The organism is Psychrobacter sp. DWR1-2-3, assembly GCF_049896465.1.
In the GTDB taxonomy this organism is placed as follows: domain Bacteria; phylum Pseudomonadota; class Gammaproteobacteria; order Pseudomonadales; family Moraxellaceae; genus Psychrobacter; species Psychrobacter maritimus.
This window is the reverse complement of the sequence record NZ_JAFCUJ010000007.1, coordinates 57672-114540: the sequence shown is the minus strand read 5'-3', so window position 1 is coordinate 114540 and position 56869 is coordinate 57672. Positions and strand designations below refer to the sequence as shown.

The window sequence follows — 56869 nt, the reverse complement described above, 5'->3', positions numbered from 1 at the left end:
TTCAGTAATCTGAAATGGCACTTTGTCCGTAGTCACGTTTGGTTGTTGGGTGTGATATTCATGGTACTGTCTCTTCAAGCATTGCCCCTCGCGACTGCGAATGCTATTTTTTATGCAGCCCCTTTGTTTATATTGCCGCTAGGTTTTTTATTTTATAAAGACAGATTAACCTTTCCAACTATAGCGGTATCTATGTTAGGTTTTGCTGGTATCCTCGTTATTGTACAACCAAAACAGATTAATTTAGGGGCGGTTTTTGCGCTTATAGTGGCGGTAACCATGGCGATAAACAATCTCTTAGTTCGTAAGCTTCCACAACATCATTCTGTCTATCAAACGCTACTTTTGACCAATTTATTAGGAATCCCATTCGCGCTTGGTTTGGCTATTTGGGAGGGACAGCCATTTGACTGGCGCTCATTGATTACGGCCGCCAGTTCAAATGTATTTATTTTGATTTATGCGGGTATATGCGTACAGGTGTACCGACACATTGAAGCATACAAAGTCTCTAGTGCGGAATACTCAGGTTTACTAGGGGCGGTGGTGGTTGGAATCATATGGTTTAATGAAGTGCCAAATATGACTTTGTTAGTAGGGTCGGCGCTGATTATCCTACCTTTGATATGGCTTGCTACTCTTGAATCTATGAGGTTTAGACAAAAGATTGGGTAGGATAATTGTATGTCTTAAAGCTAAAATCTTTCTTTAAAAATCCCTCAGACTGGTGTTTGAGCGTGAGTATTTTAATTGAATGGACTATGTTTATAGCTAGTGTTTGGGCTATTGATCAAAGGGCTTTTATCAGCGTTGCTAGGGAACGCAGTATTCAGCTTGTTAGGTAATCGTCCCATGCATAATGCATTGAATTAATGGCATTAAGATGCATGGTTTGGTTTCTGTATAGGCGTAAAACCGCCATTACCCATGGGCGTTCATGATTGTAATGGTTTAATAAAATACGATTGATAGTACGATTCTTTATGTGGCACCCTTTAAGTTTGAAAAGCGCTATTAGGATAATCTTAATCAGTCAGGCATTGCTGCCTGACTCAAGTAGATCTGTCTCCGATATAGTCGGGACGGTTCACTTTCGAAGTTGAGAGTGGGATACGTGGTATGCTTTTATATCAATTATGGCTATGTCTGGTGATAGCATGCTTTTTTAGCACATCACCATGATTTTTAGCTCGTTTAAATAAATGTCTATTCTCTACATTCGACGATAGTAACAGACTACTGACCCTTGATGAGAAAGTCGGCTAGGTCATGAGAATAATTAGACTCTAGGATTATATATGTCAGCAACCAAAGAAGAGATAACTGCCTTTCTGGCATTAGAGTTTCCTCAAACCAAATGCATAGTTGAAGCAGTAGACGATAACAGTTCCATCTTATCGCATGATATTGGTAGAGATGAGTTGCGTCCAGGTGGGACCGTCTCTGGTCCTGTATTGATGAGCATTGCTGATGTTGCACTCTATGTAGCGATACTTGGTAAAATTGGTATTGTATCCTTAACAGTAACGACGAGTCTAACCATCAATTTTTTGCGTAAACCATCAGCAGAAGCACGTATCATTGCTGAGTGCACCTTACTAAAAGTAGGACGTACGCTAATCGTAGGCGAATTTTCCTTATACTCAGAAGGATCTAGTGACTTGGTTGCACATGTCGTTGGCACATACTCCATACCTCCTAAGCACGATTAAATGATTTATAAATACACACTGTTCAACACTATTTACAGTGTCGATAAATTACAGTGTCGATAAAGGATTGTATGAGCTACTTTTGAAAGTCTTTGATGTCATCAAAGCTATTCATGCTACCAGCCATTTGCCCGGCCAGTTTTTTAATGTCAGATTGAGTAGTCATTGCTTATTCTCCTGTTAGTGTATTATAAGCAGTTACATTCCCTTTAGGAGAGGCTCAAAATAGCTAAATCAAGTTGTTTTAGGCGCAATTTCAACAGTATATTATTGATTCAATTTTCTATAATCATCACAGCCATCCTAATCTGCACTAACACATTTTTATAGTGGCCGCTCTAAACCAAAAGGCTCTAAGCGAGATGGTGATGTCGCTTAGAGCCTTTTAGAAATCATTAGACATGGGTGCTAACTTATTTATCAGTTCGACTTACTGTAATATTAATCATCATTATCAGCTGCTTCTACTTGGCTACGAATAATCTTACCAGTCATGCTATCGACAACCACTTTATGTACTTGAGTGCCTTTAATAACCTCAATCTTATAGGCAGGTTTGCCAAAATCCATATCAAACCCTGCTTCAATAACTTTTCCTTTCACACTCTGGTTAGCCTTTTTTATTGCTTGGTTGAGACTGGTTTCAGACTTTTTCATGGCGTTATATTCTGCCATATCTTTTTTATCAAGCTTCTCTCGCTTACTGCTTAAAACTTTACCGCTATTTGCATCAACCTTTACTTCATATTCGGTATTACTGGCGACAATATTAATATCATAATCACCACCTGCTGAATGGTCATGTTGCTCAAAGTCAGCACTAACAACATCGCCTTTAATGGTTTTTTGAGCAATAACAATGGCTTGCTCAAGACTGATTTTACTTTGTGCCGCTGCTACGGCTTCACTGACTTGGCTATTTGTGATGGCAGTTTGTCCTATAGCGATAGCAGCAGTGCTGACGCCAGCAATACTAAGTACCATAATGATAGATTTGCTTAGAGTTGATAAGTTTTTCATGATGTTATCCTTTGTCTTTGAGTGTTTTTTATGACAGATGGGTTGTGCCATCTACTGTATTTATAATTTCAGTATAGGGAAGAAAACATAGGTGAAGCGTAGCGCTGGTTGAGGGTTACAGTAGCTGTATTTTATTTAAAAAAATCATTAAAATTTGGAAGTCAAATAAATCGGTTTTGTATTAAATATTATTACTACTATGCTGATCAGACAGTCGACGTTTAATAAACCAAACAATAATAATGACTATGGCAAGCAATAAGAAAACTTTGGAGTAAGGCGCTAACATAGTCGTAATGACCTCATAATTTTTACCTAAGTAAAATCCTGCTAGGGCCAATATTGTCGTCCAAATGCTAGATCCCAAAGCTGTTAATACTAAAAAAGAGGCCATTGGCATCTTATTCATCCCCGCAGGGATGGAGATCAATGAACGAATACCAGGTACCATGCGGCCAAAAAAGACCACTTTCTTACCATGTTTATCGAACCACGCATTGGACGACGAAACATCCTCAGACTTAATAAATACGTATTTTCCGTACCTTTCAGTAAATACCATTAAGCGTTCTTTATTGAACAAAGTTCCCAGATAATAAAGAGGTAATGCACCAAGGACGCTACCAAACGTACCGGCTACTATGATTAATAGTATATTTAAATCACCTCTAGCGGCCGAAAAACCTGCTGCTGGCATAATAAGCTCAGATGGTATAGGCGGAAAAACATTTTCAGCAAACATAGCGAATAAAATGCCGACATAGCCAAACTTTGCCATGATAGCCAGCACCCACTCACTCATTTGATGCATTAATTTACCTTATCTTGTTGATGACTGATTTCTTATTATAGTGGAATAAAGCGGATTCAAATTAAAGGTAATTTGTAACAATAGTTACTAATAATTATTTAGCGGTGTTCTAAAAAGTATACTGACATCAGACACAGTCATAATTGACATAATAGAATACCAAACCAAATACTTTAAAGTGATTATCGAGAAAAATAGCATGCCCTAATCTAATCAGATCACAGAACCTAAACTATTACCTATTCTACCTTTGCTAGTGCAAACCTAATTAAAAAAGACTGTTACGCAAATTCATCACGATATGAATTGAGTTTTTAATAGGAAAGGACTGTAATAGCCTTGATTGTTCTAATGTTGATATGGAGGGCGTTGTGACTAATAGCTGTGCAAAGTTGTTGGCAGATAAGCAATTAACCATAGTTTTTATTGAAAGTGCGACCGCGGGCTATCTAGCGCATCGCTTTTCTATGAGTCCTTATTCAGGCGATATATTAATGGGCGGCTTGGTATGTTACGACGTTGCGATAAAAAAGAACGTGTTAAATATATCAAGCCAATTAATTGCTGAGTGTACGCCTGAGTCACTAGAGGTAACAAAAGAACTGGTTAATAAGTCTAAGACAATGTTTGATGCCGACTTGCATGTCGCTTGTACAGGTTTATTAAAGCCTGGAGGCTCTGAAACGGAGGAGAAGCCTGTCGGAACGTTTTTTTATTGCATTGGTTATAAAGATGAACTTTATGATTTTCGCAGCATCTGTCAAGGCGCGCCTGAGCAAAAGCTAAGCAGCATCAATAGTCTTATTTGTAAGAGCATTATTGAGGTGGTAAACCGCCATACTGACTAATTTACAATCTTATTATTTAAAGCTTTAGCCCATCCTCTTGAAAGATGGCAGCGATTGCATTCTTCATTTGGCGCTGAAATACATTCGACATAACCGCAATGCACACAAGCATAGAGCTGACCATCCTTTATGGCTTTCGTAGCCTGAAACTCTTTAGGAAAAATGGGTAGTCCATACTGTGTGTCCTCGTGTGGAAATAACAATACACTAAACTCACCATCTGTTTCGAGCAATCCTACTTCCACTTGTCCTAAGTGACGCACGCCTTGTTGGCGCATCTCGCTAAAGAACTCATCGTGCGACATTTTACCTTTCTTGACATCTTCCATTATCAACATGCCATTTTCTACGATATAAGTAGGTTTGCCTTCTAATAACAGCTCAAAAAGCTTATGTTTTGTGCTGAACCACGTAAAAAGTCTATAGAGAAAAAGGACAAGGCTCATGATGAGCACCGCTTGGATAAGTGGCAGATCCTCTGTAAACATTGGATCACCAGCGATAGAGCCAAGTGCCAAAATTATAGTTAATTCGAAAATTGAAAGTTGGCGGATGCCGCGCTTACCTGTACTTCGTAATAACAAAATGATCAAGCAAAACATAATGGTGGTACGTATGACTATTTCTGCCGCAAAAGCCCATGTAGTGTCATAAATAAAAATACTTATCCAATCCATTTTGTTTTTCCTTGGTATGCACCGTATAGCTAAATTTATAGTGCCATGTGGAGAATTGGAAATGGCTTTCCCATATCTCCTAATGGCGATTGTACTATGACTTTAAATCCTAGGTATTTATAAGAACCATATGTTCTTTAAAAAAATATATGGCACACAAGCTAACAAACTCTTACCTTTCACCACGTGAAAACATTAAATTTGTCTGTTAGGTTTAACTTGTTAGTTGAGCGTTATTTTGGTTTTGGTTTCATAAAAGAATGACAGCAATAAATAATAAAAAGAGTAAATGGTCTGCGTTAGTACTTAAATTGGCTCAGCTCAATGACTGTATGATGGTTTCCTAGAGTTTTTTTAAATATTTCGATCTTAATTATAATAAGGATATTAAAATGAAAACATCCGTACCTACTAAGTCGCTTCAAAATAAATTATGGATAATGTTTTTAGTGAGTTTCTTTGGTCTCAGCGCTTGCAGCAGTGAAACAGAAGAGCCAGCTCCTAATACAGAATCTAGCGAAATGACACCTGTGCAAACAGCGACCGAGGCTGAAGATCAAATTCCAGCTTCCACAGAGGATGTAGAAGGTGCGGGAGGTACAGCGTACTATTCTAGTAATGGCAGTGTAGAAAATGATCAAAAGGCTGATGATACGGTTACTGTCAATGAAAATAACTCGAACTTAGATCAAACACCAGCAGATGGAGTGCAGTAAGTATCAGAAAGCGCGCAATCCATTAAAGATTAAAGGGTTTCTGTAAGGTTATGATCAGCTCGAATCGCTCTGACTATATCGATGGTTGATTTACTTAAGTCAGACAGCTATGCCTAATAGACTTAGTAACTTAAACAGAAGTTCTATCCAGAGTTTTAACTATAGCCAGTTCAAAATAAAAGCGAGACATTATAGCTGTGTGCGACTGGTATAAATTTTCCTTGCTTGCTGTTATCACAGAGGCTACGAAAAATTCATCCCAGTAGCACTGTATCGATTTTAAAGTAATTCTACTATAGAAAGTAATTACTCAGGGTCCAGAATACTCTCGGAAAAGGTTCAATAATGATATCTTTAATATCAGAAAATCAGCCATTGTTCGCCTTAGGTTTTCTGATTTTTCTGGTTATCTCTGTTCTATTGGTTTTTCAGTACGTGGTTATTCGTTATGGTCGGCATCTTTTTACTCAAGCAATCCGCTGTTGGGTGAGGACAAAACGGAGTCTTGCAAAGAACAAACGTATCATTCTATTCAGAGGTAAGTATCCCAAGCTGGATGTGATAATATCTCGGCGGTTTGATTTACGGGGTTTTTATGGGCTGTCACTGACATTTCTATGGGTAGTGATAGGTTGCATGCTGGTGTTATTCATTGCATCGGCTGAAGCTGTGGCTACGTTGAATTCTATTGTTTCCATCGATTATTTTATATCGGCACAGATGAGCTTACTACGTGATTCCGACGTTGTGGGTTTTTTCGTCCTGATAACCAGCTTTGCGTCTACGCCTATTGCCGTTTTGGTGGTTTTGTTTGTTGCTGTGAATTGCTGGGTAAAGCAGCAACGCTATATAATAGCAGGGTTATTGATTGCTACTTTAGGCAGCACTGCATTTACTTCTTTGTTGAAATATTTATTTCAGCGTGAAAGACCTGCTAATAGCTTATTAGTTGTGCAAACTTATTCGTTTCCAAGTGGTCATGCGACGACCGCTATGGCGTTATATGGGTTTATCGCTTACCTACTGATTCGATTCCACCAAGATTTTGCTCAAAAAATTCGTATATTTACAATAGCGATTCTTTTTATCCTCTTGATCGGTTTGAGTAGAGTCATATTGAACCAGCATTATTTAAGCGATGTACTGGGCGGTTATTTAGTAGGTGCATTTTGGTTGACACTTGGCATCATTATTACAGAGTGGCTAAGCGTAGAAAGTAAAATTATATGGAAAGTCGAGTGGTCAACTTCTCATGCATACATGATCTGGCTGAGCGGGATAGGCGTATTTATTAGCACGTTGATTTACGCAAAAATCTATCAATTTCCCATGTTATCCTAAGCATCGTAGTAAGCCACGATGAATTATCAATAACACACAGCCAAAGGATCAAGTCCTAATTAGATTGACTAAAAAAGCCCGTGACCATAGCCACGGGCTTGTTGCGTTTTAAGGGTATAACTATTAAAGACACTATAATCAATAGTTATTTTGGTTACGCCAGTTGTCTACATCACGTTCAGCATCTTCTTTTGATTGACCATAACGCTCTTGGACACGACCGACTAATTTATCGCGGTCACCTTCGATATGGGTGAGATCGTCATCTGTTAAATCTGCCCATTTTTGTTTTACTGAACCTTTGAGCTGGTTCCATTCGCCTTTTAGTGTCTGGTTATTCATATCATTATCCATTTTTTGATTGTTTTTGTACTGTTCATCCATACTTTTTTCGTTCACATTTTGATTGTCCATTGTGGTTTTCCTTTTCCATTTATGAGTCATTGTCTTTATACCAATACCAAGTACATTCATCTTTTATTTTTTTTAAAGAGGTGATTCATCACAGTGATCGAGGAGTTCAGTGCTTATCCATCTGCTACACCAATAAAATTGCCGAATCGAACGTTATTGCGTCTGTGGGCACCAATGGTGATTCATGCAACAATGCATTGGCTAAGACGGTTAATGGGATTTATAAATCTGAGGTGTTTCATTATTTAAAGCAAAGTTGGGACGGTGTAAATGATGTTGAACTGGCAACCTTTGAATGGGTAGATTGGTTCAATAAAACCCGTTTGCATAGTACGATTGGTTATGTGTGACCCTTTGAGTTTGAAAAGGGGTATTGTAATAATCTTAATCTGTTAGGTGAAGCTGCCTAGCTCAAGTAAATCAACCTTCGATAAAGTCGGGGCGGTTCAGTTTAGTCGTTTCTGAAGGTTGGTCTTGGTATCTTGCAAAGCGCTAAGGATAGCTAAATGTAGCTAGGTTAAGATATCTAAAGTGTTTCAAAAATAGCCTAGTAGCTGTTTGAGTCTATCGTTTTGCCACCTATCTGCCTGCCTATAAATGAGTATGCGCTAGCTGTAGTCATCCCGTTGGATTGCATATGATCTAGCTGATCGTAGATTGCGTCAGTTTGCAACCAAATACCATTAACCTCATAGTTGCTTAGCTCTTTGAGCTGGGCTGCTACAAACGATAAAATCATATCGTCGTAGTAACTCCATGAAAAAGACTTTTCTGTTTGGCGCTGATAGCAAACATCATCCCATGAGTTTTTGAGATAGCCCATATTTAATGCAGTATCAAAGTTTTGCATCCATCTGATAGTCTGTCTAGTGATCTTATCTGACAAGATTCTAGATAGCGCTGCAGAAATATTCAACGCTATTTCTTTTCTTAAATCCATAGCTATAGTCTGTATCTAACCTTTATATATGTCTAATTAAAGCTACATTGCATATAGCATGCTACTAAATTACTGGATCAAAAAGGAGGCAAAAAAACAAGCCGCACCACGCGCCTTGTTTTCTATCCTTGATCAGTGAATCCGCGCAGCCATCTTACTTTCAATCCAATCAGCCACTTCGCTTTCTACCCATGCTACACGTCCCTTTGATAGCTTTACTTGAACAGAGAATGTTGGGTCGTAACGATCAGATTTTTTATTGACCATCTCATAAATCGTATTACTGCTAAGCGCTGTATAATGCATTACCTGCTTGAGCGGTATCAGGCGAGGTATCTGTAAAGTGCTGGCTGTTGATACGTTTTGTTGTGTGTTCGCATTTAATAATTGCATGATTATCTCCTTTGTAAATTAATGAGAATCTTTCTTCTCATACAGTTACGGAGTCCCATATTTTTTTACGGTATCTCATGTAGTCCAGTGACTGGCCTTGTATGAAACAATAAAAGAAGGAGCTGAATGATCAGCTCCTTCTTATATCGCATCTCTAGCCCGATGGTTTTAGCTCACTGCTGTCACGCTTTTTCGTAAGCCTTGCTCAATGCTGCTCACGTTCTGAGTGGCTAACCCATTCTGATAATTCCCTTGCTGGTCACTGTATTTATCAGGACGTGAAGGCATGCATTTTTCACTGGGTTTGAGCTTGCGAATCTTACTATCGCTTAACATGTTGGTCTATTCCCTGTGGCTACAAGCTATATAAATCAAGCGATACAACAAAAACGTTGGTCTAAAGCTGAATCATAAAGCTTTTAAATGTTGGTCTTTTTGAGGTCTAATTGAATCATAGACCAACGAATAGAATAGACCACACAAGCTATGGGATATGTGAGTTATGTTCGGATAGATTGGGAAAACAGTAGGCATAAAAAAAACGCTAGAAGCGTTATTTATAAAGGGCTCAACTGGTATATGGGTAGAATTGGGGAGAGGTGGGGAAACTGGTTTTTAATAAGATTGGCGGTGAAGGAGGGATTCGAACCCTCGATACGCTATGAACGTATACACACTTTCCAGGCGTGCGGTTTCAGCCACTCACCCACTTCACCGTTTTTTGCAAGACCAAGATTTTTGGCTGCCTCAGTATAGCGGATAGCATTTAAAATGTCACCACTTACGCCGCATCTTTCTTTATTGGTAACTGCCTGCTAGGATAGCGCATACGTAATGGCAGGCATAGATGGTTGAAAGTGGCATGATAAGTTTTTTTAAAGATAAAGCACGGGTTAAAAGTAACCTCATAATGGTAGTATTCACTATCTTAATAGGGATATCGTCTGCACAAGCGGATGACCTCAGCCAGTGTAGCCAGTCTTTTTATGGCGGAGTCTATCCTGAATTTACCAATCCTAAGCTCAGTGATAACACCCAAGCGCTATGTATGGACGGTTTTGCCGTTATGTACTCGGGTGTATCACGAACCCCGCTGTGGTCAGCAGAATATCTCGACCGCAAGCGCTTGCAGCAAGCCAAAGAGATTGATCGTGAAGACAGTTTTCATGAAGAAAGCCGCCTGCCAAAATCCATGCGCGCCAAACTGTCTGATTATTCAGGCTCCGGTTATGATCGCGGGCATTTAGCGCCCAATGGCAATATGGCCAATCGCAGCCAGCAGTATGATAGTTTTAGCCTTGCTAACATCGCGCCGCAATCACCGCGTAATAATCGCTATATTTGGCGTAATATTGAGTCTGCCACGCGCTATCTAACCCAGCAGTACGGTGAGGTTTACACCATTACAGGGGTGGCCTTTACCAGTAAAAAAACCAAACAACTGGCGGATCGTGTACTGGTACCCAGTCATTTCTTTAAAGCGGTTTACATACCTGCAAGCAACCAAGCAGGCGTCTATTATGCGCCCAATGATGAATCAGAGCGTATAGAAGTGATTAGTCTCGATGAATTAACCGCCAAGATTGGCATCGATGTGTTACCGGTATTGGATGCCCAAATCAAAGCGCAAGCGTTTGATTTGCCATTAAAGGCAGGTGATAGCTCAGATTTGCCCGAAACTCCTCAAGAAGAACCGGTTTGGATGCTATTTGTTCTAGCAATCATTGACTGGCTCATGGCACAATTACAGGCATAAGTGGTTTAAATGTAACTAAATCCCCACAGCATTGAAAGATTGGGTAATGCGCTGTTAAGGTAAAGGAGGACGAGATGATTGATCCATTTGCAAATAATCACCAGAGTATGCAGATTGGTGATTTGGTTATTGAAAATCAAGAAGATAAAATCATTATTTATGGCGACATTAATCTGGTCTTTAACGAGGCGGGATATGAGCAAGCACAGCAGCTACACGAGCTCACTAGTAAAATTATGCTGGCATTTGAAAACCGCAGTCAATATAGTAATTACGATGATAAGTCAAAAGAAAAAGATGACCAAGCGGATAAAATTATAGACAATCCGTTCCTGTAACTGTTTGATATGCTTTTGATTTTATAGTAATAATAAACTATAAAAAAATTACTAGGCAAAATCTAAAAATTGCTTATAATGGGTCAAGACATCGCTTATGTCGATTAAACCTTTTTTGCAAAGCTAAGCATTAATAAGATATTAATATCGGCTTTTAACTGAAACTTAGGATAGAGCTGCAAGCTTGCAATAAAAGATTGTTGATAAAAGGATAAGCGTGGGACATCAGAAACACAACGTTTCTAGTAATCATTGAATGAAGGGAGTCAATTTATGAAATTATTCGCAAAAACCACTTTAGCAGTTGCTGGTATCAGTTTAGCAAGCATGGCATTCGCCGCTGACCCATTACACAACACTACTTGGCAGACTTTTGATGAAGGCCAGCCAAAAGGCGTGGTTAAAATCACTGAGTCTAACGGCGTCCTAACGGGTAAGCTTATCAGCACGACTTCAGAAAAAGGTAAAAAGCATGTTGGCATGACGATTATCTCTGGTCTGAAAGCTGACGGTGGTGGTAAATACAGTGGCGGTACGATTACTGACCCTGAAAAAAATAAAGACTATCGCATGACTGCTAATCTAAGTGGCAGCACTTTAAAACTAAAAGGTTATATCGGTCCATTTTCACGTAGCCAAACGTGGAAAAAGAAATAAACTGCTATGATTCTGCCTTATGAAGTTTGGTTGTTAATTTAAACTAGACTTGATAGAAAGATAAAGTGTTAAAATTTTAAAGCATAAAGAATCCCGCATGACCGAAAGGTTATGCGGGATTTTTAATGATGGCGCTTTTATCAATGATGTTTTTTTTAATGTGAAATTTATTAATACCGATTGTATCAATGCCAATTTTATTAATGATGGTCTTACTGTGGATAAAATAGTCCTCAATAAAACCATCGTAGATAGTAGGCTTACCTTATAAACTCTGGATAGGCTTCCATACCACATTCAGCAATGTCTGCTCCCTGATATTCTTCTTCTTCAGAGATACGCAGACCTATGACAAATTTAATGATGCTCCAGACCATCAGACTACTCATAAACACCCAAGTAAAGATGGTCGCAGCACCAGCAATTTGACCGAGCAAAGTGGCGGCTGGATTGGTCAGAGGGACAATTAATAGACCGAATAAGCCTGCCACGCCATGCACCGAGATAGCGCCAACTGGATCATCAATTTTTATTTTATCTAATATTAAGATGGATAGTACAACGATGACGCCTGCCACCATTCCAAATAGCGTGGCCTGAAGCGCCGACGGGGTAGAGGGTTCGGCAGTGATAGCGACAAGACCTGCCAATGCACCATTTAAGAGCATGGTCAAATCTGCCTTACCAAAGATGATGCGCGCGATGATAAGGGCGCCGATGGCACCACCGGCAGCGGCGGCATTGGTATTTAAAAATACTACCGCAACCGCATTGGCGCTGGCAATATCGCCAAGCTTGAGCACTGAGCCGCCGTTAAAACCAAACCAGCCCATCCATAAAATAAGGGTGCCAAGTGCGGCTAAGGGTAAGTTGGCACCAGGGATAGCACGTATCTCACCATTGGGACCGTATTTACCTCTACGCGCTCCTAACAGCAAGACCCCTGATAGCGCGGCAGCGGCTCCTGCCATATGGACGATACCTGAGCCCGCAAAATCAGAAAATCCCAAATCGCCAAGGCTAAATAGGCCAAACACGGCTTTACCGCCCCACGTCCAGCTACCTTCTAATGGATAAATAACTCCGGTCATAACAACGGCAAACAGCAAAAAAGACCATAACTTCATGCGTTCAGCTACAGCACCTGAAACGATTGACATACAGGTGGCGACAAAAACCACTTGGAAGAAGAAATCAGAGGCGGCCGAATATACCGCATCACCAGCAAAGCCATTTTCAGCTGAGGTCGCTAATGCATCTGCTACTAAAGTTTCAGTGCCTGCAATACCGCTCAAAAATAGATTGCCATCATACATAATGGCATAACCGCATATCATATACATGGTACAGGCGGTGGCAAAGAGGGCGATATTTTTGGTGAGGATTTCGACGGTGTTTTTTGAGCGTATCAATCCTGCTTCTAACATGGTGAAGCCAGCGGCCATCCACATGACCAGCGCCCCACACATTAAGAAGTAAAACGTATCTAGCGCGTACTGGAGCTCAAAGATTTGGTTTTGCATGTTAATTCCCCCTTGAATATATGCAATATAGCTATCGAGATGACCTATAAATTAGTGTTTATAGGTGGTCTGGCGCTTAATGATTAAATAGCGTCAGGACCTGTTTCACCCGTACGAATACGAATGACTTGCTCAAGATTGGTCACGAATATCTTGCCGTCACCGATTTTGCCAGTACTGGCGATACGCGTAATGGCTTCGATAGCAGGTTCGACCATCTCATCCATCACCGCCACTTCGATTTTTACTTTAGGTAAAAAGTCCACCACGTACTCGGCGCCGCGATAGAGCTCGGTATGACCTTTTTGACGACCGAAACCTTTAACCTCGGTGACGGTGACGCCTTTCACACCGATGTCAGAAAGCGCTTCACGCACATCATCGAGCTTAAACGGTTTTAAGATCGCAGTGATTAGCTTCATAAAAAAATCCTTATATGGGTGATGTCGCAGGTTAATAGAGGCAGTTTGCTGCCGCATATTATTGTCATGCTTATGGTTAGCGCTTCAAGAACTGTGCCAAACCTACTCAAGGGGGTAGGTAGGTTTGCGCACATAGGCTTAAAAACACTCATCAGTATGACAAAAAATAGCGCTTATACCATAACAATAAATAGCACAGTTATTGGTATAAGTTAGGGAAATCAACCTTTAACGTTGCATGAACGAAAACTTTATTATAACCAACTTTTTAAGCACTTGGGGAGGCTATCACTTTATTTCATGTGATGATTTGATAAAAGGTGAGGGCAAAGAAACGAGGAGGCGTAACAGGAAGAGGTTACAGAGGCTTAAGCTAAATACGATAGTAAAGCGCGATGAATCACGCTTAATATTCAGCCTCTGTATTCAAATAAACGAGCGGCCTTAGGCCTTGGGGAAGAGTAAATACGGGGTCTTGGTGCTGCCAAGCAGTTTTTTGGTCTCGCTACCTTTTAGCAATTCAAGCAAACGTGGTTGCCCAAAAGCCCCGGTCATCAGCAGACCAATATCATTTTTACTTTGATAATAGTTTAAGGCAGCAGTCACATCGCGGCAGTCAAGCAAGGCCTTTTTGCATTTGATGCCCGCTTGTTTGAGGCGCGCATACGCTTCCCGCAGTGCATCGCAGTTTTCTGAGTTTTCTTTGGCAACCATGACGATATGCACGGTCAATGCCCGAACAAGAGCCGTTTTACAAAGCCAATTGAGCAATTTATGCGAAGTAGGGCTATTGTCAAAAGCAAATAATGCCGTGGTTGGGGGCAAAAATGGTGCATGAGTCACCAAAATAGGGCAGTGGCTCAAGCGGATAAGCTGGCTTAAGGTTGATTTGCTGGTGACATGATGACCGATGACGATTAATTGTGCCTTGTCATCGACGTAATCAATGCTATCACTCAAGTTTTCATGCCGATGTAACGTATAGGTTTTAAACTTATGAGGTTGCTGCTCGCAGTAAGTGGTCGCTTGGTGTAGCAGCAGCTTACCTTGGGCTTTTAGCTCACTATTACTAAAATGTTCTTTTGCCGTAAATTGATCGAGCAAGACATTTTCATCATCGATATTTAGGCAGCCTGAATAATCAACAGCGGCTTTTTGTTGTAAACTTGGTACGGAATGGAGCAGGCCAATGGGCGCTTGCAGACGAATAGACGCCCACATACTGGCATCCAATACGGCTTGCACATGATCGGGACAATCCAAGCAAGCAATCACGCTATCTGGCTTCAAATTACTCATAAAGGCACCACATATCTCAATAATGAAAACACAGGCCCGTTGGTTAAAGTCATCCTTTAACCAACGAGCCTGATTTTATATACCAATATAATTGCTGATGAATAAACCAAATGTCTATCTCAGCTTGATAACACCCATGCAGTTTTGCTTAATCCAAGAGCCCAATATCTCGGCGATCATGAATCGAAAAACGATCGATAAGGGTGCGGCTGGCGCTATTGAGTCCAACCACTTTGACATCAATGCCTTCGCGTTGCAAGCGCATGACCAGCTTGTCCAAAGTATCAACGGCACTGACATCCCAAAAGTGAGCTTGGCTGACGTCAATATGTACGCTGTCCAAGGCTTCTTTAGTATCAAAACTCTGCAAAAACTGCGTCGTTGAAGCAAAGAAAACCTGCCCTTGCACGTAGTAATAGCGGGTATTGCTGCTGTCGTCATATTCACTAAAGATGGTCAGGAATTGCCCAATTTTATTGGCAAATGCTAAGGCAGATAACAGCACCCCGACGCCGACACCATACGCTAGATTATGAGTAAAGACAGTGGTCAAAACCGTCGCTAGCATAACGATATTAAAGGACATCGGATGGGTTTTAAATTCACGGATAGACTGCCAGTTAAAGGTGCCGATAGAGACCATAATCATCACCGCTACCAGTGCGGCCATCGGTATCAGGCTGACCCAGTCACTTAAGAATACCACCATGATAAGCAGTACCACGCCAGCGATGAGCGTTGATAAACGCGTACGACCGCCAGATTTGACGTTAATCATCGACTGTCCAATCATCGCGCAACCTGCCATACCACCAAAGAATCCCGACACTACGTTGGCGATACCTTGACCGCGGCATTCTTTGTTTTTATCACTTGGCGTGTCAGTTAATTCATCGACAATGGTTGCGGTCATCATAGATTCTAATAAACCTACAACGGCAAGCGCGATAGAATAAGGTGCGATAATCAATAAGGTATTCAAATTGAGCGGAATATCAGGCAATAAAAACACCGGTAAAGAATCTGGCAAATCGCCCATGCTACCGACGTTACGGATATCAAGATTCATATACATGGCGACCGCGGTCAGGCCAACGATACAAATCAGCGGCGATGGAATCACGCGTCCGATTTTAGGAATCAGCGGAAACAAGTAGATAATGGCCAAACCGGCTGCGGTCATGATATAAACCGTCATGCCGACGCGCTCAGTCATCGGGTTCAGCTCGGGTAACTGAGCAGCAAAGATCAAAATCGCCAGCGCATTGACAAAACCAATGACCACCGAGCGCGATACAAAGCGCATTAAGTTACCAAGCTTAAAGATACCCATGATTATCTGGATAACGCCGCAAAATAAGGTTGCCGCTAGCAAATACTGCAAGCCGTGCTCGGCAACTAAATCAACCATGACTAGCGCCATGGCACCGGTCGCCGCTGAAATCATACCGGGACGACCACCGACGAAACTGATCACCACGGCGATACAAAACGACGCATACAGACCGACTTTTGGGTCGACACCGGCGATAATAGAAAAGGCAATCGCTTCTGGAATCAAGGCCAGTGCGACGACCAAACCTGATAACGTATCACCGCGAATATTGGAAAACCACTCTTCACGTAAACTGCCAAGAAAAGATGTCATAAGTAAACTGCATAGGGTTAGAGGCAAAAAAAGCAATCGTTCATCATTGAGCGTTAAAGCTTAGCGATAAAAGGATTGCATCGTGATTAACTATGTCGAGATGATATCGACCATAATTACGTTATAAAAATCAGTCATCGTGATAGATGCTGATAATCGTTCTTTAAACAGGTACTCATGCAGCCATATGGCTGTGGCACTATTATTTGTTTGAGTAATTGCATGCTTGAGTAATTACCTGCTTGAGTATTAGCTAACTACTTAGCTATCGACATTTATAACGGTATCGCAAATGCCATCACCCATAATTAATATGATGACAGTCTTTAAAATGATGAATAAGTGTCCGCGATGGTCTGTTGCGGTAGAAGAAGATAAATAATCTGTCAGACGAAAATGCCACAATATAGGGCAGTGCTTGCCTGTCATACCATTATCACCATATGAATCGTTGCTGAAGAGATGTGACAATAGCGCGATACGTGTGACAACATGCTAAACTAAAATGCTAGATTGCATACTTGGTCAAAATAGCTATTTAACCTAGCGCTTCCTATTAGGGCAGCTATTATAGCATTAGCGACTCAATATAAAAACAGGCGCATAATAACACAAAGTCTCAAAAAACCAGTACCGAAATCCGAGTGATACCTTTATGATGCTGTTCATCTAAAGCGCCTTACGCAGGCTATATATAGCGCGTATTTATAGAGCTAAGCTTATAGGCAGTTTGTTTATAGAATCTACTTATAAAAGCTGTTTATAAAGCTGCTTATGAAACTCGTATGCTTGACACAATTTTGTTCGTCCAATAGATAGAAGGAATAGATATGACCGCCAGCACCGCAAAAGAAGCCTTACTTCATAAAGGCAGTGGTTTACAAGTCGTGGTCGGTTTGGGGCAGTCGGGACTGTCGGTGGCGCATTATTTGACCGCGCAAGGCTACCAAGTCGCTGTGACTGATAATCAAGTGAGCCCCACTTTAGCAGACCAATTACCTACTGCGGTCGAGATTCGCCAATTCGGAGCGATAGATGCAGAGTTATTGCAACAAGCGGCTCGAATTATCATCAGCCCTGGCATCTCATTAAAAACAGCAGCAGTTGCCGCGGCGAAAGAGGCAAATATTCCGGTCGTCAGCGACATTCAATTATTTTGTGAAGCGTGCCGCGTACCGATTATTGCCATTACTGGCTCTAACGCTAAAAGTACCGTAACGACATTGGTTGGACAAATGGCGGCGGATGCAGGGGTGAATGTTGGCGTGGGCGGCAATATTGGCGTGCCAGCGCTGACTTTGCTGTCTAATAGCGAGATGGAGTTGGCAGTTCTTGAGCTATCAAGTTTCCAATTAGAGACCGTGACCAATTTAGGCGCGCAAGTGGCAACGGTACTGAATATGTCGCCTGACCACTTAGACCGTCATGGCGATATGCTCGGTTATCATCAAGCCAAACATCGTATCTTTCAAGGTGCCAAGTCAGTGGTTATCAATCGCGAAGATGCCTTGACGCGTCCACTGGTGGCGGATAATTTGCCACGTTTGAGCACGGGCATTCACGCCCCTGATAAAGGTCAGTATGGGCTGATTACCGACTCAGAAGGGCAGACGTATCTAGCCCGCGGGACAGAGCGTTTGCTCTCGGCGGATAAACTGCGTATTAAAGGCCGTCATAATTTGCTTAATGCCCAAGCAGCTTTGGCATTGGGCGAGCTTGCAGGTTTACCACTTGATAGTATGCTTAACACCTTGCAGGCATTTACAGGGCTTGAGCATCGCTGTGAATATGTCGCTACAGTCGATGGGATTGATTATTTTAATGATTCTAAAGGCACCAATATTGGTTCAACCATGGCAGCTGTCGAGGGCTTAGGAGCGGTATACGCACCTAAAGACGGTAAGCTATTATTAATCTTAGGTGGTCAAGGCAAAGGGCAACAATTTGGTGAATTAACGCCGTTTATCAATCAGTATGTCAGCCAAGTGCTATTTATTGGTGAAGACAGCCAACAGATTGAGCAGCATTTACGAGCAGCAGGTATCCGTGCTGACGATGTCTCATTACATCAGTGTCAGACGTTAGAAGGCGCTTTTGCGATGATTAAACAGGTCACAGAAAGCAGCCTATCACAAGTACAAGCGGTGCTCTTATCACCAGCTTGCGCCAGCTTTGATCAGTTTAGTGGCTTTGCTGCCCGAGGCGAGCACTTTAGTCAGCTTGTTAAGCAGTTAGACACTGTCTCACAAGGCAGTGTTTCTTAAGGCAGTGTTTATTAAGATAATGTTTCATAAGATAGTGTGCAGCAGATAGTTGGTCGTGAAATAACTTGTCATAAGATAGCGTGTCGCTAGATAGCACGACCATCAGCTTTTATACTGTTTCGTTTATCGTTGTAAAAATGGCAGGCGTTTTTTGATAAATGATTGTTTTGCTTATAAATTGCTGCTACTGTCAAATATAAGCAGTGAGGCTTGCGACAACCAAGTGATGAATCAGGTGACGAACCAAGCAGTAACCCAGGCACCTTGCCATGTCAGTACTTAATATTGACACGGTAAACCGCCAAAAAGCGTGGTTTGTCACTAACTAGCTGTCTGCTATTATCTTTTTAAATAAAATCTATTTCATATTTTTTAAACGGTGGCGTTTTATAAACGCCGTGTTTTTTCGTTTGCTAGTGTATATAAAATTATGGCGCTCTCTTCTCTTTTTCGTTCGAACTCTCAATCGCCACAAGCTACTGGCTCAGATGGTATTCTGTCTATGCCATCGGCGCGCGCAATTTTATTATCGAGCGTCGGCTGTATGTTGGTGCTTAGCCTATTGATGGTGGCTTCTGCTTCTATTCCTTTTGCGCTCAGTCGCGGCATGAGCGAGCTGAATTTTTTCTATAATCAGCTCCTCTACATGGGTATTGGTCTGTTTATCGCCGGTTTTTCTTATAAACTGGTATCGCTAAAAAGGCTTTATAGAACTGAAACCCAGTTTATGCTGTTAGCGATTACCGGGCTCTTGTTATTTGCCACCTTATTTAGTACGCCTATTAACGGCTCGAAGCGTTGGCTAACGCTCGGCGGCTTTAACTTTCAGGTTGCAGAGCTTGCAAAGCTGGTGATGATTATATTTGTCTCAGACTTTGTGGTACGGCGCTCATTTGAGGTACGTAATGGCTGGGATGGCTTTTTACGCATTGCGATAGTGGTCGGGCTAATAACCGTTCTGTTACTAGCACAGCCAGATTTTGGCTCGTTTGTGGTTATTATCGGTACTGTCTTTGCGATATTTTATATTGCTGGCGCGCCCTATAAGCAATTTATCGCGCTCGGTGCTGTCGCCGTTGGTGGCGCAGTATTAATGGTGGCGACCGTCCAATATCGCCTCGTACGCGTGATGTCGTTTTTGGACCCTTTTGATGATGTGCAAGATACCGATTATCAGTTAGCCCGCAGCTTAATCGCCTTTGGTCGTGGTCAGTTTACCGGTGTCGGTTATGGCGAAAGCGTACAAAAACTGTCGCATTTGCCAGAGGCGCATACGGATTTTCTGTTAGCGATTACCGGTGAAGAATTGGGCTTTGTTGGCGTCACGATGATCTTGATACTGGAGGCGCTGATTATCGGTAGTGCGATGCGCATCAGTTATAATGCCCTTAAACGTCGCCAAATGCGCATGAGTTATACCGCCTTTGGTATCGCCGTGGTGTTTATTGCCCAGACGATTATTAATGCGGCGATGAATATGGGTGCGATTCCGACCAAAGGCTTGACCATGCCATTCTTTAGTTATGGCGGTTCATCGATGCTGATTAGCTTGGTGATGGTGGCGGTGCTGCTAAAGATTTATAAAGAAAGCCCTGAGATTGAGAAAAGCCAGTGTCGTTATTATTAAGTCATTTAATGATAAAGTGATAAATACTTTTAGATTGTTTAATACATTCTCATTCTAATCATTAATTATAAAAAAGCGTCGCTAATAGCGGCGTTTTTTCTATTAGGGCTTAGGACTATGTTATTAAATGCTCGGCATATTTAAAGACTGCATATTTTGTAGCGGCAAATTATCCCATTGTGCAATCGCTTGCTTCAGCATATTTGTTGGGGTATCGCTATCAACGGCAGGCTGCTGCAATAGCTGTAAAGCATGGTTAATTAGCTTGCTTGGGTCGCGAGTATCAATCGGCTGGGCAAGGTTTTGTTTCGACAGCTTTTGACCGTCAGGACTGCATATCAGCGGCAAATGATACCAATGATCGATAGCCGGCAAGCGTGCAGCATGCATAATGCTGATTTGGGCGGTGGTCATCGGTAAAATATCTAAACCGCGCATGATATGCGTGACACCTTGCAAACCATCGTCAAGACTTGCGGCTAAAATATAATTAATCATGCCATCTTGGCGACGTACCACCATATCTCCCAAGGTTTGCTGCGGATTATCCCATTGCACGCCTTGAATACCATCTTTAAAGCCCATACGATAATTTGGCAACTGTATACGTAGCTTATTTTGCGCTTTATCAAAACCTGCATTTAGACAGCAGCGCGGATAACGTTGTCTGTTTAGAAGTTTTTGGTTTGCCTGCTGCGGGTCAATACTTTCTCCTATTGCCTTTCGCTCCCAGTAACGCTCAAGACTTTTGCGTGAGCACTGACAGCCGTAAGTCAGCGCATAGAGACTTGAAGATAAGTACTCATTATAAATATCAATGCGCTCAGATTGGTAGATGACATCGCCATCCCAGTGTAGCCCGAGCACCTCCAAATCAATCAAAATCTGCTCAGTAAACTGGCTATCGCAGCGTTCAGTATCAGTGTCTTCGATACGTAAGAGCCACTTACCACCGATAGATTTGATGTGACAAAAACTGGCAAGCGCCGTCGTTAATGAACCCAGATGCAGCTCACCAGTGGGTGACGGGGCAAAACGCCCGATAGGCTGTGATGACGATGCGGCTGCGGCTGGAGTTGAAATTTGAATTGGCATAGGAGTATGGATGGTTTTCAAAGTAGGCAGTATCAGTAGAATAAAAGCATAGAATAATAAATATAGCGCCAAAAAGATATTTATCAAATATGCCTATTTTGTTGGTGGCGTGTCAATAAGCATCAAGTTCATCTATAAATGGGAATGTATAAAACGCGGGAAAATAAAAAACAACAACATAAAACGCAACGAGCGACCAATAAATGGTCGCTCGTTTTTATATTAGAGTATTAATGACTGTTAAACTAGCTGGATTTAAGCACCTTGGTTTTGACGCTCTTTAATCTCAGATAAAGTCTTGCAGTCAATGCACTGGGTTGCTGTTGGACGGGCTTCGAGGCGACGCAGACCAATCTCTACGCCACAAGTTTCACAAAAACCGTAATCATCGTTTTCAATTTCGGCGAGAGATTTATCGATTTTGCGAATCAGCTTACGTTCACGGTCACGCGTACGCAAGGTCAAAGCAAATTCTTCTTCTTGCGTGGCGCGGTCATTGATATCTGGCATGGCGCTAGACTCATCTTGAATATAAGTCTTGGTACGATCCGCTTCGCCAATCAGTTGGTGCTTCCAATCTAATAACATTGCCTTAAAATGCGCCAATTGCTCATCAGACATATACTCTTCGTCTTTGGCAGGTTCATAAGGGGTGAACTTTACATCACTCGGATTCGTGGTCAGGGTGCTCATATGGGTATCCTACTTTTTCAAATTAATTCAATAAAACGACATATCAAAAGACAAGACGTTATAAATTTATCAAACGCTATAAATTGTCCCTTTATAAAACGTTTTACCACTTAGTAACACAAGTAACACAGCTGATCTAATAATACGGTTATCTCGATAGGACGCGGGCGACCTATCAATGGTCAGGTATATTGTCATGAATTTATTTATTTAAATGCTTACGGTTAAATAAATAGACAAATCCCTGACTGTGAAAACTTAGCTTGTGGTCAAGTTAGCCATCCTAGCTATTATAATTTTGTCTAAATAAAGCTTAGACCATGCTTATTTTTCTTACATTGTCTAACAGTATAAGATACAGGCTCTGGCGATATTATTCTAGCCAAATTTTAGCCAATAAAACTGGTCGTCAAGTATCTAGTCTTTCGACCCAGCTTGCAACCTCTCCATTGTTGGCTAATTGCAACCAACGATATCCGGGTAGGGCGTTTTTATCATAAGCAAAATCATCTTCAAAAGGCTTAAACTGATAGCAAGTAGACGGCGTACTATATACCGTCACTCCTTGGCGCTGATGGACTTGCTCTTGATGAGTATGCCCGCTGATAATCACTTTTAGATGTTCAAATGCTGCCATCCGTTGCCAAAAAATATCAGCGTTTTTTACCATATGCTGATCAATCCAGTCAGAGTCGACCGGTATCACGTGGTGGTGTAAGGCGATGAGCGCAGGCTTCGTGCAAGTCTCTAGCTGCTGATATAGCCAATCAATGTCGGTCGCTGTCACCTCTCCTGCTACCTTGCCAGTGATGGAGGAATCTAATAACAGTATCTGCCAATGCTCCGTCTCAATCATATGTCGGCTCAGCAGGCGCTCATCGGTAGGTCTGGCAATCAGTTCACGCTGGAAAAATGGCAGCTCACTGTCATTTTCATCGGTGACATCATGGTTGCCTGCGATACAAGCAAAAGGAATGCCGGTCGCCTGCAACACCTTAAAAATATGGTCGTAAATCTCAGTTTGTACTTTATTGACCAAATCGCCTGTGACAATGATTAAGTCACAGCGCCGATCTTCGCTTAACGCTTGTTTGATAATTGCCTCAAAGCTGTACTGGCAAATCGCCACTTCACTACTGGTTTCGTCAACCGCCGCAGGCACATGGGATGATAAGTGCAAATCAGTGATTTGCAGAATATTTACCTGTCCGTCTGGCGTGCTGATGGCACTGGCAGGATAGCTAAGCATTGGATTTAGTCCCTTATCAATCAAAATCGCGTTAAATCAAAACACCGTAGAAAGCATTTATTTTATTATATAAAGTCGTTAACTATATTCTTGATAATATTAGAGAAAGTTTATAACATTATGACGAGTAAAGCTCTAGCAATATTGATGAAATAAAGTTCGATAAAGCCGAAGTAAATAGCTTTCTTACGACGGTGATAATAATTGCTGCGACCGCCATAAGCGCTGCCGGATATTTGGATATTTGGTGGCGTGGCGACTAGTGGCGTGGCGACCAAAATTTTGCCATCAGAGATTTTGTGCCTGATTTTATGCCTAGTAGCTTTGAGATAATCAGCGCAATAAAAAATAAAATGGCGAGGACTAAAACAATAGCAAGTCCGGTCTGGATATCAAACCAGATACTGCCCCAAACGCCAAGCGTGACGCCAAGCTGGGCAATAATCAAAGCGATAATAACCATTTGTTTTGGCGAGGCTGACCAGAGACGGGCGGTCAGCGCGGGCAATACCAATAAACCACTGATTAATAAGCTACCAACCGCTTGCAAGGCAATGGCACAAAACCCCGCCAGTACGCCCATAAAAAACAGCCGCTGACGGGTCGGATTAATACCCTGAATCCGTGCTAGCGCCTCATGGGTAGCCAGTTTAATTTGCGCCGGCCATATATAAATAAGTAGCCCCAAGCCAACCAAAACACTGGCTGCAATTAAGGGTAAATCCGCCCAATCAAGCTCAAGTAAATTGCCAAATAAGAAGCCTAAGACATTGGCTTGCTGATCGGTCAGCTGGGTTAACGTTAATAACCCTAAGCACAATAGCGACACGGCAACTACGGCCAGCACCGCATCGACGGGCAAGCGCTCATCATCAATTAATACCAGTCCCAGCACCACCATCACACTGACAATGCCAATACCAATGCCCATGGGTAATTGCCATAATACTGCCAACGCTACCCCTAACAATGTCCCATGCGCCAGTGCATCGGCAAAAAATGCCATGCGCCGCCATAATACCAAGCAACCTAAAGGCGCAGAAAGTAAGGCTAAAATGCTGCCAGCAATCCAGGCAGGGGCAATGATGGCTAACCAAGCGGTCATAATAGATATCCGTAACGTTTTTATAAAAAGGAATAAGGCGGTTGTTGCCTGAATAAGCTTGGTTGTTAATTATATCTCGCTTGGCGCATGATGCTCGCAGGCGTGCGGCTGATGGACATACGGCTGCTCATAATGATGTCCAAAGAGCTTTTGAAACTCTGAACTAATAGCAAGCTCGCTTGGTTGTCCCTCACAGCAGATATGCTTATTAAGACAAATAACACGCCTGCTACCTTTCATCACCCAATGCAAATCATGCGAAACCACTAACATGGCGCAGCGCAAAAACTCCGGTAGCTCATCAATAAACTGATACAGCCAAACTTCCGTATCAGGGTCAAGCCCTTGCATTGGCTCATCTAAAATCAATAAATTGGGTTTGTCTAGCAAGGCGCGCGCCAGCAATACCCGCTGGGTTTCACCGCCTGATAAATGCAGCATTTGCCGTGATAGCAGATGCGTTAAAGATAATTTTTCAAATATAAATTGACGCTGCTCAGATGTTAGGCGCTTTTTGTCTGCTTGGGCCAATAAATCGCACACGCGTAACGGTAAAATGGGCGCGACCGTAAAGCGCTGCGGTACATAACCGAGCTGTAACTTTTGGTGCGGTGTTATCTGTCCATTCGTTGGCTCTATTAAGCCCAAAACCAGCTTTACCAAGGTTGATTTACCCGCGCCATTAGGACCGATAAGGCTGACCGTTTCATTGACGGCAATATCAATATCGATATGCGAGAGGATGCGTTGCTGCCCGATATGGTAGCTGATATCGCTTAAGCTCAGCAGTTTGGTGGCATTATTCATCGTCTTATCACTCATATTAATGGCTGAGGATGGCTTGGTTGGGGAAGTCGCTAGGCTCATAGGGCAGTACTGATATGTTGGTGATAAGTGAGTAATGGAACCACAATAATAAGGATAAAAGCATCGCTAAGGGTAAAAGCGTCAACCTAAAATATTGGCAATCAACTATTTTATTGGCACGCTTGGCAGCGACCACTGAGCTCAATGACACTGCGCTCTACCATAAAACCGACATCTTGTTGTGCAAAGCTCATGATTTCTTGTACCGGTAAACTGCTGCATTCTTGCACACGCTGACACTGCGCACAGATTAAAAATGCTGCTGTATGCTGGGCGCGGGGATGACAGCAAGGCACATAAGCATTGATAGAGGTTAGCTGATGAATCAAACCTTCGCTTAATAAGAACTCCAAGCTGCGATAAACAGTCGGCGGTGCGACGTTTTTTGGCGTCTGATTGTTTGTCTGCTTAGCTGAAGCAGGAGTCTTAGTTTCAGGCTCGGTCAGGCGCATTTGCTGCAGCTGCGTGATTAAATCATACGCACCCACAGGTTTATTGGCTTCTAACACCAACTGATAGATTTGTTGGCGCAACGGCGTAAAGCGCGCACCGCTTGCGCGACATTGCTCTTTCGCGGCCATAAGGCGCTCATTCACGTCGGACGGCGTAAAATCTTGCACATCGTGTACATGATCGCAAACGGGTGAGTGACTAGACATGAAGCAAGCTCCTAAAAATGACCCAGCGCTTTTATAATTATTACCTTTATATCTACAAGGCACTTTAGTATAAGGCACAATTTATGATGGTTTTTTATATTGTTATAGTATAACATAATAATATGCAAAGGCGGATATCGCGTTTGAACCTATCGGTACATACGCCTATTTTAATCAAAATAATGTCTCAAAACGATTATTCGCACTATTATTATTTATTGACCTTTAAAAGCAGCCATTATGATTTCATTTTTTAAAAGTTTTATACGTTTACCGATGAGCTTACAGCGCTTATTAGCGACAGGCGTCATTATATTTGGCTCGTTAATGATGAGCGCGCAAGCAGCAACGGTCAGTGTGAGCAATTATCCCCTGTTTTTATTAAGCCAAGCGGTCACAGAAGGTGCGCCATCTGCCAAGCAGTTATTGCAAGCAGGGGAGGTGGGACATCACGGTAGTATCAGCCCGGGCGATATCAAAGCGATTCAGGACAGTAAGTTTGTGGTCTGGTTTGGTGAACCCTTAGAGAACAACTTAGCCAGCACTCTAAATAGCGCGCCCAACTCGATTGCCTTATTTAAGTTTGATGCCTTTAAACGTCATCCGCTCCGTGATATTAAAGGTAAACCACTCGCTGGCACGCTTGACCCGCATATTTGGCTCGATCCTGAAAATGCAAAAGCCATTACCCGTGCGCTTGCCGTCATTCACAGTCATGCCAATCCGCAATATAAAGCGCTTTATATTGCCAATGCGCAAAAATTTGCTCAGCGCATGAATAGGGCAGTGGCCGCAGCCAATGCAAACCACGCGCAAAAACCTTTGCCGTATTGGGCGTATCACGATGCTTATCAATATATGGAAGACAGCGCTAAGTTACAGTTGATTGGCAGCTTAAGTACCGATCATCATTTAGCACCAAAGGCCAGTCAACTACGCTGGCTACATGAGCAGCGCCCAGCCAAGCAAATGTGTTTGGTCAGTCCAAGCAGCCCTGCCAAAGGCTTGCTTGCCAAGCTCCAACCGGTTAAAAGTACGGTACAAGCAGAAGATATGAGCAACAGTAAAGATTTCATCAGCGGTTGGCAGACGATGGCGCAGCAAATTCGCCAATGTATCGCATAAATACTTTCCTATAAATGGCTTGCAAGCTAAAGCGTGAATAAGCTATTTAAAAACGATTTAAGAGACTCGTTAAATAAGTAATTAGAAATGACATAAGGCGCATTTGCTTAATCATCATTAGCAAATGCGCCGATATAAACGCCTTGTTATTAATGTATTCGCGAGACTTTATTCACTCTGTAGAGCACTCTTTATTGCCGGATAAGTAAATGCTTGATAAAAGGCATATTTTACTTGCTTAAAATTGCCTTGCTCCCTATAATAAGTGGCGTTTTAATTTGGTTAAAAGATAACGTCTGTAGAGTGAGCCATTCACGGATAACTTTGTCGCAACTGTGCTACATTATCCCCACGTTATAGAGCTATAGAAATATCGATGACCAAGCCTGCCAAACGCACCCAAAAAGATAAGATTGGTATTTACCTAAAACGCCAAGCATGGATTTTATTTATCCTTATTGTGCTTGGCTGGATAGTAGATGTCGCCTGGCTAGGTAGTGATAACAACACGCTGGTTATTGCAAAGAGTAACGCCATTGGTGCGCTACTTAGTTTTGCCACCCAAGCCGTGTTTGCTGGATTTATCTTTTGGTATACCGGATATCGCGCGCGCAGACACATTGTCAGCCAGCTATATCGTGGTCAGATGGTCAAATGGCTACTGACCGTGTTCGGTTTCGCACTAATTTTTATTACCATACAACCTCTATCAGCGCCTGCGCTATTCATCGGTTTTATGGTAATGCAGATTAGTCACAGTTGGATGTTGTGGCATATACGCTAATATTTATAGACGATTATCATTTTAATGGTCAATATTATAAATAACGTTAGTTTGTCATCCTGCGGTCCAACTTCTCTACGATTGCTGTTATAACGTCATTGATACATCATAAAATGACTCAGAACCGTTTTTACAATAAAAATATGAATATAGCGCTTATATCAGCGTAAAGCGTCAAATAATTGCGATTACTAACCCCTTATCTAAACAGGGTTATCAGATATAATTAAATTATCAATATTGTATTATAGACGCAAAGCTATGTAAGCTAACGTTAACAGCGATTAACGTATTCATACAGTAAATAAAAAAGTCATAATTGACTTTACACGAATACCACGCTGCATTAATATAGGCAGCTAAATATCTTGCTGACAAGCGCTGTATTGAGCGTTTATCGTGATAAAACGATATAAGCAGACACATATATGACATTTTTGCGTACACATGCAAGGGCTATTACTGAATCATCATAAGCCCTTTTTTGATAGCTAAAATTTATCGAATTGAGCAGTAGTCGTACATTGGTTATTCAGTTTGGTTAATGAGTAATAGCAGATTAATTAGATAGTTATGGGTTGGATGTTATTGGTTACATGAGTGCTGTCGCAGGATTTATTGATTTACTGAGTAGTAGATTCACTAAAACCGCCAACACCTCATCAGATGACAACCATATTTTTTGGTAGTTGATTAAATCGTTGATTAATAAGAAGCTTACATTATGGCATCCGAGCAAACATCATCAGAATATATCTCTCACCACTTAACGAATTGGACGTACGGCTATCTGCCGGGCGAAGGATGGAAAGTTGCCTATACTGCTGAAGAAGCAGGTTTAATGGGTTTTAAAGCTATCCACCTTGACTCTATGTTATGGTCAATCGGTCTGGGTATTTTATTTTGTGCCATCTTTTGGATGGTTGCCAAAAAAGTTACTTCAGGCGTACCAAGTAAGACTCAAGCAGCGGTTGAGATGATCGTTGAGTTTGTTGATAACAACGTTCGTGATTCTTACAGTGGTACCTCAAAATTGATTGCGCCTTTGGCGTTAACCATTTTTGTGTGGATTTTCTTGATGAACTTGATGGATCTATTACCTATCGACTTTATTCCAAGTCTTGCAGGCCTAGTTGGCGCTGCGATGGGTCATGATCCACATCATGTGTTCTTCAAGATTGTTCCAACGACTGATCCTAATATCACCCTTGGCATGTCGTTCTCTGTCTTTGCGTTGATTATCTACTATAGTATTAAAGAAAAAGGGTTGGGCGGCTTTGTTGGTGAGTTAACACTGCATCCGTTTAGCGCCAAAAACCCAATCATGCAAATTATTTTAATCCCCATCAACTTTATCTTAGAGTTTGTTACTCTGATTGCCAAACCAATCTCATTAGGTTTGCGTCTATTCGGTAACATGTATGCTGGGGAGCTGATCTTCGTATTGATTGCCCTGATGCCGTTTTGGATTCAATGGGCGTTATCTGTACCGTGGGCAATTTTCCACATCTTAATTATTACCCTTCAAGCGTTCGTATTCATGATGTTGACGATAGTTTATATGTCGCTTGCATCATCAACTGAACATTAATTATACATTCAATAGGTAAATGAGGATACATCAATGGATCCAGTATTAGGTGGTTACACAGTTATCGCAGTAGCACTGCTTATCGGTCTTGGCGCACTTGGCACAGGCATTGGTTTTGCTATTCTAGGCGGCAAGTTCTTAGAAGGTGTTGCACGTCAACCAGAACTTGGTTCACAGCTGCAAACTCGTATGTTCATCGTGGCAGGTCTACTTGATGCCGTACCGATGATTGGTGTTGGTATTGCTATGCTATTGTTGTTCGCTAACCCTCTAGCAGGTTAATCAGAAAGCTCAGTTGTAAATGTTTGGTGGTCAAAGTTTGTATATTAAACATAGCCAAAGTTTGGCTATCAAATATGATCAATGAAACTGATTTTTCATTAACAAAGAGGTGATCACGTGAATATCAATTCTACCCTCATCGGTCAAGCCATTGCTTTTGCAATATTTGTGATTTTTTGCATGAAATTCGTGTGGCCACCACTTATCGGTGCCATTAATGAGCGTCAGCGTAAAATTGCTGAAGGCTTAAACGCCGCAGAAAAAGCAAAAGCAGATTTAGCGACCGCGGAGCAAGATGTACAGCAGGAGCTTAATCTTGCAAAGACCAAAGCTGCTGCTCTAATTGAGCAAGCGAACAAGAGCGCCAATCAGCTTGTTGAAGATGCAAAATCGCAAGCCCAAGCGGAAGGCGAGCGCATTCGTCAACAAGCGCAAGCCTCTATCGACCAAGAAATCAATCAAGCGCGCGAATCATTGCGTGCCCAAGTTGCTGAACTGGCTGTACTTGGTGCAGAGAAGATTTTGCAAGACAAAGTCGATGTGCAAAAACATGCCAGTATGTTAGACCAACTGGCGGCGAAGCTGTAATTGTGAGGATATCATGGCTGACTTATCAACCTTAGCACGACCGTACGCTAAAGCCGCGTTTGACTATGCCAATGAAAACGGGGTAGTAAATGAGTGGGAAAATTTCTTATTTATTGCCAGCACCGTTGTCAGTGACAAGTCGTTCAGTACTTGGCTAGACAATCCAGCTGTTTCTGCTGAGCATAAGTCAGCTGCTTTGGTCGATCTTTATGATACAGAAGTAGCTAGCGCGAATGATTCTGCTTTTAAGCAGTTATTAGTCGAGACCCAAGGGGCTCGTCATGACAGCAACGCCAGCTATCCAAAAGTATCAGTAGCACTTAGTAACTTCGTTAAACAGTTATCAGAACAAGAGCGTCTGGCGCTGCTTCCTGAAGTTTATGAGCATTATCGCCGTCACAAGGCAATAAGCTTAAAGCAGCTTGACGCTTATGTGACCTCTGCTTATCCATTAACCGATGCCCAGCGTGATACGCTGCAAACGCGTCTTGCTGCTTCGCTCAATGCGAGCGTGGTGATTCATGAGTCGGTTGATCCTAGTCTTTTGGCGGGCGCTACGATTAAAGTCGGTGACAAAATCATCGATGATTCGATGCGTGGCAAGTTACAACAGTTAAAAACACAGCTAACTGCCTAATGCCAATCATCAGTGCAGCTTAATAAAGCTTGCGTGATATAAGAGCATTTAAGTCAGTGGCGGGTTATCATAAATTAAAGGAAACAAGGCAATGCAACAATTGAATCCAGCGGAAATCAGTAATCTGATTAAGCAGCGTATTCAAGACCTTGATGCGGGTGCAACTGCAAAGAATGAAGGCACGATTGTCAAAGTATCTGACGGTATCGTGCAGATTCATGGTCTTGAAGATGCCATGTACGGCGAAATGATTGAGTTTGAAGGTGAAATCTACGGAATGGCGCTTAACTTAGAGCGTGATTCTGTTGGTGCGGTAGTATTAGGCGACTTCCTAAAACTACAAGAAGGTCAAAAAGCCTATTGTACTGGTCGCATTTTGGAAGTACCCGTAGGTCCTGAGTTGCTAGGCCGTGTTGTTGATGCTTTAGGTAACCCTATTGATGGCAAAGGTCCTATCGATGCCAAGATGACTGATAAAGTCGAAAAAATCGCCCCAGGCGTTATCGACCGTCAATCAGTAGATCAACCAGTAATGACTGGTTATAAAGCTGTTGATACCATGATTCCAATCGGTCGTGGTCAGCGTGAGCTTATCATTGGTGACCGCCAGACGGGTAAAACCGCGATGGCTATCGATGCGATCATTGCGCAGAAATCATCTGGTATTAAGTGTGTATACGTCGCAATCGGTCAGAAACGTTCTACGATTGCCAACGTGGTACGTAAGCTTGAGCAAACTGGTGCCCTTGAATATACGACTGTAGTTGTAGCTTCAGCGTCAGAGCCAGCAGCACTACAGTATATCGCACCGTACTCAGGTTGTACGATGGGCGAATACTTCCGTGACCGCGGCGAAGATGCACTGATTGTTTTTGATGATTTATCAAAACAAGCCGTTGCTTATCGTCAGATTTCACTATTGCTACGTCGTCCACCAGGTCGTGAAGCCTATCCTGGTGACGTATTCTATTTACACTCACGTTTACTTGAGCGTGCATCACGCGTAAACGCGGCGTACGTAGAAAAATTCACCAATGGTGAAGTGGTTGGTAAAACCGGTTCTTTAACCGCGCTACCTATCATTGAAACCCAAGCTGGTGACGTATCTGCATTCGTACCAACCAACGTGATTTCAATCACTGATGGTCAGATCTTCTTAGAATCTAGCCTATTTAACTCAGGTATCCGTCCAGCAGTCAACGCTGGTATCTCGGTATCACGTGTTGGTGGTGCTGCTCAGACTAAGATTATTAAGAAACTGTCTGGTGGTATCCGTACCGCTCTAGCTCAGTATCGTGAATTGGCTGCATTTGCTCAGTTTGCATCAGACCTTGATGACGCAACGCGTGAACAGCTTGATCATGGTGAGCGCGTGACTGAACTCATGAAACAGAAACAGTATCAGCCAATGTCTATCTCTGAGCAAGCCGCAGTTATTTATGCGTCGAACGAAGGGTTCTTAGCGGACGTTCCTGTTGAAAAAATCGGTTCTTTTGAAGAAGCTTACTTACGCTATATGCATGATGAGCAGAGTGAATTGATGCGTGAGATTGATGACACTGCGAATTACAATGATGATATCGCAGGTCGTTTAAAGTCATCTTTAGAGACCTTTAAACAAAATCACAGTTATTAATTTAACGGGTTAAGCCTGAGTTGGTTAGCACTCTAGTTTAGAGTGCAAAAAGTGGCGCATTATCTGAAGGTTTCTTTTAAGGAATTCTCTTTTAAGATAGCAGCGCCACTGTTTTAACCAGCAATGGTCTAAGGTTGCGTCATGCCACAAAATGTAAAGACATTATCCAATAAGTTCAGTGTTTTATATTAAATGATTGTTGCATACGCCCATGCTTTTTAACCCTCTTATATTGGAATCATTATGGCAAGCTTAAAAGAGATACGTGCCAAAGTCACCAGTATTAAAAGTACCCAGAAAATTACTCGCGCTATGCAAATGGTAGCCGCCAGTAAAATGCGCCGTGCCCAAGAGCGCATGGAAGTGGGTCGCCCGTATGCTGATAGTATGCGCCGGGTTATTTCGCATTTGGTGCATGCCTCATCAGATTACAAACATCCGTACATGGTAACGCGTCCAGTTGATAAAGTTGGCTATATTGTCATCACATCTGACCGTGGTTTGGCGGGTGGTTTGAATATTAACCTATTCAAAGCTTTATCTAAAAGTATTCAGCAATATCAAGACCAGTCTGTACAAGCCGAGTTTGCAGTGATTGGCGCTAAAGGCGTCAGCTTCTTCAAAAACTTTGGTGGTAAAGTCACCTCAGCCGTGACTGATTATGGTGATAAACCCACGTTTGAGCAATTAAACGCGCCGGTCCAAGCAATGTTAGAAGACTATAGTAACGGTAAAATCGACCGTATCTACGTGGTCTATAACCAGTTTGTAAACGCCATGACCCAAAAGCCGATTGTCAATCAATTGGTGCCTCTACCAGAGGGCTCATTTGGTGACGAAGAAAGCGGTATTCAAACAGAATTGAGCTGGGATTATATCTACGAGCCTGACATCAAAACCTTGATTGACCAATTACTTGGTCGCTATATCGAGTCGATTGTCTATCAAGCGGTAATGGAAAACATTGCCTCTGAGCAGTCTTCACGTATGGTTGCGATGAAAGCGGCGACAGATAATGCTGGTGACCTAATTAACGATTTACAGTTGGTTTATAACAAGCTGCGTCAAGCGGCGATTACCCGAGAAATCTCGGAAATCGTTGGCGGTGCTGCTGCTGTTTCATAATTGAGACCCTTTATAAAACCAACTATATACAGAAGTTCAAGGAGAACGCAATGAGTAGCGGTCGTATTGTACAGATTATTGGCGCGGTTCTTGACGTTGAGTTTAACCGTAACGAAGTTCCTCAGATTTTTGATGCCTTGCAAGTAGACGGCACTGAAACCACCCTAGAAGTACAGCAACAGCTAGGTGATGGTATCGTACGTACTATTGCGATGGGTTCAACCGAAGGCCTAAAGCGTAACCTACCAGTGACCAACACTGGCGCACCTATTTCTGTACCAGTAGGTATGGGTACCCTAGGTCGCATCATGGATGTTCTTGGTCGTCCTATCGATGAAGAAGGTCCGGTCGCAGCAGATGAGCGTTGGTCTATTCACCGTGAAGCCCCAAGCTATGCAGAACAGTCAAACAGTACTGAACTACTAGAGACTGGTATTAAAGTTATCGATCTGCTTTGCCCGTTTGCTAAAGGTGGTAAAGTTGGTCTGTTTGGTGGTGCTGGTGTTGGTAAAACCGTCAACATGATGGAATTGATCAACAACATCGCTCTAAAACATGAAGGTTTGTCAGTATTTGCAGGCGTCGGTGAGCGTACGCGTGAAGGTAACGATTTCTATCACGAAATGCAAGAAGCTGGCGTTGTAAACACCGAAGACTTTAGCAAATCTAAAGTTGCGATGGTATACGGTCAGATGAATGAGCCACCGGGTAACCGTCTACGTGTTGCGCTGTCTGGTTTAACCATGGCTGAGTACTTCCGTGATACCAAAGATCCTGCCACTGGCAAAGGTCGTGACGTATTGCTATTCGTTGATAACATCTATCGTTATACACTAGCCGGTACTGAAGTATCAGCACTACTAGGTCGTATGCCATCAGCGGTTGGTTATCAGCCAACACTAGCTGAAGAGATGGGTATGCTACAAGAGCGTATTACGTCAACGCAATCAGGTTCTATTACTTCTGTACAAGCGGTATATGTACCAGCGGATGACTTGACGGATCCATCACCAGCAACGACGTTTGCTCACTTGGATGCGACAGTGGTACTAAGCCGTGATATCGCTTCACAAGGTATCTATCCTGCGGTTGATCCACTAGATTCAACGTCACGTCAGCTTGATCCATTGGTTATCGGTGAAGAGCATTACAACGTTGCTCGTGGTGTTCAGGAAGTTCTACAGCGCTATAAAGAGCTAAAAGACATCATCGCCATCTTGGGTATGGATGAGTTATCAGAAGAAGATAAACTAGTTGTTTATCGCGCTCGTAAGATTCAGCGCTTCTTATCACAGCCATTCCACGTCGCTGAAGTATTTACCGGTGCACCTGGTAAATATGTCCCACTACGCGATACCATTGCGAGCTTTAAAGCAATCATCGCTGGTGAGTATGATAGCCTACCAGAGCAAGCTTTCTATATGGCTGGCGGCATCGACGAAGTAGTAGCTAAAGCTGAAAAAATGAAGTCTTCTGCAGCGTAAGTTGTACTCGTATTGACTAACGAGTAGGTATAATATAAACCTTATATCTACTCTTCAGTAACGCATCGCAGTTTTTACTGTTTTTTGATCGCGCTTTGATGGTAAGGAATTAAGTATGGCAACGTTACAATGTCGCGTCGTAAGTGCTCGTGAAGAGTTGTATTCAGGCGAAATTAGCATGTTAATAGCTAGTGGTACCGAAGGCGAGATTGGTATATTGCCAGGTCACACTCCGCTTATTACTTTGCTAAAGCCAGGTGCAATGCGCGTACAAACGCCTAACGGTGAAGAAGAAGTGATTTACGTCTCAGGCGGCGTGTTAGAAGTACAGCCAAAAATGGTCACCGTACTTGCTGATACTGCCATGCGTGCACACAATCTTGACGAAAGTAAAATCGTTGAAGCACGTAACAAAGCTGAGCAAATGCTGGTCAACCAATCTGATACTGTACAAACCAATGCGGCATTAGCGTCATTGGCTGAATCAGTCGCCCAGCTACAGACTATCCGTAAATACAAAAACCGCGCTTAGTCTTATAGTTTGTAGCAAAGGTTAGAGTATTTCTTTAACTTTTCTACAGTAATAAAAAACAGTCCATCATGGGCTGTTTTTTTATACCTGTTGTTCTGATAGCTAGTAATTTTTTCTGTTAACGTATCGGTTTTGATTTGCACGGACTATACATAGAAGGTTGCTATATCACGCAAGAATTCTTAATAACCAACCAATTTTTGGTAAATGAATGAGAAGTCACTAGCGACAATGACAATATATGGTTATATTAGGGGTTAGATAAAAATTTGCTCACGATAAAAGTTTCTTACACAGATTTTCGTTACATGCATTCTTATAAAATGCATTCTTAAAAGAGTGTCCTAATTATATCTATATGAGTGAGAGGTTCAGTAGGGCAGGACGTTTGAATGATTAATAGCAAACGCTTATTTCATATAAATAATGCCTGATGCCTTTTTATCAGGATAAAGGGTATAATTTTTGGACGCAAACTAAAGTTTTAATGGGTGTAGTTTATAGGTTTTGTTAACAACTATAAGCTATAGTATAGGAAGCTGTGTGTTTAATAGTATACTGTGCTACCAAGTTTGTAACCGCTATAACGGCATCGATTGCAACAGGTTACGGATCGATTAAGTTACGGTGCTATTAATTTACCGCTCTTACTTTTACTGCTTTTAAATTAGATGTATTAGAGGATATAACAATGACAACGAATGAAGAAGACAACACCCCCCGAATCTTGATTGTTGAGGATGACGAGCGTCTGGCCATGTTGACCCAAGATTATTTGGTCAAAAACGGTTTAGAAGTGGCAATTGAAACTGATGGTAATCGCGCCATTCGTCGTATTGTCAACGAACAACCAGATTTGGTCGTGCTTGATGTCATGCTTCCTGGTAGTGATGGCTTAACCGTATGCCGTGAGGTACGTCCACACTATCAGAACCCAATTTTGATGCTGACCGCGCGCACAGAAGATATGGATCAGGTATTGGGTCTTGAAATGGGCGCTGACGATTATGTTGCCAAACCTGCGCAGCCACGTGTATTGCTCGCGCGTATTCGTGCATTATTACGTCGCTCAGAAAACGCGCCATCAGAAGATGTGCCACAGCGTTTAGAGTTTGGTGAATTGGTCATCGATAACGGCGGTCGTTCAGTGAATCTAGGTGATGAGCTGGTTGATTTCACCAGTGCAGAATATGACCTATTATGGTTATTGGCTTCTAATGCCGGTCGTATCTTGTCACGTGAAGATATCTTTGAGCGCCTACGCGGTATCGAATATGACGGTCAAGATCGCTCAATTGACGTGCGTATCTCGCGTATCCGTCCAAAAATCGGCGATGATCCAGAAAATCCTAAACGTATCAAAACCGTCCGTAGTAAAGGGTATTTGTTCGTTAAAGAAGGCAATTAATACGTTATCTTTGATACAAGTATTTAGTCTGCATCATCTTTTAATAAAAAACCAGCATCATGCTGGTTTTTTATGGCCTAAATTTTAATTTTTAAACTTAAATGCTGTGTTATGTGCTTTAATTGAGCGATAATTATCGATGCTAGATATCTAGTATCAGGTAAGAAATGCCATAATCATTTATTATCTATTAATAATTTTTCTAAATTAGGTTGGTCACGGCACGTATGTCATTAGTTTCTTCTCTTAAACATAGTATTTTTGTTCGTATCTATGCCGGACTATTAATCGTCTGCTTGTGTGTGGCATTGTTCGCCCAATTATTGATGGACACCATCAATAAAGAACGCGTACAGTCTTACCGTGAAAACATGGCGACGGGTGCCTTTCATATTGTCAGTGAAGGCATTGCGCATCAAGAGAGTGACTCTCAGCGCGAATATTGGTTGTCTGATGCGAGTAGCTTATTTGGCGCAGAATTCAGTATTGTGCCGATTAATGAGGTCGATTTTAATGCCAGTGAGCTGCGGCGCTTTGAGAAAGGCAATACTGTCGTTCGCTATGTCAGCCAGCCTGTTTATGCCGATGTCTATTATCGTTTGCCAGACAATCGAAATGTTTTAACGGCTCGCATATCGCAAGTGACTGAACAACAAGTACGGGCCATCGCTGTATTTTTGCTCGATGACTTATCGTACCATGCCACCTTGTCTGATAAGCGGGCGCGTTTGGCTGAGCTAGAGAAAAAGTTTGCTTTTCCCTTAGAATTTAAAGCGGTCACTACGCTCAATTTAGATCCTGATCAGATGGCACGTTTGCGCCGTGATGAGGTGGTCATTTTATTACAAGATACCAATACCAGTAAAAGTAACTCCTCAATCAAAGTCGTTGTACCGTCTGAAATCAATGATATGGCGATTTTAATCGGGCCGGTACCTTTGTTTAACTGGTTCCCGCTCAATCTGATTGTCAGTATGATTTTGATTAGTATGTTCCTAATCAGCTTAGGCGTGTATGCGCTTATTTTCCCGCTTGAACGCAAGCTGCAACTGATTCAAGTGGGCGTCAATGAAGTCAGTAAGGGCAATCTTGATATCAAAGTACAGGTCATCGGTCAAGATGAAATTGCGCGCTTATCCGCGACCTTTAATGCGATGACGGCGCATATCAAGCGCTTAATTGAATCGCAGCGCGAGCTGACGCGGGCAGTATCGCACGAACTGCGTACGCCGGTTGCGCGTATTCGTTTCGCTGTTGATATGCTAGCAGATACCGATGATGAAGATTCACGCTTTATGCAGCGTGATTTTATTGATGAGGATATCGAAGCACTTAACGGCTTGATTGATGAGATTTTAACTTACGCCAAGCTTGAAGAGGGCTCACCGAAACTAGATTTAGAGCCGGTCAATTTGCGAGAGTTGCTGGAGCAAATTGAGCGTGAAACCAATGCTTTAGGTAAGCCTATCAAAATAGTGACCAACCTGCCCAATGCTAAAGTAACGGCGGTTGCCGATAGACGTTATCTACATCGGGTGATTCAAAATCTTGCCGGTAACGCGCTACGTTATGCAGAGACGACCATTATCATTAGTGCTGGGGTCAAAAAAGGCAATGCTTTTGTCAGTGTGGAAGATGACGGTCACGGTATTCCAGAAGAAGATCGCGAAAAAGTCTTTATTCCGTTTTCACGCTTGGACGATAGCCGTACCCGAGCCTCAGGTGGTTATGGTTTAGGCTTGTCTATTGTGTCGCGTATCGCCTTTTGGTTTAATGGCAATATGAAAGTAGACGAGAGCCGTGAGCTTGGCGGCGCCCGCTTTGTCATGACTTGGCCTATCAAACCATTGACCCAAGTGCTTGCTGCTGATGAGCTTACCCAAGAAAAAAGTGAACGCGATTTCGATGCTTAATTAAGTCTATTTGAATGGCAATGATTACTAGGCATTAAAAGTGCTTAAACTTGTTTTGGTAGTGTGACTGGTAGAAGCTGATACATCATTGGCTAAAACAGCCGTGATTAATGATTGATTAACAACTGATGGTTTACGACAGCTTTTAAAGCAGATTAAAAATAGAGGAGGGCAAAGGATGCCGTATTTATTTGGTGGTTTAGTGGTATTGAACGCAGCAGCGCTCGGTTATTATTTATTCCTGCAACAGCCAACCAACACTGAGACGCTAAAGGCTGCGCAGAATGAAATAACCCAGCCTTTAGCCTTTACCAATAGTGCGGAGTATATTCCGCCTATCATTGGTACTAGAGAGTAGTACGGCTCGTTTGGCTAACAACTAATAATTCACAATGAATAGCTATTAACCAAACTTTGGCTGTGATGTCATTATTGTTTATCTACAAATCATTTATATTATCATCAGGGATCGATGATTTGTCGTTTTCAACATCTAATGGCGGCTCACCTGCCACTTTAGAGATGAGTGGGATACGCACACAAACTTGTAGCCCGCCATCTGGATGATTAATCGCCTCAACCGTCCCATGATGCAAGCGCGCAATACGGTCGACAATCGCCAGACCAAGCCCGCTACCTTGCGTGGTACGCGCTGATTCGCCGCGCTCAAACGGTTGCATGACACGCTCTAACTGGTCTTCTGCGACCCCATCGCCACAGTCGCGCACACATATCACCAATTGCTCTTTTGCTTCTTTATTGACCTCGTTTTCAGTAACCACATCGCTGTCTTCTATCTCAGCCGTCTCTATAAAGGTCGGTACGACGGTCGCTGATAAATAAATCGGTGCTTTGCCGTAACGCTTGGCATTATTGACCAAATTGATAACCAAACGTTTAATTGACATCGGCCGTATAGGAACCACTTTGTGACATTCAGACTGGTAAATGAATTCCAGCGGCGCAAATTGCACCATGATTTCATTAAAGATGGTATCTAAATTGGTCAGGCGTACCGGTTCATCAGAACCGTCTTTCATAAATGAAATAAACTGCTCTAAAATCGCATCCATATCCTCAATATCGTAAATCAAACCTTCACGGAAAAAATCATCAGGCAGCATCTCAGCGGTCAAGCGCATACGCGTTAGCGGTGTGCGCAAATCGTGCGAGATACCGGCCAGCATAATCGTCCGCTCTTTTTGCGCTTGATTCAGAGTGGTAAATAAACGGTTGAAGGCCATATTAACTTGGCGTATTTCAGTCGGTCCGTTATGGGTCGGTAACGTAGTGGCATGACCCAAGCGAATATAATTGGTTGCTGCGCGCTGCAAATACCGTAACGGACGATTTAATTGCCGTGCCAATAAAATAATAGTCAGCAAGGTCAAAATAGGCAGGCCTACTAAGAATAACCATAGTAGCGCAGGGCTATATTGCGAGTAATATACCACTGGTTCGCGAATCCAAAAGCTGGTATCACGGCTGTCTTGCACCCACAGCTGCGGCGTTGGTTTAAACTTAAAATACACCTCAACTGGACGCCCCAACTGTGCGCCAATTTCGCGTTGTAGCACATCGGTGAACACGCCAACAAAGGCTTTATCTTCTATCGTCGGAAAGTCGCTAGGGTTATTGACCACCACCACGTGTGAGTGCTGATAAATCCATTGCCGCACGGCAGGGTTATGTTTCCAGTCTTGGTTAACGCTGTTCATTAAGCGTAACTCGCTGGTCAGATAGCGAGCATGGTTTTTAAGCTCGGGTAAATACAGACTACGCCAAAAAAACGAAATCGATACCCCAACACTGATGATGACAATAAACGCCACCATTAAGGTGGTCAGCCAAGTGTTGGAGTAGGAGCGGGCAAGCCGACCTTTGCGCCGAGGTTGCGTGCGCCGTGGTTGCGATTTTGGTGTGGTCATAAGAGTCCAAGTTGTACGGTTTGATAGTAGGGTTTGGTCTTAGCGTTTGCTTGTAGGATAGCATAATCAAATAATGCGGTTGTTGGCTTTACCGATAGAATTAGTAGCCAATTTAATAGGGTCAAGCCCAATAAATAGACCACGAATTATGAATTATGTTTTACATGCATTGCTATTTAAGCTATTGTTAATAAATAATTAAATAAGCACAGTTTATGTTTTCAATAAAACAAGACTGTGCTATAATTATGCCCTTTTTGGTATACCTGCGAAAGAGAGAATTCACATGGTTGTTATTCGTTTAGCACGGGGCGGTGCCAAGAAACGCCCATTTTATCAAGTAGTTGTTGCTGATCAACGCCGCGCGCGTGACGGTCGCTACATTGAAAACATCGGCTTTTTTAACCCACTCGCTAAAGAGTCTGAAGAAGCAGTACGCCTAAACATGGAAGCGTACAATGCGTGGATCGCTAAAGGTGCACAACCTTCAGATCGCGTTGCTTCATTAGCAAAAGCTTATAACAAGTCTGTAGCTCAAACTGAAGCAACTGCTTAAGTTTTGGCTACTAAGTACTGATAGCGTGATGTTTGCGTTTATTAGTCGACTTTAGAAAACATAGCGTAACTGGTCTGACCAGGGTACGCCATTAACTGTTTATTACTTTTGATTGCGTTTATCGCTTTTGATTGAACTGTATTCAGCATTGCTGTTTTAATCATCGTTAGGTTAGCCGTTATGTCATCTGTTCCAAACGCTAGTGCACTTATGAAAATCGGTCAGCTAAAAAAGCCTTATGGCATTAAAGGCTGGCTGTGGGTATTTAGCGATACGGATGATCGTACGGCAATATTTGACATGCAGCCTTGGTGGATGAAAACTGCTACTGGCATGAAGCCTTTGACCGTAAAGGCTTGGCGTGAGCAAGGGACGGGCATTGTCGCTCAATTTGAGCAGATTCCTGACCGTAACCTTGCTGAGACCATGAATGGGGTAACCCTTTGGGTCGAACAAAACGTTTTGCCAGAAACAGCGGAAGACGAATATTATTGGTCGGATTTGGTCAGCTTGCGCGTGATAAACGAGCAAGATGAGTATCTAGGCAATATCACTGAAATGTTTGAAACCGGTGCCCATGACATCATGCGCGTAACGGCAAATTCAGACAGTTTAGATAAAGAAGAGCGCCTGATACCGTGGCATAAGCAAACAGTGATTGAAGTCAATATGACTGAAAAAACCGTGCTTGTGGCATGGCCAAGTGATTATTAATAATAAGTGATTATTAATCAGTAATGGTTAATAAGGTCTTATTAAGACAAGCTGTAGTGAGATAAGTTTCGACTTTATCGTTAAAGGTTGTTGATAGTCACACCGATTTATTTAGCCACTGTTATCCCTTGTGCAAGTAGACATCAGATGTATTTTGCCGTGATTAGTATTTTCCCTGAAATGTTTGCCACGATTCGTGAGTTTGGAATCACGGGTCGGGCAGTCATTCAGGAGCAAGTCACGATTGAATGCATCAACCCGCGTGATTATACCACTGATAATTATCGCCGTATTGATGAGCGCCCGTATGGCGGCGGTCCTGGCATGGTGATGATGGCTGAGCCATTATCCCAAGCCATTGAGGATGCCCGCCTACGAGCCAGTCAGCATGGTTGCCGTGTCGATAGTGAGCATTGTCCGGTGATATATATGTCACCACAAGGCAAAACGCTCAGCGAGAGTAGTGTGGTCAGTATGACTGAGTACGATGGCATGATTTTATTATGCGGTCGTTACGAAGGTATTGATGAGCGCTTACTGTCGCAGTATGTCGACATGGAGATATCGCTCGGTGATTATGTCTTAACGGGTGGTGAGCTACCAGCCATGGTACTGATGGATAGTGTGATACGTCGTCTGCCTGATATTATGGGTGATGATAAGTCAGCTGAGCAAGACTCGTTTGTCGATGGCTTGCTTGATTGTCCACATTATACTAAGCCGCATGAGTTTGCTGGTATGGCCGTCCCTGAAGTATTACTTTCAGGACATCATGCCAATATCGCTAAGTGGCGCTTTAGCCAACAGGTCAGCCGCACGCAAGCGCGGCGTCCCGATTTGTGGCAAGCGTTTACCCCAACGGTAGAGCAAGCAAAGTGGCTTAAAGCATTGGCTAAAGCAGATAAAAAGCCACGTTAATAGCGGTTAAAAACATAAACAGTTAAGCAATAAAATTTTGAGCAGTAATAAAACGAGTCATAGCATAATGGCCGTTTGTCATAACCCATTTACGTTGTAGCTATTACTAATCCAAGATATTAATAACAGCTATGATTAATTATTACAAACAGGTGATATGCGTCAAGCCTCTATTATCTAATGTGAGGAGATAACTCTCATGAGCAACAAGCATCCATTGGTTCAGGTCATCGAAAATGCTCAATTGATTGAGCGCCCAAGCTTTGCACCCGGCGATACCGTTGTGGTTCAAGTAAAAGTACGTGAAGGTGAGCGTGAGCGTTTACAGGCTTTTGAAGGCGTTGTAATTGCTAAGCGTAACCGCGGTCTAAACTCAGCATTTACCGTTCGTAAAATTTCAAGCGGTGTTGGTGTTGAGCGTGCATTCCAATTGCATTCACCAATCATTGATAGCATTGAAGTGAAACGCCGTGGCGCAGTTCGCCGTGCGAAACTATACTACTTACGTGAGCGCTCTGGTAAATCAGCACGTATCCGCGAAAAGTTGGTTGCTCGTGCTCCTAAAGCGGCTCAGAAAAAAACTGACGCTTAGACTGTACCGAGTATCTGATTTTAAGCATCGCGCTTAAAATTACTTTTATGATTCAGCTGTCTATTGTACAGCTGCATTATGAAGTAAAAGTAGATACAAGCCCTTATTCATAGGTTTATTTATAAATAAGCGGGCCATACCAAAAAAGACAAAACCCCAATCTGTGCGCATGCCAGATTGGGGTTTTTGTATGTGGGGCTTTATTTTAATTGAACGCTTTAAACTTAACGTTAGCTTTCAAGGTTGTCTATACGGTTGGTTTGGTCTTTAGATTTGCTGTACTTACGCAGTCGAATATAAAGGGTCTTAGTCACAGTCGCGATGACTTTTTGTTGTTCATCGACGATATCGACTTTATATTCACGAAATACCGGCTCACCTTCTTTAGCCAATTCTTGAATAGTAATAATCTCGGCGCTAGGAATTTTCATGCGCGCGGTGACTTTGCTAAGACCAGGGGCAATAAATTCAATGTGTGAGCTTTTATCCCAAACCACGTAGCTGCTACCGAGTTGGTGCATCAGCATCAGCATATAAAATGGATCAACCATCGAATATAGACTGCCACCAAACTGGGTGCCGACGATATTCTTATTTAAGCTATTTAGCCCCATGTTGACCACGCATAAACCTTGGTCTAGGTTGATATGCTCAATCTTGATACCGGCACCGATGTAGGGCGCATAAGTGTTGATACGCAATTTAAGCAAATAAGGGGTGAGTAATGGCATGATGTTTTTTTTGGCATTACGTTTCAGCGTTTCAAGATTTTTAGGCAGTAAACTCATCAATATTTCCTATTGGCTTTTCCGGTTTTGCTAATCTTATCGTATGGATTTTTTTATCGTATAGGTTGTTTTTATTGTATGCAGTCAACCTTGACCGCCGTGCTTGCTGCTTTTAAATGCGAGCTATCAAGCAATGGGCGATAAAAAGATATTTATCATAGTGAAAAACACCTAAGCTCACCAGCTTTAAAGCGTAACAAGCGCAAAATGACCATGATACCGCTTATCGTTTCCGTGGATTCATTACATTTTTATAAGTGTTACCTGCTAAGCCATAATAAATACTTTTCATAACGATACGTATGGTATCTTTTCATATATAAAGCCTCGCATTATCCTTACTGATGCCTTACAATAGCCGCAATTTTGTTTTGGGCAGCGTCATATTTACCCGCTCTTAGGGTAGTAGCGCCGCTCAAACCTCAGTCGACATAAGGAAATGTGATGAGTGGTACACAGCTTCCCGCCTCAGGGTCTAACCCGCAGCAACCAACCCCTTCTGATAGTGATTTGCAAGACAGCTATGTAGACTTACATAAGCCCAATTCTAGTTTTAAAAATCGTAACGCCTATCTCAATCATGAATTGCAAATCATGCAGCCGAAACGCTGGCGACCCAATCTGCCGTTCCGTGATTATCGTTTTGAATATGAAGATACGATTCCGGCGATGGCCGCGACCATTGGTAAAGTCGTGATGGTGGGTGCTATTGCGGCAACCTTTGCCGGCCCGCTTGGTTTAGGTGATGCCTTTGTCCTAGAAAACGTCCGCTATGAGCTGCTAATCGTTTCATTTTTTATTATCTTATTCTCAGGTTTCCTACTACCAACTGCTAACCTTGCCGGTACGCACGGTCCACTGATTCCGCTCATTCCTATCGTCGTTGCTGCTGGCGGTCACCCAATGGCCTTCGGTTTGCTAATCGGTGCTTTTGGCTTGTTACTTGCCATCAGTAAAGGAGGTAGTTTGCTAGCAAACTTGACCAGTAAAGGCGTGTGCGGTGGCTTGCTGTTGTATCTGGGCTTTATTGGTACCATCTCGCAAGTCAAAAACCTATTTGCGTGGGCAGAAGGTATTGGCATGGCGCATATTGCCTTTGTGGTCATTTTACTGACGATTATCTTATATGCGGTGTTAGAGAACTTCCAAAAGCGCTGGCTTGCGGTACCGTTAAGCTGTCTGTTAGGTGGCGGGGTTGCCTTTGCGATGGGTGCACCCTTTGTTTTTGAAACGGCACCGGGTTTACCGCACATGAACCCTATGTATTGGTGGGGTGAAGATACCGGTTGGATGCTCGGATTGCCAACCATTGAAAGCTTCGTTGTGGTGTTACCCTTTGCGGTGTTGGCCGTCGCCATGTGGTCGCCAGACTTTTTAGGTCATCAAGTCTTTCAAAAAATTAGCTATCCAAAACGCACTGAGCGCGTGCTTATGGATATCGATGATACCATGACCAGTGCTTCTATTCGTCAGGTAGCAGGTTCTTTATTAGGCGGTGCAAACTTTGCGTCGTCATGGGGCACGTATATTGTACCCGCCGCAATTGCCAAACGTCCTATTCCAGCTGGTGCGGTATTAACGGGCGTATTTTGTCTTATTGCCGGTATTTGGGGTTATCCCATGGATTTGGCTATTTGGGAACCGGTGATGTGTGTGGCGCTGATTGTTGGTGTCTTTATCCCATTGCTTGAAGCTGGGATGGAGATGACACGCGAGGGCAAAACCACTCAGTCTGCTGCTATTGTTGTCTTTGCGTCAGCCTTGGTAAATCCAGCCTTTGGTTGGTCAATTACTCTAGTACTGGATAATTTAGGCTTAATTGGCTCGAAAGAGCGTAGTGCCAATCTGACCAAAATGAGCCGCTGGATTATTCCTGTGGTCACGTTTGTGATATTAACAGGGGTGATGGCAATCGTCGGTATGTTGCCAGGTATCCCAGCATTATTACCAAATTTCCGTCACTAGTCGCACTGTAGGGTTGTTTTTCTGCAAAAAGTCAGCCTTGGTGCTGGCTTTTTTTATGGTTGTTGCTAAGCTGATAAAGGTTCTTGTAAAACACTCACTATCGCCCCATAAATAGCTATATATCAGTATCTTGAGAGCAGTAAATTCTATGGTTAATGTCTCAGCATCGAGTCCCGTCGACGATAAAAAAGCCCGTCTTAAGCATTTGATTCAGCGCCTGCCAAATTTGCCAGGGGTATATAAAATGCTCGGTAAAAATGGCGATATTCTTTATGTCGGTAAAGCCAAGTCGCTTAAAAGTCGCGTCAACAGCTACTTTGCCAAGACCATTGACCATCCAAAGACGCGAGCGTTAGTCGCGCGGATTCATAATATCGAAACCATTATTACTCGTAGTGAAACTGAAGCGCTGCTGCTCGAGCAAAATCTGATTAAAGAACACCGTCCGCCTTATAACGTGCTATTGCGTGATGATAAATCTTATCTTTATGTGTTTATCTCAGCCGATAAACCTTATCCCAGATTGGCTTATGGTCGCGGTAAAGGCAATCACCAAAAAGGCCGGTTTTTTGGTCCTTTCCCTTCTGCGCATGCGGCAAAAGAGACCCTGGTGCTCATGCAAAAAATGTTTCAGATGCGCCAATGTACCAATACCTTTTTTAAACAGCGCAAGCGCCCTTGCCTTGAGTATCAGATTAAGCGTTGCCGTGCGCCCTGTGTTGGTTTGGTATCGCCAGAAGAATATGCGGAAGATGTGAATAACACCATTCGTTTCCTAAAAGGCGATTCTAGCGATATCCATAGTACGCTGATTGAAAAAATGGAAGGCGCGGCTGAAGTTTTAGATTTTGAAAAGGCGGTCTTTTATCGGGATCAGCTGTCTATGCTGCGTGAAGTCCAAGCAAAGCAAGCCGTTTATACCGTACAAGGCGAGGCCGACGTAATAGCTATTGCCAGCCAAGCAGGCATGACCTGTGTCAATGTATTGACGGTGCGCGGCGGGCGCGTGCTAGGCGGTAAGAACTATTTCCCTGATGTTGATAGCAGTGAGCCTCTTGCTGATAATTTATCAGCGTTTATTACTTCATTCTATTTTCAGGTGACCGATGACTTGCCAGCAGAAATTATCTTAAGTCATGAGCTACCCGATCAGATAGCGGTGAGTGAAGCACTGGCAACGCATTTTGGTAGCAAAGTCGTCATTAAAACCAATGTCCGTGAGCACCGCGCTGAGTGGTTAGATTTGGCAAAACTTAATACCAATAATGCGCTAAAAACCAAACTTGGTGATTATTTAGAATTGCATGCCCGCTTTGGCGTGCTTAAAGAGGTGCTAGCAGAGGTTACTGATCGAACCATCGACCGTATCGAGTGTTTTGATATCTCGCATACCATGGGTGAGGCGACCATCGGTAGCTGCGTGGTCTTTGACCAAGGTGGCTCGCGCCGCCGTGATTATCGCCAATATGCGATTCATGATATTGTCGGCGGTGATGACTATGCGGCGATGAAGCAAGTGCTAACGCGGCGTTATAAAAAGCAGCCATTGCCTGATTTATTGCTGATTGATGGTGGTAAAGGTCAGCTCAGTATGGCAAAAGAGGTGCTGGTAGAGTTGGGCATTTTAGGCGATACCTTACTTATCGGTGTGGCAAAGGGCGAGGGGCGTAAGGCTGGGCTTGAGGTATTGCATTTCCTTGACCACGAGCCGCTTGATTTACCGATGGATAGTAAGGCGCTGCATTTATTGATGCATATTCGCGATGAAGCGCATCGTTTTGCCATTACTGCGCACCGTAAGAAGCGTGATAAGCGCCGTTCGTCATCAGTGCTAGAGGTTATACCGGGGCTGGGTGAAAAGCGTCGTCGTGACTTGCTTAATCACTTTGGTGGTATGCAGCAATTACTTGGTGCGTCACAGCAAGAGCTGGCTGGCGTGCAGGGAATTGGTCCGATATTGGCGAAAACTGTTTATAAAGTGCTGCATGAATAGTTTAGGCGATATGGGCTAAATTTAAGTTTCTGCTAATAAAATTCAATAAGAAAAAGAGGCTGTCTTAGAATTATCTAGGACAGCCTCTTTTTGTTAATATTTTAAATTCATGAACTGCTATTATTTAGTAGCTTCTCTTTTATAAGTCACAAACTTAAAATCTAGCCCACTTTTCTCATCGTGAACTTGCTCAGATTCTTCTGCGACTACAAACTCATTTGGCAGCTCAGGATAAAAGGCATCGCCATCCGTAATGTCAGTATCGACATGCGTTAGCTCGACACGGTCAGTATACATCATCGCTTCTTTAAACACGCGCTCGCCGCCGATAACCCAAATGGTATCAAGGTGCGCACCATGAGCCAAACTTGCCGCTTGGGTGAGTGCATCGTCTAAATTATGCATCACATAAGCTTTTTCACTACCGACCAAGCCACTTTGCTCAGCATAATCTAATTGGCTGGTGATGATAAAGCTGATACGTTTTGGCAATGGTCTGCTGCCCATCGACTCAAAAGTCTTACGACCCATGATGACGATACCTTGTATTGCGCCATCGCTTTGCTTGGTCGTCATACTTTTGAAATGCTGCAAGTCTGTAGAGATATGCCACGGCAGCTCATTTCCTTTGCCGATACAGCGATTACTACTGATAGCCGCAATCTGGGCAACTTCGGTATTGGCATAACTCATAACCTATCCTTTTTATTGTTTTTTAACATTCAAGCGATAAAAACTTAGACGGCAACTTTGGCTTTAATGGCAGGATGCGACTCATAACCATCGACGCTGATATCGTCATAGTTAAAGGCAAAAATATCGGTCACATCAGGATTCAGGGTCAAAGTTGGCAAGCTATAAAGCTCACGTGTCAGTTGCAGCTCAACTTGCTCGCGATGGTTTTGGTAAATATGACAATCGCCGCCCGTCCAAACAAATTCACCAACTTCTAAACCACACACTTGCGCCACCATATGGGTAAGCAAGGCGTAGCTAGCGATATTAAATGGCACACCGAGGAATAAATCGGCTGAGCGTTGATAGAGCTGGCATGACAGTTTATTGTCAGCCACAAAAAACTGAAATAAAGTATGACAAGGTGGCAACGCAACTTGCTCCGCTTCAGCGGGATTCCAACCAGAAACGATTAAGCGGCGCGAGTTGGGGTTGTTCTTAATTTGCTCAATAACTTGGGTAATTTGATCGACGCCATCGTTCTCATAGCTGCCATCTTCACGCTTGGTCGCGCCATAATTGCGCCATTGATGACCATAGATAGGACCGAGGTCGCCCGCTGGACGGTTAAAGCGCGCGGTTTGCTCAGCGGTCGCCCATTCGTTCCAGATGCGCACGTTATTTTCTTGTAAATAATCGACGTGGGTGCTGCCACTTAAAAACCAAAATAGCTCATAAACGATGGATTTAAAATGGACTTTTTTGGTGGTTAATAAGGGAAATCCATCGGCTAAGTCAAAACGTAGCTGCGCACCAAAGTGACTCAGCGTACCGGTGCCAGTACGATCGCCTTTTTCAGTGCCATGAGTAAGGACGTGTTGTAGCAAGTCTAAATAGGCTTGCTCATTTTTACTGTTATGGTAATGACTGCTCATAAAATTGCTCTTTTACGTTGTGAAAACGTCTCTTTAATTTAGTTCTCAAGAATATGGTTCTTAAAAACAAAGTTCTTAAAAACATAGACTTTAAAATATAGTTCTTAAAATCATGCTTAATATAGCTTTTAATAGGGTAGTTGTTGCTAAATAGGGCTTAATAAGCTGACTGTTTACCCCAATCATAAATACCGCGTTTATAAGCGTAAATCAGCATGATTAAGCCTGCGATAATCATCGGTGCGCTTAAGAGCTGCCCTTTGGTCATCCAGCCTAATAAGATAAATCCTTGGTCAGCGTCTGGCTGGCGGAAGAATTCAATGATAAAGCGGCTGATACCGTAACCCAATAAGAAGACCGCGGATGCTGCCATCCGTGGGCGCGGTTTTGATGAATACCACCATAAAAAGATAAATAGAAGCAAACCTTCGGCAAAGGCTTCGTATAGCTGCGATGGATGGCGCGGTAATAAATACTGTCCATTTACCTCAAGCATCAATTCTTGTAGCTCAGGATTGCTCTGTAATTGCTCCATATCAAAGGCAGCGGCTTGCGGGAAATAAGTCAGCCAGTTGTAACCACCATCTGAGACGCGCCCCCATAGCTCACCATTGATATAGTTACCGATGCGACCGAATAATAAGCCCGTCGGTACGCAAGGCACGATAAAATCGAACACTTGAAAGGCAGTCTTTTTATACTTACGAGCAAAGAACCACATGCCTAACATGACGCCGATAAAACCACCGTGGAAAGACATGCCGCCTTCCCAAACTCGTAACAGATACGCAGGGTTTTGTAAAAGCTCGCCGAATTGATAAAACAGCACATAGCCGATACGACCGCCTAAAATGACGCCAAGCGCCCCATAAAAGACCAAATCAGAGACCATATCGGTGGTCCAATTGTCGCGTTTGGTGCTGCGATACCACGCCAGACCATAAGCGGCAGCAAAGGCCAACAGATACATTAAGCCATACCAGTGCACTTCTACTGGTCCCAAAGATAGCGCTACGGGATCATACTGAGGGTGAATCATCATAAGAGCATCATATTATTGATAATGGAATGTAGCTCATAATAGCAAAATTCATCCGTTGCGAATACTGTGATAAGTGAATGGTTCATTGAATGGATAGCAAAGCGTTGCAAAAACCGATAAGATGAAAAAAAGCGCTTCAATTTCTAAGGAACCCTTATGCAGCCATATTTATCGAAACTATCCTTGCTAGGCGTAGTAGCATCAGGCCTAGCGCTGTGGGTTCCTATGAATGCACAAGCAGCGATGAGCAATATTGATAACATTACCATTTATCAAGGTTTAGCTAGCGTGACGCGTTCCTTGCCAATCAATGGCAATGGCGAGCAGACGTTGGTTTTTTCTTGCTTATCGCCGACTATTGATCCAGAAAGTATCAGCGTACAAGCATTGGGCAATGTCAATGTTGGTGAAGTCAGTATCGAAACGTTAAGCGCTGCGCAAGCGGCACAATGTCAATATGGCCAATATCAAGGTGAAGCCAAGGTACAGAGCCAGCAGAATAATCTCACCGATATCAGCGCTGAATTAGAAGCGGCACGTTTAACCAAAGCCTATTTGCAAAACCTTACTAAAGTGACGCAAATCAATACGGCTGGTACTCTTGCGAATAATGCCCGCGATTTAGAAACGCAAGCGGCAAGTATTAATAAAAGGATAGTCGAGCTACAACAGCGAGAAGCGCAAGCGAAAGATGCGCTCAATCAGCTGCTAGCCGGCAGTACTACCTCGAAACAGAATAGTGTGACCCAAGTCAGTGTACGTACTGCCAGTCGCACGCCAAGCACCGTTAAACTGCATTATCAAGTGCGCGGTGCCAGTTGGGAGCCGACTTATCAAGCGCGCTTAAATACCGATAGTAAGCAGCTGAATATCACCGCTTCTGCCATCATCGCCCAACAAACGGGAGAGAACTGGAGCAACGTGCCGGTTATCCTAAGCACCGTTAATCCCAATCAAACGACCACCAGCCAGTTGCCAAGAGTTGAGCGTTTGTCGTTATATGAGGAAGAGCAGGCTAAGTTAAGCCGTTATGCACAACCAATGATGGAAGCGGCGCCAATGGTCGTGTCTGCAAGAGACAATTATGGTGGAGCAGGGGCTGCAGAGATGCCACCGCTACCGAGCTTTAGCGTCAGCAGTCAAAATAAAAATGGCATCACCGAATATAGACTGCCGCAGCGGGTCAGTATTCCAAGTGATGGCAGGCGCGTACGCACGGTCATTGATGAGCAATCTGGCACCAGTAAGCTTTGGCTACGTAGCACACCAAGTGCCGAAGCTGCCGCTTACTGGTATGCGTCTGCGCCGTTTTTGACGCCGGCTTGGGCAGATGGCTCGTTGCAGTTATACCGCGATGATAACTATGTTGGACAGTCGCGCTACAACTATCAAAACCTAAAAGAGCAGGGTATCGGTTTTGGTATTGACCCAAGTTTACTGGTGAAGCAGCTGACCGATGAAAATAAGCAAGGCGATAAAGGCGTGTTTAACCGTCAGCAAACCAAAACCATCACCCAAGCTTATCAGTTTACCAATCAGCACAATCGTAGCGTGCGCTTGCAAGTGTTAAGCGCTGAGCCGGTTAGTAGCGATGACAGTATTAAAGTCACCGCGGCGCACACGCCAGCTATTAGCCAAAAAGACTGGAACGATAATAAAGGCATGGTCGCTTGGGAGTTTGATTTGCCAAGTAAGCAAGCGCAAGTGGTGCAATCGACGTATCAAATCAGCTACCCTGCCGATAAAAAATTAAGCACCAATTAATACTAAATCAGAACCACGTACCAATCTTATAAAAGGAAAACTATGTGTATTGTCGCCATTGCTTGGCAGTTATTTGATGAGCTACCTTTGGTCTTATTGTCCAATCGTGATGAGTTTTTGCAGCGTCCGACAGAGCCGCTCCATCAGTGGGCGGATAAGCCTGTTTATGCAGGGCGTGATAAGCAAAGTGGCGGCACATGGCTTGGTATACATCAAGAGCCATATGGTAATTTTTACGAGCAAAATGGTCGCTGGGCGGCGGTATTAAACTTTCGAGATGGCGTGCAAGCAGGTAATGACGAACGCTCGCGCGGTGAGTTGGTCACCGATTTCTTGACCAGTACTGTAAGCCCGATGAATTTTGCTCGGCAAATCAGCTTACAAGATTATGCAGGCTTCAATCTTATTATTGGTGATGCGGCGCAAGCGGTGATTGTCAATAATCGTGGTCATGCACCAACCGCCTTACACTCGGGGCTGCATGTATTCTCTAATGGTCAGCCTGAGGAAGAGTGGTTTAAGACTGAGAAGTTACGTGGCCGTTTAAGACAAGAAGTATTGCCTTTGATTGCTGAAAATAGCGCTCCTGAGTATTGGCAAGAAGCGGCGTTTGCAGTGATGTCCGATAAAACGCCAGCGCCAGAAAATAAATTACCCGAAACGGGTGTTGCTAAGCAGATTGAGCGAGCACTATCTTCTATTTATATTGAGCCCATTGCTTTGCTTAGCATGGATGCTACCGTCCCGACATACGGTACTCGCACCCAAAGTATTCTGACTTTAAATCAATCTCCTAGTCCTATCGATGCCGAACCTATTTTACGTGCTCAACTACAGAGTCGAGAATATGAGTAATTTATATATTGTCATTTTACTATGACTTATGGCTAGGCTTTTCTAGTTATTATTTAAGCCTTATTACAGAGGTAATTGTAAATCCCCAATATATTTAGGGATTTGCCTGTTAATAGTGACTCTGATGACATAAACTGGATATATAGGTCATTTAAGCGCCATTAATAATGCCTACTACCCTCTAATCAGAGGTCAGTTTAACAAGGAGTACGATATGACTATGATGAAATCATTAATATTCGTTGAGCCAGGTAAAATTGAAATTGTTGATAAGAAAATTCCTGATGTCGGCCCGAACGATGCTTTATTAAAAATTACCACTACGACGATTTGTGGTACCGATATTCATATTTTTAAAGGTGAGTATGCTGTTGCAAAAGGATTGACAATTGGGCATGAGCCGGTAGGGATTATTGAAAAGCTAGGTAGTGCAGTGATGGGTTATAAAGAAGGGCAACGAGTCATCGCTGGCGCGATTTGTCCAACATTTACCTCTTATGCTAGCCAAGATGGCTTCCCCTCACAAGATGGTGGCTATCTTGATGCCGATGGCAAATGCTCTTGTCATGGTTATAAAGCGACCGGCGGTTGGCGCTTTGGTAATCACATTGATGGTACGCAAGCAGAGTATGTACTAGTGCCTGATGCACAGGCCAATCTATGTCCAGTGCCAGATGGATTGACGGATGAGCAAGTGTTGATGTGTCCTGACATTATGTCAACAGGCTTCAAGGGGGCAGAAAACGCTAATATTCAGATCGGTGATGTTGTCGCTATCTTTGCACAGGGGCCTATTGGCTTATGTGCTACTGCTGGGGCAAGGCTCAAAGGTGCGTCACTGATTATCGCTGTTGATGGTAACAATCAGCGTCTAGCGATGGCGAAGAAATTAGGAGCGGACATTACGCTTAATTTCACAGAAGTTGATGTGGTTGATGAAATCATGAAAATCACTGCTGGGCGTGGTGTCGATAGTAGTATCGAAGCATTAGGTTTGCAAGCTACCTTTAATCAATGCATCAAGATATTAAAACCGGGTGGAACTTTTTCAAGTCTTGGCGTTTATTCTGAGGATTTAGTCATTCCAATAGCAAATTTCGCTGCTGGTCTTGGCGATCATACGATTCGTACGGCACTTTGTCCAGGTGGTAAGGAACGCATGCGTCGTTTGCTGAATGTCATTGAGTCAGGTCGTGTGGATCTATCAGAGATGGTGACACATACTTATGCGCTAGACGATATTGTAGAAGCATACGATTTATTTATGCATCAGCGTGATGGGGTCTTAAAAGTTGCTATCAAACCATAATTTTAGCAATTATAAATACGAAAAAGCCTGTATCACTCGATACAGGCTTTTTCGTATTTACTACTAAAACAATAAATCTAACTATTTATTCCACCAACAAATGGTTGTTTTGTTCTGGAATAATCAGTTCTTGTTTAAGCGGTAGTTCGCGCACCAATTCTTGCAAGGCGCGACGATATACCCCACGTTTAAAATGAATCACTTGTCCGAGTGGATACCAGTAGCTGACCCATTGCCAATGGTCAAATTCTGGTTTACCCTCATCAAAGCGGATATGTTGAGTATTCGGCTCATCTAAGCGCAGCAAAAACCATTTTTGTTTTTGCCCAATACACAAAGGATACTGCCCATGACGCACATAGCGTTTCGGCAGGCGGTAGCGCAACCAATCTTGCGTGACCGCCAGTAAATCCACATGACGCGGATGTAAGCCGACCTCCTCCCAGAGCTCGCGATACATCGCATCCATCGGCGTCTCCCCGCGGTCGATGCCGCCTTGAGGGAACTGCCAAGCGTTGTGACCAATACGTTTTGCCCACAGAACTTGCCCTTGTGTATTTGCCAAGATGATGCCGACATTGGCGCGAAAGCCGTCTGCATCTATCATGACTAAACCCTTTTAAATTGTTTAAAAATAGCTTATTTCAACAAGGTACAGTGACAGCAATCATAATTATTATAGGGTGACTGTTATCGATACCATGGCAAAATAAGATTCATTACCGTTATTAAACCAAGAAACAACCCAAATGTGTAACAGTATTTTGCTATAAAATGTTTCACAAGATTAATGCTTTAAAATCAGTGGGTTATAATTAGACTTTTGTAAGTTTTTTATGATGGATTTTATAAGAGTAATAAGTTTGAATAATATTATCGTGATAAATACTTAACAATCAGATTCAGGGTGAAATGGTGATTTCTAAAAAACATGTGATGAAACGGTTTATAAAAGGTAAACAAGGATATGGCTTTATAAATCTCGTTTTGGCTTATGCTACACTAGCAAAAGACATTATTTTTCCAAAAGACATTGTTCTTCAAAAAATAAGAAACCGTTACTATTCAAATTAAAAAACCATGTGAATTAAGAAGCATGCGCATTCAAAATCGTAGCAATTAAAACAAGGAATATTTAAGATGTCAGAGTCAAAAGCAAGCGTTACGTGGCAAGAAAATAAAGCCTTTATGGGTGTGTCACCATCAGGACATAACGTCCAAATCGATGCCGATAAAGAAAAAGGCGCCAGCCCAATGGAGCTGATTTTATTAGGGCTTGGTGGCTGTGCAAGCTATGACGTGGTTGCAATTTTACAAAAGTCGCGCCAAGAAGTGACAGACGTACGCTGTGAGCTGACCGCGCAGCGTGCCGAAACCGTGCCAGCCGTTTATACTGACATTCATATGCATTTTGTGGTGACAGGACAAGATGTCAAAGAAAGCCAAGTCGAAAAGGCAATCAAACTGTCTGCAGAAAAATACTGCTCAGCCAGTCGGATGCTAGTACAGGGCGGCGTCAATGTGACTCACGATTTTGAAGTCATTGCAGGATAGGGAAGATTATACTAATGAGTCTATTCTTTGGGTTGATTCCCGATAGCGCAGCGTCAGGTATTTGGGCAATGGTGGTGGCAAGTTTGCTGCCCCTAGTGATGG

58 protein-coding genes, 1 tRNA gene and 2 pseudogenes (2 of these 61 only partly in view) are annotated in these 56869 nt (G+C 42.9%); 35 read left to right on the top strand and 26 right to left on the bottom strand.

What is annotated here, in order from left to right; translation table 11 throughout:
* Both ACP7AA_RS11650 and ACP7AA_RS11645 read left to right on the top strand, forming a co-directional pair.
* Positions 1-675: the 3' portion of a DMT family transporter gene (locus ACP7AA_RS11650; RefSeq protein ID WP_426223647.1), read on the top strand. 189 nt of this gene lie to the left of the window's left edge; only the last 675 of its 864 coding nucleotides appear in the window; its start codon lies off the left edge, out of view; it ends in the stop codon at positions 673-675.
* A 623-nt stretch (positions 676-1298) separates the two neighbouring features.
* Positions 1299-1712, top strand: a complete 414-nt coding sequence (locus ACP7AA_RS11645; RefSeq protein ID WP_426223646.1) for a PaaI family thioesterase — start codon at positions 1299-1301, stop codon at positions 1710-1712.
* A gap of 79 nt (positions 1713-1791) precedes the next feature.
* On the opposite strand, the pseudogene ACP7AA_RS11640 reads toward ACP7AA_RS11645, so the two are convergent.
* From ACP7AA_RS11640 to ACP7AA_RS11630, 3 genes and pseudogenes are all read right to left on the bottom strand, one after another.
* Positions 1792-1878, bottom strand: a pseudogene (locus tag ACP7AA_RS11640) (transposase); the annotation flags it as partial.
* 275 nt (positions 1879-2153) lie between these two features.
* Positions 2154-2732: a PepSY domain-containing protein gene (locus ACP7AA_RS11635; protein WP_426223645.1), complete on the bottom strand. Its 579-nt coding sequence runs from the start codon at positions 2730-2732 to the stop codon at positions 2154-2156.
* Between the two features lie 181 nt (positions 2733-2913).
* Entirely contained in the window at positions 2914-3543 is a 630-nt protein-coding gene (locus ACP7AA_RS11630) for a DedA family protein (protein WP_426223644.1), read from the bottom strand.
* Positions 3544-3914: 371 nt separating this feature from the next.
* Here ACP7AA_RS11630 and ACP7AA_RS11625 point away from each other — a divergent pair, with 371 nt between their 5' ends.
* Positions 3915-4391 (top strand): CinA family protein, encoded by a 477-nt coding sequence (locus tag ACP7AA_RS11625; RefSeq protein ID WP_426223643.1) that lies wholly within the window; start codon positions 3915-3917, stop codon positions 4389-4391.
* On the opposite strand, the gene ACP7AA_RS11620 is transcribed toward ACP7AA_RS11625, so the two are convergent.
* Positions 4388-5068 (bottom strand): DUF421 domain-containing protein, encoded by a 681-nt coding sequence (locus tag ACP7AA_RS11620; RefSeq protein WP_426223642.1) that lies wholly within the window; start codon positions 5066-5068, stop codon positions 4388-4390. The two genes, ACP7AA_RS11625 and ACP7AA_RS11620, sit on opposite strands and share 4 nt — an antisense overlap.
* A gap of 392 nt (positions 5069-5460) precedes the next feature.
* On the opposite strand from ACP7AA_RS11620, the gene ACP7AA_RS11615 reads away from it, so the two are divergent.
* Both ACP7AA_RS11615 and ACP7AA_RS11610 read left to right on the top strand, forming a co-directional pair.
* A complete protein-coding gene (locus tag ACP7AA_RS11615) occupies positions 5461-5784 on the top strand; it encodes a hypothetical protein (protein ID WP_426223641.1) in 324 nt (107 codons plus the stop codon).
* Between the two features lie 345 nt (positions 5785-6129).
* Positions 6130-7125, top strand: a complete 996-nt coding sequence (locus tag ACP7AA_RS11610; RefSeq protein WP_426223640.1) for a phosphatase PAP2 family protein — start codon at positions 6130-6132, stop codon at positions 7123-7125.
* A 138-nt stretch (positions 7126-7263) separates the two neighbouring features.
* Here the strand turns inward: ACP7AA_RS11610 and ACP7AA_RS11605 are convergent, their stop codons facing one another.
* Positions 7264-7539, bottom strand: coding sequence for a CsbD family protein (locus ACP7AA_RS11605; RefSeq protein ID WP_426223639.1), 276 nt, complete (start codon positions 7537-7539; stop codon positions 7264-7266).
* Between the two features lie 74 nt (positions 7540-7613).
* Between ACP7AA_RS11605 and ACP7AA_RS11600 the strand changes: the two are divergent.
* Positions 7614-7889 (top strand): annotated as a pseudogene (locus ACP7AA_RS11600) (integrase core domain-containing protein); the annotation flags it as partial.
* Between the two features lie 197 nt (positions 7890-8086).
* On the opposite strand, the gene ACP7AA_RS11595 reads toward ACP7AA_RS11600, so the two are convergent.
* From ACP7AA_RS11595 to ACP7AA_RS11580, 4 genes are all read right to left on the bottom strand, one after another.
* The gene (locus tag ACP7AA_RS11595; RefSeq protein ID WP_426223638.1) at positions 8087-8479 is read right to left on the bottom strand and encodes a hypothetical protein; all 393 of its coding nucleotides are present in this window, start codon (positions 8477-8479) and stop codon (positions 8087-8089) included.
* A 132-nt stretch (positions 8480-8611) separates the two neighbouring features.
* On the bottom strand, positions 8612-8872 hold the full coding sequence (locus ACP7AA_RS11590) for a helix-turn-helix transcriptional regulator (protein ID WP_426223637.1): 261 nt from the start codon (positions 8870-8872) through the stop codon (positions 8612-8614).
* A 168-nt stretch (positions 8873-9040) separates the two neighbouring features.
* Positions 9041-9208, bottom strand: a complete 168-nt coding sequence (locus tag ACP7AA_RS11585; protein ID WP_426223636.1) for a hypothetical protein — start codon at positions 9206-9208, stop codon at positions 9041-9043.
* A gap of 289 nt (positions 9209-9497) precedes the next feature.
* Positions 9498-9588: transfer RNA gene (locus tag ACP7AA_RS11580), tRNA-Ser, on the bottom strand.
* 194 nt (positions 9589-9782) lie between these two features.
* Between ACP7AA_RS11580 and ACP7AA_RS11575 the strand changes: the two genes are divergently transcribed.
* The 3 genes from ACP7AA_RS11575 to ACP7AA_RS11565 all read left to right on the top strand — a co-directional run bounded on the left by ACP7AA_RS11575 (position 9783) and on the right by ACP7AA_RS11565 (position 11623).
* Positions 9783-10628, top strand: coding sequence for a DNA/RNA non-specific endonuclease (locus ACP7AA_RS11575; RefSeq protein WP_227670462.1), 846 nt, complete (start codon positions 9783-9785; stop codon positions 10626-10628).
* Positions 10629-10702: 74 nt separating this feature from the next.
* On the top strand, positions 10703-10966 hold the full coding sequence (locus ACP7AA_RS11570) for a hypothetical protein (RefSeq protein ID WP_201563705.1): 264 nt from the start codon (positions 10703-10705) through the stop codon (positions 10964-10966).
* A gap of 273 nt (positions 10967-11239) precedes the next feature.
* Positions 11240-11623, top strand: a complete 384-nt coding sequence (locus ACP7AA_RS11565) for a DUF2147 domain-containing protein (protein ID WP_201545882.1) — start codon at positions 11240-11242, stop codon at positions 11621-11623.
* Positions 11624-11883: 260 nt separating this feature from the next.
* On the opposite strand, the gene ACP7AA_RS11560 is transcribed toward ACP7AA_RS11565, so the two are convergent.
* The 5 genes from ACP7AA_RS11560 to ACP7AA_RS11540 form a co-directional block, all read right to left on the bottom strand.
* Entirely contained in the window at positions 11884-13146 is a 1263-nt protein-coding gene (locus ACP7AA_RS11560; RefSeq protein WP_426223635.1) for an ammonium transporter, read from the bottom strand.
* A gap of 83 nt (positions 13147-13229) precedes the next feature.
* Positions 13230-13568, bottom strand: a complete 339-nt coding sequence (gene glnK / locus ACP7AA_RS11555) for a P-II family nitrogen regulator (protein WP_426223634.1) — start codon at positions 13566-13568, stop codon at positions 13230-13232.
* A 444-nt stretch (positions 13569-14012) separates the two neighbouring features.
* Positions 14013-14867 (bottom strand): universal stress protein, encoded by an 855-nt coding sequence (locus ACP7AA_RS11550; RefSeq protein ID WP_201619589.1) that lies wholly within the window; start codon positions 14865-14867, stop codon positions 14013-14015.
* 148 nt (positions 14868-15015) lie between these two features.
* Positions 15016-16515: a SulP family inorganic anion transporter gene (locus ACP7AA_RS11545; RefSeq protein WP_426223633.1), complete on the bottom strand. Its 1500-nt coding sequence runs from the start codon at positions 16513-16515 to the stop codon at positions 15016-15018.
* Between the two features lie 261 nt (positions 16516-16776).
* Entirely contained in the window at positions 16777-16944 is a 168-nt protein-coding gene (locus ACP7AA_RS11540; RefSeq protein ID WP_426223632.1) for a hypothetical protein, read from the bottom strand.
* 401 nt (positions 16945-17345) lie between these two features.
* Here ACP7AA_RS11540 and murD point away from each other — a divergent pair, with 401 nt between their 5' ends.
* Both murD and ACP7AA_RS11530 read left to right on the top strand, forming a co-directional pair.
* Entirely contained in the window at positions 17346-18779 is a 1434-nt protein-coding gene (murD, locus tag ACP7AA_RS11535) for a UDP-N-acetylmuramoyl-L-alanine--D-glutamate ligase (protein ID WP_426223631.1), read from the top strand.
* Between the two features lie 430 nt (positions 18780-19209).
* Complete coding sequence (locus ACP7AA_RS11530; protein ID WP_227670463.1) at positions 19210-20406, top strand: FtsW/RodA/SpoVE family cell cycle protein; 1197 nt, start codon at positions 19210-19212, stop codon at positions 20404-20406.
* Positions 20407-20529: 123 nt separating this feature from the next.
* Here ACP7AA_RS11530 and gluQRS read toward each other — a convergent pair whose 3' ends face one another.
* The 6 genes from gluQRS to ACP7AA_RS11500 form a co-directional block, all read right to left on the bottom strand.
* The gene (gluQRS, locus tag ACP7AA_RS11525) at positions 20530-21501 is read right to left on the bottom strand and encodes a tRNA glutamyl-Q(34) synthetase GluQRS (protein ID WP_426223630.1); all 972 of its coding nucleotides are present in this window, start codon (positions 21499-21501) and stop codon (positions 20530-20532) included.
* Positions 21502-21756: 255 nt separating this feature from the next.
* Positions 21757-22194 (bottom strand): RNA polymerase-binding protein DksA, encoded by a 438-nt coding sequence (gene dksA / locus ACP7AA_RS11520; protein ID WP_201563693.1) that lies wholly within the window; start codon positions 22192-22194, stop codon positions 21757-21759.
* 409 nt (positions 22195-22603) lie between these two features.
* Positions 22604-23443, bottom strand: a complete 840-nt coding sequence (locus ACP7AA_RS11515; RefSeq protein ID WP_426223629.1) for a metallophosphoesterase — start codon at positions 23441-23443, stop codon at positions 22604-22606.
* 259 nt (positions 23444-23702) lie between these two features.
* Positions 23703-24548, bottom strand: coding sequence for a metal ABC transporter permease (locus ACP7AA_RS11510; protein ID WP_426223628.1), 846 nt, complete (start codon positions 24546-24548; stop codon positions 23703-23705).
* A 69-nt stretch (positions 24549-24617) separates the two neighbouring features.
* Positions 24618-25370: a metal ABC transporter ATP-binding protein gene (locus ACP7AA_RS11505; protein WP_426223654.1), complete on the bottom strand. Its 753-nt coding sequence runs from the start codon at positions 25368-25370 to the stop codon at positions 24618-24620.
* Positions 25371-25525: 155 nt separating this feature from the next.
* Positions 25526-26074, bottom strand: coding sequence for a transcriptional repressor (locus tag ACP7AA_RS11500; RefSeq protein WP_426223627.1), 549 nt, complete (start codon positions 26072-26074; stop codon positions 25526-25528).
* Positions 26075-26350: 276 nt separating this feature from the next.
* Here ACP7AA_RS11500 and ACP7AA_RS11495 point away from each other — a divergent pair, with 276 nt between their 5' ends.
* From ACP7AA_RS11495 to ACP7AA_RS11435, 13 genes are all read left to right on the top strand, one after another.
* Positions 26351-27199, top strand: a complete 849-nt coding sequence (locus ACP7AA_RS11495) for a metal ABC transporter solute-binding protein, Zn/Mn family (RefSeq protein ID WP_426223653.1) — start codon at positions 26351-26353, stop codon at positions 27197-27199.
* A gap of 376 nt (positions 27200-27575) precedes the next feature.
* Positions 27576-27983: an ATP synthase subunit I gene (locus ACP7AA_RS11490; protein ID WP_201624958.1), complete on the top strand. Its 408-nt coding sequence runs from the start codon at positions 27576-27578 to the stop codon at positions 27981-27983.
* Positions 27984-28707: 724 nt separating this feature from the next.
* Entirely contained in the window at positions 28708-29574 is an 867-nt protein-coding gene (gene atpB / locus ACP7AA_RS11485; protein WP_149490806.1) for a F0F1 ATP synthase subunit A, read from the top strand.
* 33 nt (positions 29575-29607) lie between these two features.
* Positions 29608-29856, top strand: a complete 249-nt coding sequence (gene atpE / locus ACP7AA_RS11480; RefSeq protein ID WP_025651437.1) for a F0F1 ATP synthase subunit C — start codon at positions 29608-29610, stop codon at positions 29854-29856.
* Positions 29857-29973: 117 nt separating this feature from the next.
* A complete protein-coding gene (locus tag ACP7AA_RS11475; RefSeq protein ID WP_149490807.1) occupies positions 29974-30444 on the top strand; it encodes a F0F1 ATP synthase subunit B in 471 nt (156 codons plus the stop codon).
* Between the two features lie 13 nt (positions 30445-30457).
* Positions 30458-31081 carry a F0F1 ATP synthase subunit delta gene (locus tag ACP7AA_RS11470; RefSeq protein ID WP_201563681.1) on the top strand — a complete coding sequence of 208 codons (624 nt, stop codon included), beginning with the start codon at positions 30458-30460 and terminating at the stop codon, positions 31079-31081.
* Positions 31082-31172: 91 nt separating this feature from the next.
* Positions 31173-32717: a F0F1 ATP synthase subunit alpha gene (gene atpA / locus ACP7AA_RS11465; protein WP_149490809.1), complete on the top strand. Its 1545-nt coding sequence runs from the start codon at positions 31173-31175 to the stop codon at positions 32715-32717.
* A gap of 243 nt (positions 32718-32960) precedes the next feature.
* Positions 32961-33842, top strand: a complete 882-nt coding sequence (atpG, locus tag ACP7AA_RS11460) for a F0F1 ATP synthase subunit gamma (RefSeq protein WP_201563679.1) — start codon at positions 32961-32963, stop codon at positions 33840-33842.
* 50 nt (positions 33843-33892) lie between these two features.
* The gene (gene atpD, locus ACP7AA_RS11455; RefSeq protein WP_201619601.1) at positions 33893-35326 is read left to right on the top strand and encodes a F0F1 ATP synthase subunit beta; all 1434 of its coding nucleotides are present in this window, start codon (positions 33893-33895) and stop codon (positions 35324-35326) included.
* A gap of 115 nt (positions 35327-35441) precedes the next feature.
* Positions 35442-35858: a F0F1 ATP synthase subunit epsilon gene (locus ACP7AA_RS11450; RefSeq protein ID WP_201619602.1), complete on the top strand. Its 417-nt coding sequence runs from the start codon at positions 35442-35444 to the stop codon at positions 35856-35858.
* Positions 35859-36549: 691 nt separating this feature from the next.
* Positions 36550-37266 carry a response regulator gene (locus ACP7AA_RS11445; RefSeq protein ID WP_021812806.1) on the top strand — a complete coding sequence of 239 codons (717 nt, stop codon included), beginning with the start codon at positions 36550-36552 and terminating at the stop codon, positions 37264-37266.
* Positions 37267-37493: 227 nt separating this feature from the next.
* On the top strand, positions 37494-39179 hold the full coding sequence (locus ACP7AA_RS11440) for an ATP-binding protein (protein ID WP_426223626.1): 1686 nt from the start codon (positions 37494-37496) through the stop codon (positions 39177-39179).
* 178 nt (positions 39180-39357) lie between these two features.
* Positions 39358-39537, top strand: coding sequence for a hypothetical protein (locus tag ACP7AA_RS11435; RefSeq protein ID WP_201619604.1), 180 nt, complete (start codon positions 39358-39360; stop codon positions 39535-39537).
* A gap of 82 nt (positions 39538-39619) precedes the next feature.
* Here ACP7AA_RS11435 and ACP7AA_RS11430 read toward each other — a convergent pair whose 3' ends face one another.
* Positions 39620-41014 carry an ATP-binding protein gene (locus ACP7AA_RS11430; protein ID WP_426223652.1) on the bottom strand — a complete coding sequence of 465 codons (1395 nt, stop codon included), beginning with the start codon at positions 41012-41014 and terminating at the stop codon, positions 39620-39622.
* Positions 41015-41393: 379 nt separating this feature from the next.
* Here ACP7AA_RS11430 and rpsP point away from each other — a divergent pair, with 379 nt between their 5' ends.
* The 4 genes from rpsP to rplS all read left to right on the top strand — a co-directional run bounded on the left by rpsP (position 41394) and on the right by rplS (position 43887).
* Positions 41394-41663 carry a 30S ribosomal protein S16 gene (gene rpsP / locus ACP7AA_RS11425; RefSeq protein WP_010197931.1) on the top strand — a complete coding sequence of 90 codons (270 nt, stop codon included), beginning with the start codon at positions 41394-41396 and terminating at the stop codon, positions 41661-41663.
* A 180-nt stretch (positions 41664-41843) separates the two neighbouring features.
* A complete protein-coding gene (rimM, locus tag ACP7AA_RS11420) occupies positions 41844-42377 on the top strand; it encodes a ribosome maturation factor RimM (RefSeq protein ID WP_201563669.1) in 534 nt (177 codons plus the stop codon).
* A 147-nt stretch (positions 42378-42524) separates the two neighbouring features.
* Entirely contained in the window at positions 42525-43295 is a 771-nt protein-coding gene (gene trmD, locus ACP7AA_RS11415; protein ID WP_201563667.1) for a tRNA (guanosine(37)-N1)-methyltransferase TrmD, read from the top strand.
* A 199-nt stretch (positions 43296-43494) separates the two neighbouring features.
* Positions 43495-43887, top strand: a complete 393-nt coding sequence (gene rplS / locus ACP7AA_RS11410; protein WP_191690714.1) for a 50S ribosomal protein L19 — start codon at positions 43495-43497, stop codon at positions 43885-43887.
* A 230-nt stretch (positions 43888-44117) separates the two neighbouring features.
* On the opposite strand, the gene ACP7AA_RS11405 is transcribed toward rplS, so the two are convergent.
* Positions 44118-44675, bottom strand: coding sequence for a DUF4442 domain-containing protein (locus ACP7AA_RS11405; protein ID WP_426223625.1), 558 nt, complete (start codon positions 44673-44675; stop codon positions 44118-44120).
* A 444-nt stretch (positions 44676-45119) separates the two neighbouring features.
* Between ACP7AA_RS11405 and ACP7AA_RS11400 the strand changes: the two genes are divergently transcribed.
* Together ACP7AA_RS11400 and uvrC are read left to right on the top strand one after the other, a co-directional pair.
* Positions 45120-46640 carry a DUF3360 family protein gene (locus tag ACP7AA_RS11400; protein ID WP_191690718.1) on the top strand — a complete coding sequence of 507 codons (1521 nt, stop codon included), beginning with the start codon at positions 45120-45122 and terminating at the stop codon, positions 46638-46640.
* 148 nt (positions 46641-46788) lie between these two features.
* Entirely contained in the window at positions 46789-48633 is a 1845-nt protein-coding gene (uvrC, locus tag ACP7AA_RS11395; protein WP_426223624.1) for an excinuclease ABC subunit UvrC, read from the top strand.
* A gap of 120 nt (positions 48634-48753) precedes the next feature.
* On the opposite strand, the gene ACP7AA_RS11390 is transcribed toward uvrC, so the two are convergent.
* The 3 genes from ACP7AA_RS11390 to lgt all read right to left on the bottom strand — a co-directional run bounded on the left by ACP7AA_RS11390 (position 48754) and on the right by lgt (position 51285).
* Positions 48754-49326, bottom strand: a complete 573-nt coding sequence (locus tag ACP7AA_RS11390; protein WP_426223623.1) for a dihydrofolate reductase — start codon at positions 49324-49326, stop codon at positions 48754-48756.
* Positions 49327-49370: 44 nt separating this feature from the next.
* Positions 49371-50243: a thymidylate synthase gene (locus ACP7AA_RS11385; protein WP_201563657.1), complete on the bottom strand. Its 873-nt coding sequence runs from the start codon at positions 50241-50243 to the stop codon at positions 49371-49373.
* 157 nt (positions 50244-50400) lie between these two features.
* Complete coding sequence (lgt, locus tag ACP7AA_RS11380) at positions 50401-51285, bottom strand: prolipoprotein diacylglyceryl transferase (protein ID WP_201563655.1); 885 nt, start codon at positions 51283-51285, stop codon at positions 50401-50403.
* A gap of 156 nt (positions 51286-51441) precedes the next feature.
* Between lgt and ACP7AA_RS11375 the strand changes: the two genes are divergently transcribed.
* The 3 genes from ACP7AA_RS11375 to ACP7AA_RS11365 all read left to right on the top strand — a co-directional run bounded on the left by ACP7AA_RS11375 (position 51442) and on the right by ACP7AA_RS11365 (position 55213).
* On the top strand, positions 51442-53049 hold the full coding sequence (locus ACP7AA_RS11375; protein WP_426223622.1) for a DUF4139 domain-containing protein: 1608 nt from the start codon (positions 51442-51444) through the stop codon (positions 53047-53049).
* Positions 53050-53091: 42 nt separating this feature from the next.
* A complete protein-coding gene (locus ACP7AA_RS11370) occupies positions 53092-53904 on the top strand; it encodes an NRDE family protein (protein ID WP_426223621.1) in 813 nt (270 codons plus the stop codon).
* A 214-nt stretch (positions 53905-54118) separates the two neighbouring features.
* Positions 54119-55213: an NAD(P)-dependent alcohol dehydrogenase gene (locus ACP7AA_RS11365; protein WP_201563649.1), complete on the top strand. Its 1095-nt coding sequence runs from the start codon at positions 54119-54121 to the stop codon at positions 55211-55213.
* Between the two features lie 85 nt (positions 55214-55298).
* Here ACP7AA_RS11365 and ACP7AA_RS11360 read toward each other — a convergent pair whose 3' ends face one another.
* Complete coding sequence (locus tag ACP7AA_RS11360) at positions 55299-55820, bottom strand: RNA pyrophosphohydrolase (RefSeq protein ID WP_068403735.1); 522 nt, start codon at positions 55818-55820, stop codon at positions 55299-55301.
* Between the two features lie 533 nt (positions 55821-56353).
* Between ACP7AA_RS11360 and ACP7AA_RS11355 the strand changes: the two genes are divergently transcribed.
* Both ACP7AA_RS11355 and ACP7AA_RS11350 read left to right on the top strand, forming a co-directional pair.
* Positions 56354-56767, top strand: a complete 414-nt coding sequence (locus tag ACP7AA_RS11355) for an OsmC family protein (RefSeq protein ID WP_055125345.1) — start codon at positions 56354-56356, stop codon at positions 56765-56767.
* Between the two features lie 14 nt (positions 56768-56781).
* A protein-coding gene (locus ACP7AA_RS11350; RefSeq protein ID WP_201619617.1) for an MAPEG family protein crosses the window boundary here: on the top strand, positions 56782-56869 show its start. 338 nt of this gene lie beyond the right edge of the window; only the first 88 of its 426 coding nucleotides appear in the window; it begins with the start codon at positions 56782-56784; its stop codon lies off the right edge, out of view.

Bases quoted from the DNA above. Each gene is read 5' to 3' on its own strand.
- ACP7AA_RS11645 (WP_426223646.1), top strand. From the start codon at position 1,299: ATGTCAGCAACCAAAGAAGAGATAACTGCCTTTCTGGCATTAGAGTTT.
- ACP7AA_RS11635 (WP_426223645.1), bottom strand. From the start codon at position 2,732: ATGAAAAACTTATCAACTCTAAGCAAATCTATCATTATGGTACTTAGT.
- ACP7AA_RS11630 (WP_426223644.1), bottom strand. From the start codon at position 3,543: ATGCATCAAATGAGTGAGTGGGTGCTGGCTATCATGGCAAAGTTTGGC.
- ACP7AA_RS11620 (WP_426223642.1), bottom strand. From the start codon at position 5,068: ATGGATTGGATAAGTATTTTTATTTATGACACTACATGGGCTTTTGCG.
- ACP7AA_RS11615 (WP_426223641.1), top strand. From the start codon at position 5,461: ATGAAAACATCCGTACCTACTAAGTCGCTTCAAAATAAATTATGGATA.
- ACP7AA_RS11610 (WP_426223640.1), top strand. From the start codon at position 6,130: ATGATATCTTTAATATCAGAAAATCAGCCATTGTTCGCCTTAGGTTTT.
- ACP7AA_RS11605 (WP_426223639.1), bottom strand. From the start codon at position 7,539: ATGGACAATCAAAATGTGAACGAAAAAAGTATGGATGAACAGTACAAA.
- ACP7AA_RS11595 (WP_426223638.1), bottom strand. From the start codon at position 8,479: ATGGATTTAAGAAAAGAAATAGCGTTGAATATTTCTGCAGCGCTATCT.
- ACP7AA_RS11590 (WP_426223637.1), bottom strand. From the start codon at position 8,872: ATGCAATTATTAAATGCGAACACACAACAAAACGTATCAACAGCCAGC.
- ACP7AA_RS11585 (WP_426223636.1), bottom strand. From the start codon at position 9,208: ATGTTAAGCGATAGTAAGATTCGCAAGCTCAAACCCAGTGAAAAATGC.
- ACP7AA_RS11575 (WP_227670462.1), top strand. From the start codon at position 9,783: ATGGTAGTATTCACTATCTTAATAGGGATATCGTCTGCACAAGCGGAT.
- ACP7AA_RS11570 (WP_201563705.1), top strand. From the start codon at position 10,703: ATGATTGATCCATTTGCAAATAATCACCAGAGTATGCAGATTGGTGAT.
- ACP7AA_RS11565 (WP_201545882.1), top strand. From the start codon at position 11,240: ATGAAATTATTCGCAAAAACCACTTTAGCAGTTGCTGGTATCAGTTTA.
- ACP7AA_RS11560 (WP_426223635.1), bottom strand. From the start codon at position 13,146: ATGCAAAACCAAATCTTTGAGCTCCAGTACGCGCTAGATACGTTTTAC.
- glnK (WP_426223634.1), bottom strand. From the start codon at position 13,568: ATGAAGCTAATCACTGCGATCTTAAAACCGTTTAAGCTCGATGATGTG.
- ACP7AA_RS11550 (WP_201619589.1), bottom strand. From the start codon at position 14,867: ATGAGTAATTTGAAGCCAGATAGCGTGATTGCTTGCTTGGATTGTCCC.
- ACP7AA_RS11545 (WP_426223633.1), bottom strand. From the start codon at position 16,515: ATGACATCTTTTCTTGGCAGTTTACGTGAAGAGTGGTTTTCCAATATT.
- ACP7AA_RS11540 (WP_426223632.1), bottom strand. From the start codon at position 16,944: ATGACAGGCAAGCACTGCCCTATATTGTGGCATTTTCGTCTGACAGAT.
- murD (WP_426223631.1), top strand. From the start codon at position 17,346: ATGACCGCCAGCACCGCAAAAGAAGCCTTACTTCATAAAGGCAGTGGT.
- ACP7AA_RS11530 (WP_227670463.1), top strand. From the start codon at position 19,210: ATGGCGCTCTCTTCTCTTTTTCGTTCGAACTCTCAATCGCCACAAGCT.
- gluQRS (WP_426223630.1), bottom strand. From the start codon at position 21,501: ATGCCAATTCAAATTTCAACTCCAGCCGCAGCCGCATCGTCATCACAG.
- dksA (WP_201563693.1), bottom strand. From the start codon at position 22,194: ATGAGCACCCTGACCACGAATCCGAGTGATGTAAAGTTCACCCCTTAT.
- ACP7AA_RS11515 (WP_426223629.1), bottom strand. From the start codon at position 23,443: ATGCTTAGCTATCCTGCCAGTGCCATCAGCACGCCAGACGGACAGGTA.
- ACP7AA_RS11510 (WP_426223628.1), bottom strand. From the start codon at position 24,548: ATGACCGCTTGGTTAGCCATCATTGCCCCTGCCTGGATTGCTGGCAGC.
- ACP7AA_RS11505 (WP_426223654.1), bottom strand. From the start codon at position 25,370: ATGAGTGATAAGACGATGAATAATGCCACCAAACTGCTGAGCTTAAGC.
- ACP7AA_RS11500 (WP_426223627.1), bottom strand. From the start codon at position 26,074: ATGTCTAGTCACTCACCCGTTTGCGATCATGTACACGATGTGCAAGAT.
- ACP7AA_RS11495 (WP_426223653.1), top strand. From the start codon at position 26,351: ATGAGCTTACAGCGCTTATTAGCGACAGGCGTCATTATATTTGGCTCG.
- ACP7AA_RS11490 (WP_201624958.1), top strand. From the start codon at position 27,576: ATGACCAAGCCTGCCAAACGCACCCAAAAAGATAAGATTGGTATTTAC.
- atpB (WP_149490806.1), top strand. From the start codon at position 28,708: ATGGCATCCGAGCAAACATCATCAGAATATATCTCTCACCACTTAACG.
- atpE (WP_025651437.1), top strand. From the start codon at position 29,608: ATGGATCCAGTATTAGGTGGTTACACAGTTATCGCAGTAGCACTGCTT.
- ACP7AA_RS11470 (WP_201563681.1), top strand. From the start codon at position 30,458: ATGGCTGACTTATCAACCTTAGCACGACCGTACGCTAAAGCCGCGTTT.
- atpA (WP_149490809.1), top strand. From the start codon at position 31,173: ATGCAACAATTGAATCCAGCGGAAATCAGTAATCTGATTAAGCAGCGT.
- atpG (WP_201563679.1), top strand. From the start codon at position 32,961: ATGGCAAGCTTAAAAGAGATACGTGCCAAAGTCACCAGTATTAAAAGT.
- atpD (WP_201619601.1), top strand. From the start codon at position 33,893: ATGAGTAGCGGTCGTATTGTACAGATTATTGGCGCGGTTCTTGACGTT.
- ACP7AA_RS11450 (WP_201619602.1), top strand. From the start codon at position 35,442: ATGGCAACGTTACAATGTCGCGTCGTAAGTGCTCGTGAAGAGTTGTAT.
- ACP7AA_RS11445 (WP_021812806.1), top strand. From the start codon at position 36,550: ATGACAACGAATGAAGAAGACAACACCCCCCGAATCTTGATTGTTGAG.
- ACP7AA_RS11440 (WP_426223626.1), top strand. From the start codon at position 37,494: ATGTCATTAGTTTCTTCTCTTAAACATAGTATTTTTGTTCGTATCTAT.
- ACP7AA_RS11435 (WP_201619604.1), top strand. From the start codon at position 39,358: ATGCCGTATTTATTTGGTGGTTTAGTGGTATTGAACGCAGCAGCGCTC.
- ACP7AA_RS11430 (WP_426223652.1), bottom strand. From the start codon at position 41,014: ATGGTGGCGTTTATTGTCATCATCAGTGTTGGGGTATCGATTTCGTTT.
- rpsP (WP_010197931.1), top strand. From the start codon at position 41,394: ATGGTTGTTATTCGTTTAGCACGGGGCGGTGCCAAGAAACGCCCATTT.
- rimM (WP_201563669.1), top strand. From the start codon at position 41,844: ATGTCATCTGTTCCAAACGCTAGTGCACTTATGAAAATCGGTCAGCTA.
- trmD (WP_201563667.1), top strand. From the start codon at position 42,525: ATGTATTTTGCCGTGATTAGTATTTTCCCTGAAATGTTTGCCACGATT.
- rplS (WP_191690714.1), top strand. From the start codon at position 43,495: ATGAGCAACAAGCATCCATTGGTTCAGGTCATCGAAAATGCTCAATTG.
- ACP7AA_RS11405 (WP_426223625.1), bottom strand. From the start codon at position 44,675: ATGAGTTTACTGCCTAAAAATCTTGAAACGCTGAAACGTAATGCCAAA.
- ACP7AA_RS11400 (WP_191690718.1), top strand. From the start codon at position 45,120: ATGAGTGGTACACAGCTTCCCGCCTCAGGGTCTAACCCGCAGCAACCA.
- uvrC (WP_426223624.1), top strand. From the start codon at position 46,789: ATGGTTAATGTCTCAGCATCGAGTCCCGTCGACGATAAAAAAGCCCGT.
- ACP7AA_RS11390 (WP_426223623.1), bottom strand. From the start codon at position 49,326: ATGAGTTATGCCAATACCGAAGTTGCCCAGATTGCGGCTATCAGTAGT.
- ACP7AA_RS11385 (WP_201563657.1), bottom strand. From the start codon at position 50,243: ATGAGCAGTCATTACCATAACAGTAAAAATGAGCAAGCCTATTTAGAC.
- lgt (WP_201563655.1), bottom strand. From the start codon at position 51,285: ATGATGATTCACCCTCAGTATGATCCCGTAGCGCTATCTTTGGGACCA.
- ACP7AA_RS11375 (WP_426223622.1), top strand. From the start codon at position 51,442: ATGCAGCCATATTTATCGAAACTATCCTTGCTAGGCGTAGTAGCATCA.
- ACP7AA_RS11370 (WP_426223621.1), top strand. From the start codon at position 53,092: ATGTGTATTGTCGCCATTGCTTGGCAGTTATTTGATGAGCTACCTTTG.
- ACP7AA_RS11365 (WP_201563649.1), top strand. From the start codon at position 54,119: ATGACTATGATGAAATCATTAATATTCGTTGAGCCAGGTAAAATTGAA.
- ACP7AA_RS11360 (WP_068403735.1), bottom strand. From the start codon at position 55,820: ATGATAGATGCAGACGGCTTTCGCGCCAATGTCGGCATCATCTTGGCA.
- ACP7AA_RS11355 (WP_055125345.1), top strand. From the start codon at position 56,354: ATGTCAGAGTCAAAAGCAAGCGTTACGTGGCAAGAAAATAAAGCCTTT.